The 54,406-nt window shown below is 69.9% G+C and carries 59 protein-coding genes, 1 tRNA gene, 1 pseudogene and 1 riboswitch (2 of these 62 cut by a window edge); of the genes and pseudogenes, 29 read left to right on the forward strand and 32 right to left on the reverse strand.

Translation table 11 applies throughout. From position 1 onward, the window contains the following. Together HD596_RS02975 and HD596_RS02980 are read left to right on the forward strand one after the other, a co-directional pair. On the forward strand, positions 1-325 hold the final stretch of the coding sequence (locus HD596_RS02975; protein ID WP_185067765.1) for a tetratricopeptide repeat protein. The gene continues 338 nt to the left of window position 1, outside the view; the window shows 325 of its 663 coding nt (coding positions 339-663); its start codon lies off the left edge, out of view; its stop codon occupies positions 323-325. 53 nt (positions 326-378) lie between these two features. Continuing rightward, entirely contained in the window at positions 379-732 is a 354-nt protein-coding gene (locus HD596_RS02980; RefSeq protein WP_313042469.1) for a sensor histidine kinase, read from the forward strand. 55 nt (positions 733-787) lie between these two features. Here the strand turns inward: HD596_RS02980 and HD596_RS02985 are convergent, their stop codons facing one another. After that, complete coding sequence (locus HD596_RS02985) at positions 788-1,738, reverse strand: helix-turn-helix domain-containing protein (protein ID WP_185067766.1); 951 nt, start codon at positions 1,736-1,738, stop codon at positions 788-790. A gap of 163 nt (positions 1,739-1,901) precedes the next feature. On the opposite strand from HD596_RS02985, the gene HD596_RS02990 reads away from it, so the two are divergent. The 4 genes and pseudogenes from HD596_RS02990 to HD596_RS03005 form a co-directional block, all read left to right on the forward strand. Beyond that, a complete protein-coding gene (locus tag HD596_RS02990) occupies positions 1,902-3,137 on the forward strand; it encodes an MFS transporter (protein WP_185067767.1) in 1,236 nt (411 codons plus the stop codon). A 304-nt stretch (positions 3,138-3,441) separates the two neighbouring features. Next, positions 3,442-3,795 (forward strand): cupin domain-containing protein, encoded by a 354-nt coding sequence (locus HD596_RS02995; protein ID WP_185067768.1) that lies wholly within the window; start codon positions 3,442-3,444, stop codon positions 3,793-3,795. 303 nt (positions 3,796-4,098) lie between these two features. Further along, on the forward strand, positions 4,099-4,707 hold the full coding sequence (locus HD596_RS03000; protein ID WP_246554085.1) for an HD domain-containing protein: 609 nt from the start codon (positions 4,099-4,101) through the stop codon (positions 4,705-4,707). Between the two features lie 202 nt (positions 4,708-4,909). After that, positions 4,910-5,391, forward strand: a pseudogene (locus HD596_RS03005) (IS701 family transposase); the annotation flags it as partial. A gap of 105 nt (positions 5,392-5,496) precedes the next feature. Here the strand turns inward: HD596_RS03005 and HD596_RS03010 are convergent. From HD596_RS03010 to HD596_RS03020, 3 genes are all read right to left on the reverse strand, one after another. Then, positions 5,497-6,141, reverse strand: coding sequence for a DNA alkylation repair protein (locus HD596_RS03010; RefSeq protein ID WP_221520173.1), 645 nt, complete (start codon positions 6,139-6,141; stop codon positions 5,497-5,499). Between the two features lie 383 nt (positions 6,142-6,524). Continuing rightward, entirely contained in the window at positions 6,525-7,343 is an 819-nt protein-coding gene (locus HD596_RS03015; RefSeq protein WP_185067770.1) for an NAD(P)H-binding protein, read from the reverse strand. Continuing rightward, positions 7,336-7,773, reverse strand: a complete 438-nt coding sequence (locus HD596_RS03020; protein ID WP_185067771.1) for a nuclear transport factor 2 family protein — start codon at positions 7,771-7,773, stop codon at positions 7,336-7,338. Before HD596_RS03020 ends, HD596_RS03015 begins: the two co-directional genes overlap by 8 nt. 91 nt (positions 7,774-7,864) lie before the next feature. Here HD596_RS03020 and HD596_RS03025 point away from each other — a divergent pair, with 91 nt between their 5' ends. Continuing rightward, entirely contained in the window at positions 7,865-8,632 is a 768-nt protein-coding gene (locus HD596_RS03025) for a TetR/AcrR family transcriptional regulator (RefSeq protein ID WP_185067772.1), read from the forward strand. A 330-nt stretch (positions 8,633-8,962) separates the two neighbouring features. Here HD596_RS03025 and HD596_RS03030 read toward each other — a convergent pair whose 3' ends face one another. Continuing rightward, entirely contained in the window at positions 8,963-9,415 is a 453-nt protein-coding gene (locus HD596_RS03030) for a VOC family protein (protein ID WP_221519153.1), read from the reverse strand. A 187-nt stretch (positions 9,416-9,602) separates the two neighbouring features. Here HD596_RS03030 and HD596_RS03035 point away from each other — a divergent pair, with 187 nt between their 5' ends. Beyond that, the gene (locus HD596_RS03035; protein ID WP_246554088.1) at positions 9,603-10,514 is read left to right on the forward strand and encodes an RpnC/YadD family protein; all 912 of its coding nucleotides are present in this window, start codon (positions 9,603-9,605) and stop codon (positions 10,512-10,514) included. A 459-nt stretch (positions 10,515-10,973) separates the two neighbouring features. Here the strand turns inward: HD596_RS03035 and HD596_RS03040 are convergent, their stop codons facing one another. The 3 genes from HD596_RS03040 to HD596_RS03050 all read right to left on the reverse strand — a co-directional run bounded on the left by HD596_RS03040 (position 10,974) and on the right by HD596_RS03050 (position 14,342). Then, a complete protein-coding gene (locus tag HD596_RS03040) occupies positions 10,974-12,362 on the reverse strand; it encodes a GH39 family glycosyl hydrolase (RefSeq protein WP_313042472.1) in 1,389 nt (462 codons plus the stop codon). Between the two features lie 159 nt (positions 12,363-12,521). Then, positions 12,522-13,271: an SDR family oxidoreductase gene (locus tag HD596_RS03045; RefSeq protein ID WP_185067773.1), complete on the reverse strand. Its 750-nt coding sequence runs from the start codon at positions 13,269-13,271 to the stop codon at positions 12,522-12,524. Positions 13,272-13,313: 42 nt separating this feature from the next. Further along, positions 13,314-14,342, reverse strand: coding sequence for a phosphotransferase family protein (locus HD596_RS03050; RefSeq protein ID WP_185067774.1), 1,029 nt, complete (start codon positions 14,340-14,342; stop codon positions 13,314-13,316). A 158-nt stretch (positions 14,343-14,500) separates the two neighbouring features. On the opposite strand from HD596_RS03050, the gene HD596_RS03055 reads away from it, so the two are divergent. Together HD596_RS03055 and HD596_RS03060 are read left to right on the forward strand one after the other, a co-directional pair. Then, on the forward strand, positions 14,501-15,583 hold the full coding sequence (locus HD596_RS03055; RefSeq protein ID WP_185067775.1) for a GNAT family N-acetyltransferase: 1,083 nt from the start codon (positions 14,501-14,503) through the stop codon (positions 15,581-15,583). Further along, positions 15,580-16,701 carry a DegT/DnrJ/EryC1/StrS family aminotransferase gene (locus tag HD596_RS03060; protein WP_185067776.1) on the forward strand — a complete coding sequence of 374 codons (1,122 nt, stop codon included), beginning with the start codon at positions 15,580-15,582 and terminating at the stop codon, positions 16,699-16,701. The genes HD596_RS03055 and HD596_RS03060 overlap by 4 nt, the downstream gene beginning before the upstream one ends. Here the strand turns inward: HD596_RS03060 and HD596_RS03065 are convergent. Further along, on the reverse strand, positions 16,682-17,389 hold the full coding sequence (locus HD596_RS03065; RefSeq protein ID WP_185067777.1) for a hypothetical protein: 708 nt from the start codon (positions 17,387-17,389) through the stop codon (positions 16,682-16,684). The genes HD596_RS03060 and HD596_RS03065 overlap by 20 nt on opposite strands. Positions 17,390-17,434: 45 nt before the next feature. After that, complete coding sequence (gene pdxR, locus HD596_RS03070; RefSeq protein ID WP_185067778.1) at positions 17,435-18,829, reverse strand: MocR-like pyridoxine biosynthesis transcription factor PdxR; 1,395 nt, start codon at positions 18,827-18,829, stop codon at positions 17,435-17,437. Between the two features lie 71 nt (positions 18,830-18,900). On the opposite strand from pdxR, the gene HD596_RS03075 reads away from it, so the two are divergent. The 9 genes from HD596_RS03075 to HD596_RS03115 all read left to right on the forward strand — a co-directional run bounded on the left by HD596_RS03075 (position 18,901) and on the right by HD596_RS03115 (position 28,733). Next, positions 18,901-19,539: a pyridoxamine 5'-phosphate oxidase family protein gene (locus HD596_RS03075; protein WP_185067779.1), complete on the forward strand. Its 639-nt coding sequence runs from the start codon at positions 18,901-18,903 to the stop codon at positions 19,537-19,539. Between the two features lie 48 nt (positions 19,540-19,587). Then, positions 19,588-21,912: a serine/threonine-protein kinase gene (locus HD596_RS63500; protein WP_221519155.1), complete on the forward strand. Its 2,325-nt coding sequence runs from the start codon at positions 19,588-19,590 to the stop codon at positions 21,910-21,912. A 106-nt stretch (positions 21,913-22,018) separates the two neighbouring features. After that, complete coding sequence (locus HD596_RS03085; protein ID WP_185067780.1) at positions 22,019-23,686, forward strand: serine/threonine-protein kinase; 1,668 nt, start codon at positions 22,019-22,021, stop codon at positions 23,684-23,686. A gap of 21 nt (positions 23,687-23,707) precedes the next feature. After that, on the forward strand, positions 23,708-25,042 hold the full coding sequence (locus HD596_RS03090) for a protein kinase family protein (RefSeq protein ID WP_185067781.1): 1,335 nt from the start codon (positions 23,708-23,710) through the stop codon (positions 25,040-25,042). Positions 25,043-25,091: 49 nt separating this feature from the next. Beyond that, positions 25,092-26,219: a DUF2510 domain-containing protein gene (locus HD596_RS60145; RefSeq protein WP_221519156.1), complete on the forward strand. Its 1,128-nt coding sequence runs from the start codon at positions 25,092-25,094 to the stop codon at positions 26,217-26,219. A 68-nt stretch (positions 26,220-26,287) separates the two neighbouring features. Next, a complete protein-coding gene (gene orn, locus HD596_RS03100) occupies positions 26,288-26,881 on the forward strand; it encodes an oligoribonuclease (RefSeq protein ID WP_185067782.1) in 594 nt (197 codons plus the stop codon). A 68-nt stretch (positions 26,882-26,949) separates the two neighbouring features. Beyond that, a tRNA-His gene (locus tag HD596_RS03105) sits at positions 26,950-27,025 on the forward strand. Between the two features lie 189 nt (positions 27,026-27,214). Next, complete coding sequence (locus HD596_RS03110; RefSeq protein ID WP_235030925.1) at positions 27,215-27,409, forward strand: helix-turn-helix domain-containing protein; 195 nt, start codon at positions 27,215-27,217, stop codon at positions 27,407-27,409. Between the two features lie 49 nt (positions 27,410-27,458). Then, on the forward strand, positions 27,459-28,733 hold the full coding sequence (locus HD596_RS03115; RefSeq protein ID WP_185067783.1) for an NAD(P)/FAD-dependent oxidoreductase: 1,275 nt from the start codon (positions 27,459-27,461) through the stop codon (positions 28,731-28,733). Here the strand turns inward: HD596_RS03115 and lat are convergent. From lat to HD596_RS03140, 5 genes are all read right to left on the reverse strand, one after another. Next, positions 28,723-29,997: an L-lysine 6-transaminase gene (lat, locus tag HD596_RS03120; RefSeq protein ID WP_185067784.1), complete on the reverse strand. Its 1,275-nt coding sequence runs from the start codon at positions 29,995-29,997 to the stop codon at positions 28,723-28,725. The two genes, HD596_RS03115 and lat, sit on opposite strands and share 11 nt — an antisense overlap. Positions 29,998-30,063: 66 nt before the next feature. Further along, positions 30,064-30,606 carry an HdeD family acid-resistance protein gene (locus HD596_RS03125; protein WP_185067785.1) on the reverse strand — a complete coding sequence of 181 codons (543 nt, stop codon included), beginning with the start codon at positions 30,604-30,606 and terminating at the stop codon, positions 30,064-30,066. Between the two features lie 46 nt (positions 30,607-30,652). Further along, entirely contained in the window at positions 30,653-31,018 is a 366-nt protein-coding gene (locus HD596_RS03130; protein ID WP_185067786.1) for a PPOX class F420-dependent oxidoreductase, read from the reverse strand. Further along, entirely contained in the window at positions 31,018-31,665 is a 648-nt protein-coding gene (gene trhA, locus HD596_RS03135) for a PAQR family membrane homeostasis protein TrhA (protein ID WP_185067787.1), read from the reverse strand. Before trhA ends, HD596_RS03130 begins: the two co-directional genes overlap by 1 nt. Before the next feature lie 68 nt (positions 31,666-31,733). Then, positions 31,734-33,248 carry a penicillin-binding transpeptidase domain-containing protein gene (locus HD596_RS03140; protein WP_185067788.1) on the reverse strand — a complete coding sequence of 505 codons (1,515 nt, stop codon included), beginning with the start codon at positions 33,246-33,248 and terminating at the stop codon, positions 31,734-31,736. Positions 33,249-33,319: 71 nt separating this feature from the next. On the opposite strand from HD596_RS03140, the gene HD596_RS03145 reads away from it, so the two are divergent. The 6 genes from HD596_RS03145 to HD596_RS03170 all read left to right on the forward strand — a co-directional run bounded on the left by HD596_RS03145 (position 33,320) and on the right by HD596_RS03170 (position 36,999). Next, the gene (locus tag HD596_RS03145) at positions 33,320-34,141 is read left to right on the forward strand and encodes a spermidine synthase (RefSeq protein WP_185078259.1); all 822 of its coding nucleotides are present in this window, start codon (positions 33,320-33,322) and stop codon (positions 34,139-34,141) included. Between the two features lie 97 nt (positions 34,142-34,238). Then, positions 34,239-35,177, forward strand: a complete 939-nt coding sequence (locus HD596_RS03150; protein ID WP_185067789.1) for an SPFH domain-containing protein — start codon at positions 34,239-34,241, stop codon at positions 35,175-35,177. Between the two features lie 5 nt (positions 35,178-35,182). Next, positions 35,183-35,443 (forward strand): type II toxin-antitoxin system antitoxin, encoded by a 261-nt coding sequence (locus tag HD596_RS03155; RefSeq protein ID WP_376775817.1) that lies wholly within the window; start codon positions 35,183-35,185, stop codon positions 35,441-35,443. Continuing rightward, on the forward strand, positions 35,412-36,062 hold the full coding sequence (locus tag HD596_RS03160) for a GPP34 family phosphoprotein (protein WP_185067790.1): 651 nt from the start codon (positions 35,412-35,414) through the stop codon (positions 36,060-36,062). Before HD596_RS03155 ends, HD596_RS03160 begins: the two co-directional genes overlap by 32 nt. Positions 36,063-36,103: 41 nt before the next feature. Then, positions 36,104-36,643 carry a MarR family winged helix-turn-helix transcriptional regulator gene (locus tag HD596_RS63505; RefSeq protein ID WP_221519158.1) on the forward strand — a complete coding sequence of 180 codons (540 nt, stop codon included), beginning with the start codon at positions 36,104-36,106 and terminating at the stop codon, positions 36,641-36,643. Beyond that, a complete protein-coding gene (locus tag HD596_RS03170; protein ID WP_185067791.1) occupies positions 36,640-36,999 on the forward strand; it encodes a nuclear transport factor 2-like protein in 360 nt (119 codons plus the stop codon). The genes HD596_RS63505 and HD596_RS03170 overlap by 4 nt, the downstream gene beginning before the upstream one ends. Here HD596_RS03170 and HD596_RS03175 read toward each other — a convergent pair. The 10 genes from HD596_RS03175 to HD596_RS03220 all read right to left on the reverse strand — a co-directional run bounded on the left by HD596_RS03175 (position 36,992) and on the right by HD596_RS03220 (position 44,982). Then, complete coding sequence (locus HD596_RS03175; protein ID WP_185067792.1) at positions 36,992-37,321, reverse strand: nuclear transport factor 2 family protein; 330 nt, start codon at positions 37,319-37,321, stop codon at positions 36,992-36,994. The two genes, HD596_RS03170 and HD596_RS03175, sit on opposite strands and share 8 nt — an antisense overlap. Before the next feature lie 40 nt (positions 37,322-37,361). Beyond that, complete coding sequence (locus HD596_RS03180; RefSeq protein ID WP_185067793.1) at positions 37,362-38,447, reverse strand: low temperature requirement protein A; 1,086 nt, start codon at positions 38,445-38,447, stop codon at positions 37,362-37,364. A gap of 52 nt (positions 38,448-38,499) precedes the next feature. After that, the gene (locus HD596_RS03185) at positions 38,500-39,072 is read right to left on the reverse strand and encodes a superoxide dismutase family protein (RefSeq protein ID WP_185067794.1); all 573 of its coding nucleotides are present in this window, start codon (positions 39,070-39,072) and stop codon (positions 38,500-38,502) included. A 95-nt stretch (positions 39,073-39,167) separates the two neighbouring features. Then, the gene (locus HD596_RS03190; RefSeq protein WP_185067795.1) at positions 39,168-39,428 is read right to left on the reverse strand and encodes a 4a-hydroxytetrahydrobiopterin dehydratase; all 261 of its coding nucleotides are present in this window, start codon (positions 39,426-39,428) and stop codon (positions 39,168-39,170) included. A gap of 9 nt (positions 39,429-39,437) precedes the next feature. Next, positions 39,438-40,283 (reverse strand): carbohydrate ABC transporter permease, encoded by an 846-nt coding sequence (locus HD596_RS03195; protein WP_185067796.1) that lies wholly within the window; start codon positions 40,281-40,283, stop codon positions 39,438-39,440. Then, positions 40,284-41,198 (reverse strand): carbohydrate ABC transporter permease, encoded by a 915-nt coding sequence (locus tag HD596_RS03200; protein ID WP_185067797.1) that lies wholly within the window; start codon positions 41,196-41,198, stop codon positions 40,284-40,286. It abuts the gene before it with no gap. Positions 41,199-41,202: 4 nt separating this feature from the next. Further along, positions 41,203-42,642 (reverse strand): N-acetylglucosamine/diacetylchitobiose ABC transporter substrate-binding protein, encoded by a 1,440-nt coding sequence (gene ngcE, locus HD596_RS03205; RefSeq protein ID WP_185067798.1) that lies wholly within the window; start codon positions 42,640-42,642, stop codon positions 41,203-41,205. 162 nt (positions 42,643-42,804) lie between these two features. Continuing rightward, positions 42,805-43,722, reverse strand: a complete 918-nt coding sequence (locus HD596_RS03210) for a hypothetical protein (RefSeq protein WP_185067799.1) — start codon at positions 43,720-43,722, stop codon at positions 42,805-42,807. Then, positions 43,719-44,261, reverse strand: a complete 543-nt coding sequence (locus HD596_RS03215; RefSeq protein WP_185067800.1) for an RNA polymerase sigma factor — start codon at positions 44,259-44,261, stop codon at positions 43,719-43,721. The genes HD596_RS03210 and HD596_RS03215 overlap by 4 nt, the downstream gene beginning before the upstream one ends. A gap of 412 nt (positions 44,262-44,673) precedes the next feature. Beyond that, positions 44,674-44,982: a winged helix-turn-helix transcriptional regulator gene (locus HD596_RS03220; protein ID WP_313042501.1), complete on the reverse strand. Its 309-nt coding sequence runs from the start codon at positions 44,980-44,982 to the stop codon at positions 44,674-44,676. Positions 44,983-45,078: 96 nt separating this feature from the next. Here HD596_RS03220 and HD596_RS03225 point away from each other — a divergent pair, with 96 nt between their 5' ends. Continuing rightward, positions 45,079-45,681: an NAD(P)-dependent oxidoreductase gene (locus HD596_RS03225; protein ID WP_185067802.1), complete on the forward strand. Its 603-nt coding sequence runs from the start codon at positions 45,079-45,081 to the stop codon at positions 45,679-45,681. An 8-nt stretch (positions 45,682-45,689) separates the two neighbouring features. Here HD596_RS03225 and HD596_RS03230 read toward each other — a convergent pair whose 3' ends face one another. Further along, positions 45,690-46,901 carry a DUF4032 domain-containing protein gene (locus HD596_RS03230; RefSeq protein ID WP_185067803.1) on the reverse strand — a complete coding sequence of 404 codons (1,212 nt, stop codon included), beginning with the start codon at positions 46,899-46,901 and terminating at the stop codon, positions 45,690-45,692. Between the two features lie 22 nt (positions 46,902-46,923). Between HD596_RS03230 and HD596_RS03235 the strand changes: the two genes are divergently transcribed. Then, on the forward strand, positions 46,924-48,492 hold the full coding sequence (locus tag HD596_RS03235) for a DUF885 domain-containing protein (RefSeq protein ID WP_313042507.1): 1,569 nt from the start codon (positions 46,924-46,926) through the stop codon (positions 48,490-48,492). Here the strand turns inward: HD596_RS03235 and HD596_RS03240 are convergent. Both HD596_RS03240 and HD596_RS03245 read right to left on the reverse strand, forming a co-directional pair. Next, the gene (locus HD596_RS03240; protein ID WP_185067805.1) at positions 48,487-49,122 is read right to left on the reverse strand and encodes a class II aldolase/adducin family protein; all 636 of its coding nucleotides are present in this window, start codon (positions 49,120-49,122) and stop codon (positions 48,487-48,489) included. The two genes, HD596_RS03235 and HD596_RS03240, sit on opposite strands and share 6 nt — an antisense overlap. A 43-nt stretch (positions 49,123-49,165) precedes the next feature. Continuing rightward, positions 49,166-49,750 (reverse strand): TetR/AcrR family transcriptional regulator, encoded by a 585-nt coding sequence (locus tag HD596_RS03245; protein ID WP_185067806.1) that lies wholly within the window; start codon positions 49,748-49,750, stop codon positions 49,166-49,168. A 46-nt stretch (positions 49,751-49,796) separates the two neighbouring features. On the opposite strand from HD596_RS03245, the gene HD596_RS03250 reads away from it, so the two are divergent. Then, the gene (locus HD596_RS03250; RefSeq protein ID WP_185067807.1) at positions 49,797-50,714 is read left to right on the forward strand and encodes a carbohydrate kinase family protein; all 918 of its coding nucleotides are present in this window, start codon (positions 49,797-49,799) and stop codon (positions 50,712-50,714) included. Beyond that, positions 50,711-51,925 carry an aminotransferase class III-fold pyridoxal phosphate-dependent enzyme gene (locus tag HD596_RS03255; RefSeq protein WP_185067808.1) on the forward strand — a complete coding sequence of 405 codons (1,215 nt, stop codon included), beginning with the start codon at positions 50,711-50,713 and terminating at the stop codon, positions 51,923-51,925. Before HD596_RS03250 ends, HD596_RS03255 begins: the two co-directional genes overlap by 4 nt. On the opposite strand, the gene HD596_RS03260 is transcribed toward HD596_RS03255, so the two are convergent. From HD596_RS03260 to HD596_RS03275, 4 genes are all read right to left on the reverse strand, one after another. Next, positions 51,922-52,767 carry an alpha/beta fold hydrolase gene (locus HD596_RS03260; RefSeq protein WP_185067809.1) on the reverse strand — a complete coding sequence of 282 codons (846 nt, stop codon included), beginning with the start codon at positions 52,765-52,767 and terminating at the stop codon, positions 51,922-51,924. The genes HD596_RS03255 and HD596_RS03260 overlap by 4 nt on opposite strands. A 38-nt stretch (positions 52,768-52,805) precedes the next feature. Continuing rightward, the gene (locus HD596_RS65540; RefSeq protein ID WP_376775818.1) at positions 52,806-53,498 is read right to left on the reverse strand and encodes a hypothetical protein; all 693 of its coding nucleotides are present in this window, start codon (positions 53,496-53,498) and stop codon (positions 52,806-52,808) included. Positions 53,499-53,685: 187 nt separating this feature from the next. Further along, positions 53,686-53,821: riboswitch (cyclic di-AMP (ydaO/yuaA leader) on the reverse strand. Positions 53,822-53,987: 166 nt separating this feature from the next. Continuing rightward, positions 53,988-54,188, reverse strand: a complete 201-nt coding sequence (locus HD596_RS03270) for a DUF5302 domain-containing protein (RefSeq protein WP_221519159.1) — start codon at positions 54,186-54,188, stop codon at positions 53,988-53,990. Between the two features lie 48 nt (positions 54,189-54,236). Next, positions 54,237-54,406 carry the 3' end of an MDR family MFS transporter gene (locus HD596_RS03275; RefSeq protein ID WP_313047505.1) on the reverse strand. 1,237 nt of this gene lie beyond the right edge of the window, so only the last 170 of its 1,407 coding nucleotides appear in the window; its start codon lies beyond the right edge, outside the window; it ends in the stop codon at positions 54,237-54,239.

Consider the following 54,406-nt stretch of genomic DNA (forward strand, 5'->3'; position numbering starts at 1 on the left):
GCTGGAGCAGTCCTGCCGGCTGGCGGCGCAGGTCGGCGACAAGCCGACCCAGTCCGAGGCCCTGCGGCACCTGGGCATCGCGGCACACATGGCCGGTCGGCTGGATGAAGCGCGCGAGCGGCTGGAGGAGTCGTCGCCGCTGCGCCGGGAGGTCGGGGCCCTGCCGGGCTTGGCCGCCAACATGGTCGGTCTTGCCTACATCGCCGCCGCCCAGGACCGCCGGGCGGACGCGCTCGCGACACTCGACGAGGCGCACGCCATCGCACAGGCGCATGGCGCCCATGCCATCGTGCGGCAAATCGAGCAGGCAAGAACAGAGATCTAGGGCCGTTTCAGAAGTGGATCACCTGGGTGGTTCACTTCCGAGATGGTCTTTGTGTGGGTCGGGGTGAGCCGGCGACGGTCTCCGGCGATCCGGTACTGCTGAGCAGGCTCGCCGCTAACCTGCTGCACAACGCGGTTCGCTACAACCAGCCCGGGGGGACCGTTCAGGTGCCGGTCCCGGCGACCGGCGCTCTCACCGTGCGCAACGCCGGGCCCGAGGACCGCATCGGAGAGTTGTTCGAGCCGTTCCGCCGGCTGCCCGCGGCACGGACCCGATCGACTGACGGCGCCGGCCTCGGCCTGTCGATCGTCGCCGCGATCGCATGGGCCCACGACGCCTCCGTCACCGCCCGGCCCAACCCCGGCGGAGGACTGGAGGTGACCGTACGCTTCCCGAGTTGTGGCTAGCTTCTCTTCGTCGATCAGCTCCGGCTCCAGGCAGACGGCAGCCGTACCTCGGTTGTCATCGTGGCCTGGCCCGGAACGCCCGGCGGTAGGCGCCGGGCGTCGTGCCCAGAGCGTTGAGGAAGCGCCTGCGGAGGTTGGTGGCCGAGGAGAGACCGACCCGGCGGGCGATGGCGTCCAACGGCAGGTCGGAGGACTCCAGGAGGTCCCGGGCCGTGGCGATCCGCTGGGCGAGCAACCACTGCCCCGGGCTGGTGCCGAGCTGGTCGGCGAACCACCGGGTGAGGGTACGCGCTGAGACGCCCACGTGCGCGGCCATGCTCTCGATGGTCAACGCTTCGCCGAGTCTCCCGGTGATCCATTCCAGCAACGGCGCGAGCGTGCCGTCGATCTGAGCGGGGTGTGGCGGCGCGGAGTACTGCAACTGCCCGCCCTCGCGGTGGGGCGGCATGACCATGGTCCGCGCGATATGTGCGGCGTACCGGGCGCCCTGGTCGCTGCGGACCAGGTGCATGCACAGGTCGATGCCGGCCCCGGCGCCGGCGCTGGTGGCCACGTCACCGTGGTCCACGTACAGCACATCGGGATCGACCTTGATGTGCGGGAAGCGGGCGGCGAGTTCGTCCGCCAGCGCCCAGTGGGTGGTGGCCCGTCGCCCGTCCAGCAGACCGGCGTGCGCCAGCGCGAACGCGCCGGAGCAGATGCTGACCACCCGCGCTCCGCGGGAATGCGCGCGGCGCAGCGCCCGGACGACCCCGGGTGAGGGCGGCTCCTTGGCGGGCAGCCAGCCCGGGACGACCACGGTGTCGGCCCGGTCGAGCGCGTCCAGCCCGTCGGTCACGAGCATGTCGTACGCGGCGTGCGTCGCGACGGGGCCGGGGTGCTCCGTGCACACGCTGAAGGCGTACCGGACCGGAAGTCCTGGCCGCTCGATCCCGAACACCTGAGCCGCGCAGGCGAGCTCGAAGGTCGATTGCGGTGGGCGCACGAGCGCCGTCACTCGATGCATGGCGGGAAAGTACCGCATGATGTCTTTTCAGACACTCGGCGGAGCGGCGGGCCGACCGCCAGGCTGGTCCCATGACGACAGAACTGAACACGCCTGCCCATGTGCGGACCGCCGTTCAGCAGGCCCCCGAGAGTGCCGTCGACCGGCTTTGGGGGCGTGTTGGATGACCGAGAAGGAAAGGACTCCAGGCGCGTACCCCTGGCGTGCACGGACCGCGGTTCTGACGCTCGGAACGTTCGTCGTCGGAACCGACGGATTCATCATCGTCGGCCTCCTCCCCGAGATCCGCGAAACGCTGCACGTCAGCGCCGCAGCAGCCGGTCAGCTGGTGAGTGTGTTCGCCCTCGCCTACGCGCTCTTGGGGCCTGTCCTCGCCGCGTTCACGGGCAGGTGGCCCAGGCGCCGAGTCCTCGTGGCTGGAGTCGCGCTGCTCGCGGCGGGAAACGCTGTGACCGCGTCGGCACACGTCTATGGGCTGGTCCTCGCGTCTCGCGTGCTGGCGGGATCCGGCGCGGCGCTGTTCGTCGCGAGCGCCGTGGCCACGGCCGCGCACCTCGCCGGCGACCAGCGGAGGGGGAGCGCCATCGCCATGGTGACCGCCGGGGCGACGCTGTCGCTGGTGCTTGGTGCGCCGCTGGGCACCCTCGTCGGCGGGGCATGGGGCTGGCAGACGGCGATGTGGTTCGTCGCCGCGGTCGCCGGCGCTGTCGCGGTCGTTCTCGCCGTCCTGCTGCCGCCCATCAGACTCGAGCAAGGCGCGGCGCTGCGGCAGCGCATCGCGCCGCTGACCGACCGGCGGGTCCTGCGGATCCTGGTCGTCACCCTGCTGGCGTTCATCGGCATCTTTCTTCCCTTCACGTACATGAGCGCTGTCTTCGCGCCGGCTGTCGGCGGCGAGCAGGTCCGGCTCGCGCTCCTGCTGCTGGTGTTCGGCGTTGCCGCCACGGCGGGAAACCTGACGGCCGGCTGGTTGACCGATCGATACGGCCCGCGGCGCGTCGTCATCGGCGCCACCGTGGGCGTCGCCGCGGTGTTCGTGGTCATGCTTCCGATTCGGGAGGTCTTCGTCCTCGTGGTGATTGCCGAAGCGCTCAGCGGTGTCGTGTCGTACTCGGTCATCGGACCGCAGCAGCATCGGATCATCGCCCACGCGCCTGCCGAGGGCGCGTCGCTCGTGACATCGCTGAACACGTCTACCGGCTACCTCGGCAACTTCTTGGCCAGCATCATCGGAGCGGTCATTCTCACCACCACCGGCTCCGCGGTCCTTCTGCTGCCCATCGCCGCGGCCTTCGCCGCCTTCGCGGCGTTCCTGGCCTGGTGGCTGTCACGGCCTACGGGAGAACGCGGCGGGAAGGCCGTCAGCGAGACCGGCAAGCCAGTCACCACTGCGAAGTGACACCGCCGACCGCGCAAGCCTGCTCGTGCATTGGTACGCGGGCAGGCCGCGCACACGGCCCGGTAGACCGGTCCCGAGCCATCCCGCCTCTTCCTCGGCCACGCCGCAAGATCAAGCTCGCTGTTGGCCGCGCTCGATCAGCGCATCGCCGATCGTCGAGGAGTCCGCCGCCCGGGCCGCCGTCAACGAATCGTCCAATGCCCCGCTGCGGATCAGCATGATTTCAGACGATTGGACCGTAAAGAGGGCCAATTTTCCCAGATTGGCTCTGCCATCAGGCCACTCTGAAGGCAAGGATTGTGGCATGACCACACAACATGAAGCTTCTCGTCACCTTGCTGCGGTCTCGGTGGCCGAGGCCATCACCGCGCTCCCGGGGCCCTTCCAGCAACACAATCTGGCGGCGGTGAACGACACCACCGTTGTTCGCCTGGCTCGATTGGAAGGCGAGTTCCCGTGGCATCACCACGATGAGGACGAACTCTTCCTGTGCTGGGACGGCAGCTTTGAGATCCAGTTGGAGGGGCACAACCCGGTGGTGCTGAAGGCGGGCGAACTGTTCGTCGTTCCCAGAGGAATGCGGCACCGTCCCGTAGCCGACAAGACCGCTCATGTCCTGCTCATCGAGCACCCGGACACCAAGCAGTACGGGAGCTGACGCAACGCACCCCAAGACCCGGTCTGATCCAGCTCACTTCCCAAGGCCCTTCCGGATCTCAGGACATCTTCAAACGCGCAGCCTGGAGCCGATGAAGACCCGAACCTCGACGGGCATGATGCACATCAGACCGTCAGTCAGCACACCAAGACCCCGACAGCTTCGCCCTGTCGGGGTCTTGGACGCCTGCCCGTCCCCATCTTGAACGACGCCTTCATCACCAAGTTGAATGTCCGCGAACGCTTTGGCCACCTGGGGTGATGTTCGTGACCCCACTCACCCTGATATCCGATAAACGAGAACATGATGACACCTGTAAGGTTCGATGATCTTCTGATCCCCAGCACCCATGCCTGCCACGGCGCTCTGGAGGTGGCGACGGCGTACCACACGCCCTCCCTGCTCAACCACTCCATCCGCGCCTACCTCTGGGCGGCGGCCCACGCGCAGGGCAACGGCATCGCGTTCGACGCCGAACTGCTGTACGTGTCGGCCCTGCTGCACGACATCGGCCTGGTGGCGGAGTTCGACAGCCACACGGTGCCCTTCGAGGAGGCGGGCGGCCACGTGGCCTGGGTCTTCGGCGCCGGCGCGGGCTGGTCCCCGGAGCGCCGGGTACGGGCGTCGGAGATCATCATCCGGCACATGTGGCCCGAGGTGCCGGTGGAGGAGGACCCGGAGGGCCATCTGCTGGAGCTGTCCACCGCCATGGACATCTCCGGCCGCCACATCGACCGGATCCCGGCCGAGCTGCGTCGCGAGGTGCTGGAGCGCTACCCGCGTCTGGACCTGGCCAAGGAGTTCATGGCCTGCTTCAACGAGCAAGCGGTGCGCAAACCGGGCAGCACCGCCGCGCAGTCTGTGGCCGGCGGAGTCGCCGACCGCATCGCCCGCAACCCGCTCAACACCTGACGATGATGACGTACATGAGCGCTTCCCGCCAGATTCTGGCCCGACGCCCGACTGGCCGCGGGTGGTCAACGAATCTGTCGGCCCTGGCTGGAAGGCGCTCATGCTCATCTCACAGAACTAGCTTTAGTAGTGCTTTGTTAGGTCGGCATGTCGTGGAGTCGCTGTGACGGTGTGGGTAGTTTCATGCTGCGATGACGCCTCACGGCGTAAGTCGATGCAGCCGATGGCGGAGCGGCTCAGGGTAGATCCACCAGGGGTTGCAGCAGTTCGTGACCACGCCGATGTGGGATACCTGGGCGGTGCGGGCCAGGCTGGCTCGCCGGGCCATCGAGGTCGTGGATCCGGTGGCGTGGGTGGTCGATGACACGAGTTTCCCGAAGGACGGCAAGGGCTCACCGTGTGTGGCGCGGCAGTACTCCGGCACCCTCGGAAAGGTAGCGAACTGCCAGGTCGGGGTGAGTGTCCATGCGGTCACCGACACCGCATCCAGTCCGCTCGATTGGCGGCTGTTCGTGCCGACGTCATGGGATGACGAGGCGGCTGATGCCGCCACCCGCTCGGAGGTGGCCGCGTGACGGGACCGTTGCGGGATCCCCGGCGAGGAACGCCATCGTCCGAAGCGGATGATAGCGGTGGAGATGCTCGATGCGTTGATCGAGCAAAGGGCTGCGGCCGCCGCTGGTGGCAGGTCTGACCCTCTACAAGGTCATCCGCGAGTTACAACTGTTACTCGCGGCCTGGACCGGCGCATGTCCCACCTGCATACACGAACGTGAACGCGAACCTTTCCTACTTGCCGTGCTGCCGGCGCACCATCTCGTTGATCCAGATGGGCGCGAACGGAGACGTGCAGCCCGGGGAAGTCGGGTAGTCCTTGAGCACCTCCAGGCGCTCACCGATGTCGATCGCACGGGCACGGTGCTCGGCATGCTCGATCCCGATCTGGGCCAGGCAGTGGTCCATCGCCCACTGCAGGCGATCCGGGGCGTCTTTCATCTCCGCCTCGATGACGTCGAGCAGTCCTGCGAGGTCGAGCCCTTCAGGCTGCTTCGCCACCCGTTCGGTGGTCAGCGCCCAGCCGGCACTCGCGACCACTGGATCCGGATCGGCGAACCAGGCCAGGCGCAGCTCTTCGGAGTGCGGGTTCTTCTTCACCACGTAGTTCACGAGCCAGTCGTGCACCTTGGGTGCGCGCGCCCTACGCACCATGACGTCCAACTCGTCACGCTCGAACGCCTTCGGCCGACAGATCAGGATCGCCAGCAGCCTCGCCGCCGTGTCATCCGTCTCCCACAGCCGGCACGCGAGTTCTTGCTGCGTCTTCAGCCGCTTCGCGAGCGCGCGCAGCTTGCCGAGGTTCACACCGTGATCGTCACCGTGTCTCTCGTTCACCGCGCGTGCTTTCGGGTCCTCCAGCCCGGCCAGCTCGGCCATCACCTCGGCCACCGTCGTCTCGGTCGGCGTCGTCCCGGCCACCTCGGCCTCCCGTCCGTCACGTACGGGATTCAGCCTACGAGGGAAGCCGACCTCCTGTCGCACACGCCGGTTCGGCGACAGCCACCGACACGAAATCCCGCGTCTTCACAAATGTGCAGCAATTCTCGGTTCTGGCCCCTTACGTAGAGCGAGTGAGTTGGTGTCCATGACGTCCAACTCGATGGCGCGATCTCACTCTGTGGAGGCCCGGAGATGGGTGGGCTCACCGTGCAGCGGCTTCGGTCCGCAGACGGTGAACCGGTGTCGTACACCGTGGTGGCCGCGGACGGGCTCCCCATCGAGCGGCCGTCAGGTTCGCCGCCCCTGAGGGCGGTCTGGCGTCATCGGATCTCCCGGGCGCAGAAATCCCGGAATGTGCGGGCCGGGCGGCCGGTGATGCGCTCGACGGTGGCGGTGACGCGGTCTTCCGCGCCGCCGCTGATGTCGGCGTCCAGCGCGGCGAGTGTCGTGGCGAAGTCCGGCGGCAGGCCGTGTACGGCGAAGTGCCGGGCGAGTTCGTCCGTGGTCACGGCTGTATGGCGCAGTGGCCTGCCGGTGTGCCGGGTGATGGCATCGGCGACCTCGGTGTAGCTGAGCGCTTCGGGGCCGGTGAGGAGGTGCTCGGTGTTGTGCGGCACCTCGTCGGCCAGGGCGTGCACGGCGACGGAGGCGATGTCGCCCGCGTCGATGAAGGCCACCCGGCCCTGCCCCGTCGCGGAGAGGATCTCACCGTCCCGCGTCCTGAGTGCGAGGGAGTCGCCGGCGAAGTTCTGCATGAACCACGATGGCCGCAGGATCGTCCACTCCGGCGCGCTGGCGCGGACGAGGCCGTGCAGCGCGCCGAGCCCCGTCGCGCTCTCCGACACCGCGGACGAGCTGAGCAGCACCACTCGCCGGACGCCCTGGCGGGTGGCCTCGTTCAGGAAGGGCGCCACGAGCGGGGCGGGCTCGGCCACACCGATGGGGGCGACGAGGTAGACGGCCGAGACCCCGGACAGTGCGGGCGCGTGGGTCTCCGGGTCCGCCCATTCGAAGCGCACGTGCCCGGGGAGACCGTGCGTACGGCTCGCCGGCCGCACCGGGACGCCACGGTCCCGCAGGAAGGCGGCCACCAGGGAGCCGGTGGTGCCGGTCGCGCCGATGACCAGGACGTCAGCCATCGACGCCTCCGGCGAAAGCGGTGGAGAGCTCGTCAGCGCCGCCCATGATCTCGGCCGCGGCCAGGGGGTTCCAGTAGTCGCGGTACCGCTGGATCTCGCCGTCCCGCACGGTGATGACGGCGACGTAGCGCATGCGGTACGGCTTCCCCGTGGCGACCACGAGGCCGGCGGCCTCGAATTCGACGATCACCACCTCCGGGTCGACGCTCTGGTGCACCACCTTGTCGGTGATCTCCCGGACGTCAAGAAGATCAGGGTAACCGCGAAGGTACTTCTGGACTGCGGTGCGGCCTTCGACGCGCTCGGGGTAGCCGGGTGGCGCGAAGGGAAACTCGATCACGCCGGCCTCCGCCCACAGTCCGGCGAAGGCCCGCATGTCCTTCGCCAGCAGGAGGTCCAGGGCGTGTTCCACCAGATCACGGGGGTTCATTAAAGGTCCTCTCATATGGACGGTACGGTACCGTCCCGACCACAAGCTACCACGGGACGGACCCGTACCGTCCACTCGCTACACTCGTCGTATGACCCGCCGCCCTCCCACTGGCGCAGCCGTGCTGCAGCCCACGGTCACCAAGGCGATCGTCGAAGCCGCCCTCGACGAACTGGCCGAGCAGGGCTATGCGCGGCTGTCGATGGAAGCGGTCGCCAGACGGGCGGGCGTAGGCAAGAGCGCGCTGTACCGTCGCTGGCGGTCCAAACGGGAGATGACGATCTCGGTGATCGCCGAGTTCAGCATGGAGAAGGTCGTCATCCCCGACACCGGCTCGCTCCGCGGCGACCTGCGTGCGAGCCTGGACTCATTGCTGGCCTGGCTGACCCATCCCCGCTTCTCCCGGATCCTGCCCGACCTGGTGACCGAGGTGGCCCGCGACCCCGAGCTGGCCGAGGTGGTCGAGACCATGGTCGGCACGCCGAAGCGCGAGCGGGGCGCGGTGATGCTCCAGCGCGCGATCAAGCGCGGCGAGCTGCCACCGGACACCGATCTGGAGCTCGCCCTCGATCTGATCGCCGCACCGATCTACTGGCGGCTCGTCGTCCGGTCCGTGGAGCCGGGAGCGGGCTATCTCGACAGGCTCACCGACATGATCCTGCGAGCACTCAACGGGACCGCCCCCAGCCAATCGGATCACCCGCAGAAAGACCCGGTCGAACGTGCGGCCGGTCATGGCGCCGAGGTAGAGCCTGCCGTTCCCATCCGGGACGGTGAGCCGACTGCCGGGAACACGACTCCGACGCTCAGGCGCGGCGTTTCGCCGGGCCGGACGACTCGCGAAGCACCAACTCGGTAGGCAGACGGATCGCCTCGCCCACGCGTTGTGATCGTGCCGCGAACCGCTCGATCAAAGGCTCCACCGCAAGCCGACCGAATTGCTCTTATGAGGATCAAGAGCGCGGCCTGGCGGATCGGCCGGCCGGCGTGCGACTCTCCGGCCGATCCCGGCCGCCGCCAGGAGCCCGTGGTTGTCTGATGGTCACACCAGGGCTACATCAACAAGATCGGACCAGCCCTCTACGGGCCCATGCCCACGAGCACTTAGGGGTCTTCGATCCCGAGTGCAAGATCTTGATCTGGCCCGGAGGAGGCAACACCGCCGGAAAGACCTTGTTACAGAGGAATATCAGCGAGGGCGATGGGCCCGGATATCCACAGGGCGACCATCGGGATCGCGAGCCGTCATCGTCCATTGCGTGGGCAGTGTCTCGATCTGTCCGACCGGCCGCCCGGCATCCAGAATCCGTTCGCGAAGCTCACACAGTTGTGCGTATGTGCCCACGCGCAGTCCCCAACCCGCCCGGTTCAGGGGATCAAGATCGAGGGCGGGGACGGTAGCGGTTTCGACGATCATCAGATGGTCGGCCCCGCCGACATCGAGGACTGCGATCCGAGGATCAGTAGAGGTAGCAGCGCGCTCGAACGCGAGCGTTGCTCCGAGCAACTCCGTGTAGTACGTCACGAGCCGGTCGAGTTCGGTCGTGGACAGTGTCAGATGGTTGATTCCGAGCAGATTGGTCATGATCAACCGACCGTAGCTCAGCCACATCACGACCTTGCACTCGGGATCGAATGACACCCTCTTAAGCCTTCTTCAGCAGGCTCTAGGAAACAGCCTTAATGGGGTGGGTGTCGTTTTCACTGGGACCCCAGCCGCGCGCCGACACCTACAATCACGGGCACCCACTGACGCCTCGTGCCGCTACCGTCCTGCCGCACCCCCGAACTGAAGCATTATCGATACAATTCGTGATTATGCTGTCACAATGAGTGTCATGCCGTCCCACCGACATGACGCCCTCATCAGCCTGTTCCGCGACAGCCCCCGGCTGGCGGTGGACATCCTGCGCGATGTCCTGGAGGTGGAACTGCCCGTCACTCCAGTGGTCCGGCTGGAGAGCACCACCTTCAACACCCGCCCCTCGGACGACATCGAAGCCGACCTGGTCATCGTTCTGGGCCCCCCGCAGGCCCCCGTGCACGCCATCATCGTGGAGATCCAGCAGGACAAGTCCAAAAAGCCCCAGCAACTCGCGCGCTACGCCGCCGCACTATGGCTGCTGCTCAGCTGCGACGTCACGGTCCTGCTCATCTCCCCCGACCGCAACGTGGCCACCTATTACGCACAACCGATTGACTCCGGCCTGACCGGTTACCGCCTGCAAGCACAGGTGCTGGGACCGGACAGCATCCCGGCCATCACCGACCCCCAGCAAGCCGCCGCGCAGATGGGGCTTTCGACCATGGCGGTCATGGTCCACGGTCGCGACCGCAAGGTGGTCGAAGCTTTCACCACGGCACTGGCGGAGCTGACTGATGAACACTCTCCGAAGTACTATGAATACGCTTACAGCATGTCCGGACCGGATGTGCGGCGCCTCCTGGAGGAGATCATGACGTCCACCACCTGGCCCGTCTACAGCCCCTTCGCCCGTGAACACTTCGGCAAAGGCAAGGCCGAAGGTCTCGCTGAAGGTCTCACCGAGGGCAAGAGCTCAGAGGGGGCCAGGATGGTCCTGCTGGTACTGGCCGCCCGCGGCCTTGACGTCCCCGACGACACGAAGGCACGAATCACCGGCTGCACCGACCTCGCCCAACTCGAAACCTGGGCCACCCGCGCAGCAACCGCCCACACCCTCCAAGACCTGTTCGACGACACCGACGAAATGGGCGATTAGGCGAGCGAACCGAACGGAGATTCGGAGGGAACGGAGGTCGGCCCAATGAATCGTGACGTCTACTCGATTGTTCACTGTCTCCCGGACCCGCGCACCGGTGAGTTCGTCAACATCGGGCCATCGCCGGAGATGCCGTCACCGGCCGGTGGGTAGTCAGGCAACTGAGCGATACCAAGAGGATCCGCAGGCCCGCTGGTGGATCGGTTCTCGGAACTGCGACTCGGGGGCGAACTCCAAATGCCTACTGGGTAACCGCGCAACCGGCGGGAGCTAAGGCGAGCGAAGCGAGCGGGCTTTTCGGGGTGGGCTCCAGCAGGCCCACCCCGTAACAGGGCAACGGGCGGGGACCGGCGAGCGGAGCGAGCGGGGGGTTGGGGGATCGGAAGGGGGGCGGAGCCCACCTTGGGAGGCGGAGCCTGGAATCCCGTGCGCGAAGCGCCCCCGTGGAAGGCCGTGCTTTTAGGTGCCGCCGCGGCCCGACCATTTGATTTCGTGGGGTTTCAGGGTTACCTGGCGGCCGTCCACCGTGGCCGTCACCTCGCGGTCCGAGGTGTTCACCATGACCACCTGGCGTTCCTGGCCGATCGCCCTGACCTTGGGGTCCGAGGTGGTCACCGGCTCGACGCGTACGCCTGACGGGAACCATTTGGTGAAGCCGCTGAGCAGGCCCGCCATCGGCATCTCCCCGCCCACCTTGGGGCTCCAGAGGCAGCCGGCGCACTCGCCTTCGCTCTTCTGCTGCGGGTTCCAGTAAAGGGCCGTCGTCACGCCGCTCTTGGCGAATTCCATCAGCGCCGTCGCCTGCACCGCCGTGCGCTTCTCCTCCGACCAGCCGGAGTTCTCCGGCTCGACGTACCATTCGGCCCACCACACCGGCAGGTCGTTGCTCTTCTGCCGCAGCCACGTCGTGATGGCGGCGAACTTGCCCTGGGCGGCGAAATCGTCGGGTACGTTGCCCCGGTCGTTCGTCATGGACGCGCCGTCCACCACGACGAAGTCGGCGCCCTTCTTGTGGTCCAGCCAGTACGTGATCGCGTCCAGCGCCCGCTGGTCCACCGTGCCCCACGGGCCGCTCAGCTCCGAGGGGCCGCCCTTGGAGTTGCTCTCGATGGGGATGTACGGCCCGCCGACCTGGATGTCCTTGTTCACCTTCTTCAGGGCGGCGTAGACCTTGTTGTACAGCTCGGTGTACCCCTCGGCGTCCCAGCGGTTCGTGGACGGGTCCCAGAAGCCCTTGAACTCGTTCCACACCATGTAGTGCTTGACCGTCGGATACTGCTTGGCGACCCTGACGGCCAGTTTGGCGTAGTCGTCGAAATGCTCGCGCTTGGGCGCGACCGTGTGGTTCTTGCTCCAGTCCGTACGCCCGGCCTGCCCGCCCTTCATCCAGTCCGGCGCGCAGCACAGCGTGATCACCGGCACCGCCCGGGACGACGCCATGAACTTCAGCCGCCGGTCCAGGTCACGGAAGTTGAACTGCCCGGGACTGGGCTCCGGGTTGCCGACGCCCCAGCCCATGATGTGCTGGTTCTGCAGCATCGGGACCCGGCCGAGCACGCCCCTGGCCTCCTCCACGACCTGCGGCGGCTCGTTGTCGGCGCTGTACTGGGTGTGGGTGACGCCCCAGCGCGGCCAGTTGTCGAGGGCGGGTGGCTGTTCCAGCTGTGGCGCGGGCTCGCTCGGGAGTGTCGTGGCGACGTCCTCGCCCTTGAAGACGCTGCGGGACTGGCTGCGCATCGACGCGTAGACCATGATGCCCGCCACCAGTACGACGGCGAGGATGCCTGCTCCCAGCGCCAGCGGCCACGGCGATCGCCTTCGTGCGTGCCGGCCGTCAGTCGGAATCACCGAACGCTCCTCATGCTGCGGCAAAGGTACAAGGACTCACGAACCTACAAGGGCTCAGGATTCTGCGAGGGCTGCGAACGTTCCAGAGACTGCAAACGTACAAGAGCCTGACCCTAAATACGCTAATCGCCCTACTTGCAAGGCACTTGCCGTTTCCGTTCAGGAAACGGGCGGACGCCGGCCTCCGGCGGGGCCCGGGACCCCGGCGTAGCGGTACGGGACCGGCGGCCGGCCGGGCTGCACGATCAGGAGCGTGCCGGGGGTCTCGGCGTAGAAGGCGGACTCGACGGCGGCGGCCACGTCCTCGGCCGTGAGCAGGGGGAACCCCGCGTTGACGAACATCTCCCGCGACTCCGCCACCAGCGGCGTGTCCGTGAATCCGGGGCAGACGGCGCCGATGCGGATGTTCTGGGCGGCCAGCGGCTCGGCGAGCGCCCTGACCAGGCCGACTACGGCGTGCTTGGTCATCGTGTAGATCGGGTCGCCCGCGAAGCCCACCAGCCCGGCCAGCGACGAGGTGACCACGATGGCGCCCCCGCCCGACCGCTTGAGCAGCGGGACGCCGGCCCGCACGCCGAAGACGACGCCGTCCACGTTCACCCCGACCACCTGGCGGTAACGCTCCAGGTCGAAGTCCGCCAGGTCCACCCGGCCCGGGATCCCCGCGTTCAGGTGGAGCAGGTCGAGCCGTCCGTAGCGCTGCTCGGCCAGCGCCACCGCCTCCAGCGAGGCCTCCTCGCGGCTGACGTCGGCGGCCAGCCACGTGCCGTCCACCTCCTTGGCCAGCCTCTCGGCGCCCTCGGCGTCGAGGTCGACCAGGACGCACTTGACGCCACCCGCCGAGAGCCGCCGCGCCACCGCCGCCCCGATGCCGCTGGCCGCTCCGGTGATGAGTGCAACTGTGCTCATGGCGTCTCCTTGCGTCGGGGGTCCCTCGCGAAGGCCGGACCGTCAGGGCTGGTCGAGCATGCGGTGCGCCCGTGAGATCAGCGCGGGCACCGCGGCCCCGATGCGGTCGAAACCCTCCCCAACGGTCTTACCTTGCCGGAACCGGGCGTGGATACCCTCCACGATGACAGCGAGCTTGAAGTTCCCAAAAGCCACATAAAACCCAAGATCCGAAATATCCCGGCCGGAGACCTTGGCGTAGTGCGCGGCGAACTCCGCCGCGTTCATGAACCCCGGCGCCAGCGTCACGTCCCCCGCCACGGGGATCCGCGCCCGCTCCTCGTCCCCCTCATCGTGCCAGTACGTCAGCGTCAGCCCCAGGTCGGCCAGCGGATCCCCCAGCGTGGACATCTCCCAGTCCACCACGGCCATGATCTCGATCGGCTCCCCGAACCGGACCAACGTGTTGTCCAGCCGGTAGTCGCCGTGCACCAGCGTGCTGTCGGAGGCGGCGGGCAACCGCTCCCGCAGCCGCTCCACCAGCCGGTCGTACTCGGGCAGGTCGCCCGTCTTCGACCGCTCCCACTGCTGCCCCCAGCGTTCGAGCTGCCTGGCCAGGTAGCCCTCGGGCCGCCCGAAGTCCCCGAGCCCCACCTCGCGGTAGTCGACCGCGTGGATGGCCGCCAGCACCTCGGCCAGCCGCTCCGACAGCCGCCGCGCCTGCGCCGGCGACGGCGAGCCGAGCTCCTCCCGGGTCCGTACGGCGGCCCCCTCCACGTACCCCATGAGATAGAACGGCGCCCCGATGACGGACTCGTCATCGCAGAACGCGACCGGCGAGGGCACCGGCACGGGCGTGCCCGACAGGGCCGAGATGACCCGCCACTCGCGCCGCATGTCGTGAGCGGTGGGCAGCACGTGGCCGAGCGGCGGCCGGCGCAGCACCAGGCGGCGGTCGCGGGCCTCGATCAGGTAGGTGAGGTTGGACCTGCCGCCCGAGATCAGCGAGACGGACACGGGCTCGCCCGCGTCGGGCACGTTCCGGCCCATCCACGCGATCAGGGCGGGCCGGTCGATGCCAGGTACAGTCATGAACCCAGATTAGAACGTGACTCGGTCCTGAATGCCACCTGAGAGTTCGGTAACGTTCGGGACCTGCGGTGACGACTGTTCTGGTAATAGCCTTTACCCTGGCTGTACAGGTCCCCCCTCAAGCTTGAATCACAGTGGCATGCCGACGGTAGGAGCCCATGCGCGTCACCCTTGCCCTGCCCCGTGAGCTGGGACAATCCGAAGTTAGCCGCTGGAGGGAGCTGCAGGAGGCGGACCCCGCGCTCGACAGCCCCTTCCTGTCTCCGGAATTCACCATCACGGTAGGCGAACTCCGAGATGTCGTACGGGTCGCGGTCCTCTACGACGGCCCCGACATCGTCGGTTTCTTCCCCTTCGAACGACATCCCCTGGGCATCGGCAAACCGGTCGCCGCGGGATTGACCGACGCGCAGGGGATGGTACGTGCCAAAGGTTTCTCCCTCGATCCGCGCCGCCTCCTCAAGGAGTGCGGCCTGGCGGTGTACGAGTTCGACCATCTGGTCTCCGGCCAGCCGCTGCTGGACGAGCGGCACGACAGGCATCCGTCGCCGATCATCGACCTGCGCGGAGGCTACGAGCACTACACCGACATCCTCCGGGAGCACTCCGGCAAGACGTACAAGTCCACTCTGGCCAAGTCCCGCAAGCTGCAGCGCGAGGCCGGGGAGCTGCGCCACGACTACGCGACCACCGACCTGGCGCCCCTGCACACGCTGCTCGGCTGGAAGACCGACCAGTACCGCCGCACCGGGCGCACCGACCGGTTCGCGCACCGGTGGATCGTGGAGCTGGTCGAGCGGCTGCTGGCCACCCGGTCGGACAGCTTCGCCGGGGTGCTCGACATGGTCTACGTGGACGAGCGCCCGGTGGCCGGGCATTTCGGTCTCCGCACGCGGACGACGCTCGCCGGGTGGTTCCCCGCCTACGACACCCACTTCGCCAAGTACTCCCCCGGCCTCATCCACCACCTGGCGATGGCCGAGCAGGCCGCGGCCAACGGCATCGAGGTGATCGACATGGGCCGGGGCGAGAAGGAGTACAAGGACAAGCTCAAGACGGGCCAGCTCGAAGTGGCCGAGGGGCGGGTGGCCAGGATCGGCGCGGCGGCCGGGGTCCACTGGATGATGCGGGTGCCGGTGCGCAAGACGCGTGCCACGGTGATGGCCAACCCGTTCCTGCTCAAGACCGCCGACAGGGCGCTGAAGACCTACGGACGGCTCCGTACCGTCCTGCAGGGGTGAGGCTCATCGAGGAGCGCACGGGCCGTCGCTGCCTGGCGCTCCCCTCCAACCGCCTCGGCCTCTACCTGGCCTTACGCCACTGGTGCGAGCCGGGCCAGCGGCTGCTCATGTCGCCGATCTCGGCCGACGAGATCCTGTTCCTGGTGCTCGCGGCCGGCCTGCGCCCGGTGATCGCGCCGCTGTCCCCGCGCGACGGCAACATCGACGTCTCCCGCGTCGACCTGGCCGCGGTGGACGCCGTCCTGACGACCAACCTGTACGGCCTGCCCGACGACGCCCCCTCCTTGTCCGGAAAAATCCTGATCGAGGATGTGGCGCACGCCATGGAGACGAGCATCGGCGGCCGGCCGCTGGGGACCTTCGGCCAGGCCGGGGTGTTCAGCCTCTCCAAGCACCCGGGAGCGGGCTCGGGCGGCGTACTGGCCGTCGAGCACGAGTCCGACCTGCGCGCGCTCCAGCGTGCCCGTGACGCCCTGCTGGTCCCCGGCTCCCTGAAGGCCGACCTGACCGGCGTGGCCACCTCGATGGCCCGCCAGGTGGCGCTCAGGCTCGACCTCGTACGCCCCGCGCTCAGGCTCATGCGCGCACTCGGCATGCAGGAGGACCGCGAGGGCTACCGCATCGCCCTGGAGCCCGAGGCCCTGAAGCAGGCGCTCGAGCGGATCCCCGAGCTGCCGCCCTTCGACCCCTGGGTACGTGCCGACCTGCACGACTACCGCGCCCGCCGCGGCGGCGTGGCCCGCTGGTACCAGTCCAGGCGCCTGGCCAAGGTCGCCGCCGACCGCGGCCGGCGGCTCGCGGGCGTCGCGGCCCTGGCCGAGCTGCCCACGGTCGCGCCGGCCGTGCGCGACGACGTGCGGCAGCCGCTGTTCCGCGTGCCTTTCCTGGTGCGCGACAGGGACGCGGCCATCGCCGAGCTGGAGCGGCGCGGGGTGGCCACGGGATACCTGTACGACCCGCCGTACGACGACTACGCCCCCGGCTTCACCGAGCCCTCCCCCGACCCCGGGCCCGCGCGCTGGTGGGCGCGGCACGTGCTGCCCGTGGACCCGGTGTACGCCGCCCGCGCCCTGCCCGTCCTGCGCGACCTGGAACCTCCTACGCCAGGTCCGCTCTGACCAGCCGCAGGAACGCCTTCAGCCCCGTGATCACCTCCTGGTTGTCGTTCAGCCCGTCCACGGTCTCGTCGAACCGGCGGGCCATGAGCGTCATCCGGCGGCCCAGATCGTGGTCGGCCAGCTCCAGGCCCTGGCGGGCGGCGTTCAGGTCGTCGAGGTCCCTTTGGAGACCCTTCGTGACCGCCTCCAGCTCGGACACCCGGTCCCGCAGGGAGATCACGTCCGCGCGCGGGTAGCGCACCTCCTGCCCGAGCGTCCTGACCCGGTCGCGCAGGTGCCTCGTGTACGCCGCGGTCGGCCGGAAAGCGGTGGCGAGCAGGTAGAACCCGGAGAAGTAGTAGCCGAGCTGGGCTCCCGCGAAGAACGTGACGACCGCGATCACGGCGGCGGAGACGACGTGGCCCGAGATCGCGAGCACGAGCATGCGCCGGGCGATGCGCCGCGCCTCGTCCTCGCGGTGCTGGGCCACCTCGATGCCGGCCTCCCTGGACACCTGGATCTCGTGGAGGACCTGGCGGGCGGACAGGCACAGGTTCCAGGGGACGGTCAGGACGACGACCAGCCAGAGCAGGCTGATCGCGCCGGCGCCCAGGGAGAGGAGCGTGGACGGCGCCACGCCTGCGTAGAGGATCAGCCAGACGGTGAGCAGCGTGACGATCAGGGACGCGAGGAGGAGCCACCATTTCATGGGGTTCAGCATGCTTCGGGGGTGGGGTGGGGGGCGAGAGCTCGGCTACTCAAATCCGCCCTGAGCACCCGTGGAGCGGATGAGGCCGGCGAGGATGCGGCAGCCGCGGCGCACGTCGGCGAGCGAGGCGGAGCCGTAGCCGATCACCACGCCGTGCAGCCGCGCCCGCCCGTGGTGGTGGCGGCCGATGGAGTCGAGCAGGACGCCGCGCTCCCTGGCCCGCTCGACCACGTACGGCTCGACCGACGGCGACAGCTCGGCCACCACGTGCAGCCCGGCCGTGTCGCCGCGCAGGCGGCAGACGGGCCCCAGGAGCTCGACGACCGCGGCGCGGCGGCGGGCGTACTCCAGGCGCATCCTGCGCAGGTGCCGGTCGAGGTCGCCGCACTCCAGCAGGTTGACCACGGCCTGCTGGACGGGCCCGCTGGTGCGGTCGCCGACGCTGTGCCGCAGGCGGGAGATGGTGGCGACCAGCTCGGGAGCGCCGACGAGCCAGCCCACGCCCACGTCGGGCGCGAGCGTCTTGGAGAGCGTGCCGAGGAGCACGACCCGCGAGGGGTCCAGGCCGTAGAGGGCGGGCAGCGGGGCGACGTCGTAGCGGAACTCCGCGTCGTAGTCGTCCTCGACGATCGTCGCGCCCGTGCTCCTGGCCCAGGCCAGCAACCGCTCCCGGCGCGGGATCGGGAGCCGGCCGCCCAGGGGGTACTGGTGCGCGGGCGTGGTGTAGAGCACGCGGAGGTCGCCGGGCAGCCCGTCCACGATCACGCCGTCCTCGTCCACCGGGCACGGCACGACCTCGGCGCCCCTGGCCGCGAAGACCGTGCGTGCCACGTGGTAGCCCGGGTCCTCGACGCCGGCCCGCGTGCCGCTGCCGAGCAGGGCCAGCGCGCACAGGTCGAGCCCGTTGCCGGTGCCCCGGGTGACCAGGATGTTCTCGGGGCCGACGGCCATGCCTCTGGCCCGTCTCAGGTGGTCGGCCAGCAGCTCCCTGAGGCGCGGCAGGCCGTACGGGTTGGGGTCGGCGCCCGGCGGCAGGTCGGCGGCCTTGCGCCAGGCCCGCTTCCACGCCGCCAGGTCGTAGTCGCGCACCCAGGGCCGGCCCGGGGTGAGGTCGATCCAGTCGGCCGGGGCGGGCGGCGGCGCGGGCACGTACGGCGTCTGCTCGCGCGGCGGCGGGGCGACCTCCATGTCGGCCACGAACGTCCCGGAGCCGTGCCGCCCGTCCAGCCACCCCTCCGCGTACAGCTGCTGGTACGCCTCCGTGATCACGGTCCTGCTCACCGCGAGCTGGGTCGCCAGGGAACGCGTGGACGGCAGCCGCTCGCCGGGCGCCAGCGTGCCGTCCAGCATGGCGCGCCGCAGCCAGTCGGCGAGCTGCGCGGTCAGCGGGGCGTCCGAGTCACGGGACAGGGAAACGGGCAGGTCAACATGGGTACGCACGGAAGTGGTCTCCGCGAAGGGCTCGATAGTGGCCCTACAGGATAGGTCCACTTCGTGGTTACGGTCGAATCATGCTCTCCACCACTTCCCGTACCACGCTCGGCCGCTCGAAGGAGCGGGGCAGCACCGACAGGAACGATCTCCACGAGGTCCTCGACACCGGCCTGGTCTGCCACCTGGGCGTGGTCATGAACGGCCACCCCATGGTCGTCCCCACGGGCTACGGCCGCATCGGCGAGACCCTCTACCTGCACGGCTCCACGGGGGCCACGACGCTGCGCGCCGCCGACGGGGGCGAGGTGTGCGTCACGGTCACGCACGTGGACGGGATCGTGCTGGCCCGCTCCGTCTTCCACCACTCGGTCAACTACCGTTCGGCGGTCATCTACGGCCGCGCCAGGCTCGTGACGGACCCGGAGGAGCGGATGGCGGGGCTGCGGGCCCTGTCGGAGCAGCTCGCGCCCGGGCAGTGGGACTACGTCAGGCAGCCCAACCGCAAGGAGCTCGCCGCCACCGCCGTGCTGGCCCTGTCGCTGGAGGAGGCGTCGGTCAAGATCAGGCGCGGGGCGCCCAAGGACGAGGAAGAGGACTACGACCTGCCGGTATGGGCCGGCGTGCTGCCCCTGGTCACGACGTGGGGCGAACCCGAGCCGGATCCGATGCTCCCAGAAGGTATCGATGCGCCTGTTCACATCCTCCATCGGGAGTAGTTCCATTGAGCAGGCAACACCTGCTCCTGATGGTGATGGGAGACGGCGATGGAGTGGAGCGCTCCCGGATATACGGAAGTCAAGCAGCTCGGGGCCGGCGCCAGCGGGCGCGTGACGCTGGCCGTACACGATGAGACCGGCGTCAAGGTCGCCATCAAGTACCTCTCCGAGGACCTGCTGCGCGATCCCGCCGCGCTGGGCAGGTTCCAGGCCGAGGCGCGGCTGCTGACCACCCTGCGCGACCCGAACATCGCCACGATGTGGGAGTACGTCCAGGACACCGGTGGCGCGGCCATCGTGATGGAGCTGGTCAACGGCGTCTCGCTGCGGGCCCTGCTGCGCGAGAACGGCACGACCGAGCCCGAGGCGGCGCTGGTGGTGCTGAAGGGCTCGCTGCTCGGGCTGGCCAGGGCGCACGACCTCGGGCTGGTGCACAGGGACTACAAGCCCGAGAACGTGATCGTCAGGGACGACGGGGTCAGCAAGCTCGTCGACTTCGGCATCGCGGTGCGGCAGGGCACGCTCACGCACCCCGAGGGCACGCCGCCGTACATGGCGCCCGAGCTGTGGGAGGGGCTGCCCGCCTCGCCCGCGACCGACGTGTACGCGGCCACCGCAGTCTTCTTCGAGTGCCTGACGGGGCACCGGCCCTACCGCTCCACCGAGCCGAGCGTGCTCGGCTACCAGCACGTGCACGCCCCCGTGCCGTTCCACGACGCGCCCCAGCCGGTGCGGGAGCTGGTCAGGCGCGGGCTGGCCAAGGACCCGGCGCGGCGGCCGGCGAGCGCGCACGCGTTCGTGGCGGAGCTGGAGGCCACGGCCAGGGCCGCGTACGGCGAGGACTGGGAGGAGCGCGGAAAGCGCCGCCTGGCCGCGCTCGTGGCCCTGCTGGCCCTGCTGCTGCCCACGGCGGAGGCACCCGTCCCCGAGGTGACGACCTCGCTGGCCCGGACGGTCTTCCGCGGCCTGCGCTCGAACGCGGCACGCGTGGCCATGGCGAGCGCCGTGGCCGTGGCGACCGCCGTCGCGGTGGCGGTCGTGCTGGCCAACCGCCAGTCGCCGCCGCCCGCGGAGGCGCTCGGCGCGGCGGCGGCCGTGCCGCCGTCGCAGTTCACGACGGAGCCGGCGGCCGATCCGCCGACCACGCCGGAGCCGACGCCGGAAACCACACCTGAGGACACCCCGAAGGCGACGCCCGCGAGCACTCCCAAGGCGGTCGTCCCCATACACACCCCCGCGAAGACCCCGACCGGCACGCCGACGGCGACGAAACCGGTCAAAACCCCCAAGCCCACCAAGAAGGCCACCCCGACGCCCACCCCCAAGCGGACGCCGACACCCACGCCCACGCCGACCCCCACCCCCACCCCGACTCCGACACCCACCCCCACTCCCACGCCGGAGCCGGTTACCGACGTGCTCGGCGTGAACGTGGGCGGCCTCACGGTCGACGAGGACGGCGACGCCACCGCCACGGTCACCGTGCGCACCGACGGCACCGCCGCCGTCAGCGCCACCGCGACCTGGTCGGCCCCCGGCGCGGGCGGCCGTACCCAGCGCCTGCGCCTGGCCGGCGCCCGGTCCTACACCCGCACCCTCTCCTGGTCCATCGGCGAGCGCCCGTGCGGCCGCACGGTGACGCTGACCGTCGTCACCTCCCCGGCGGCCCCAGGAGGCGCCAGGACGGCCTCGCTGGCCGTGCCGCCCTGCCCGACGAGGGTGACCGGCCTGCGCGTCTCGCTGGACCTGCCCGGCGCGCCGGGCCGCACCGCGCAGGCGGCGGTGCGGGTGACCGCGAGCGGCACCGGGGAGATCCCCGTCGAGGCCCAGTTCGCGGTCAACGGCGATCCCGTCGGCACCCGTTCGGCGACCCTGTCAGGCCGGACCTCCTACGCGCGCTCGTTCGCCCACACCTTCAGGTCCCGCCCGTGCGGCGCGACCCTGTCGGTGCGGGTGCGCGCCGGTGACCGGACCGCCACCGCGCGGGCCTCGGTGCCCTGCCCGCCGCAGGTGGAGCGGGTCTCGATCGTCAGGGCCGGGCAAGGCGAGGGCGGGCTCGTCGCGACCGTCTCGGTCACCACGTCGAGCACCGAGCCGGTACGGCTGGTCGTGTCCTTCTCGGCCGGCGAGGGCGGGGGCACGGAGTCGGTCACGCTGTCCGGCGACACGTCGTACACCAGGACTTTGAGCCACGCCGTCAAGCTCCCCTGCGGCACGAGCTGGTCCGTGACCGCCTCCACCGACCCGGCGGCCGGCAACGGGAGCGACAGCGCGAGCGGAGCCACGCAGGAGTGCCCAAGGGAAGAGGAACCCCCCAAAGAGGAAGAGCCAAGCAAGACCCCCAGCCCCGGCACAGACGACAACATTGGATGACATTGCTGACTAATAGGGATATCGGTAGCGGGAAAGCGGTTCCCTCTGGTTAAGCTACGCCCGGTTGATGAGGGTGGGGGCCCGGCAGACTCCAGAGGAGACCGTTATGCACGGTGAAGGCCAGTGGGGGGTCCCCGGCTACACCGAGATCCGAGATCTGGGCTCGGGTGCGTCCGGGCGCGTGGTCCTGGCCAGGCGCGACCACGACGGCGTCGAGGTGGCGATCAAGTACCTCAGCGACGAGCTGAAGACCGACATGGGGTTCGTCGCGCGGTTCCGGCACGAGGCCCGGCTGCTCGGCACGCTCCAGAGCCAGTACCACGCCCGGTTGATCGACTACGTCGAGTCCGGCCGGGGCGCGGCGATCGTCATGGAGCTGATCAACGGGGTGTCGCTGCGCGAGATCCTCAGGTCCGAGGGCCCGACCGGCCCTGAGGCGGCGCTGACCGTCCTCAAGGGCTCGCTCCAGGGTCTGGCCTCGGCGCACGCGCTCGGCGTCGTCCACCGCGACTTCAAGCCCGAGAACGTCATGGTCCAGGGCGACGGCACCAGCAAGCTCGTGGACTTCGGCATCGCCGTCAAGGCGGGCGAGGGCGCGAGCGCCGCGGGCACGCCGCCGTACATGGCGCCCGAGCAGTGGGCGGGCGGTCCTCCCGCGCCCCCGACGGACGTGTACGCGGCGACCGTCGTGTTCTTCGAGTGCCTGACCGGCACCCGGCCCTTCCGTGCCCCCAACATCGCCGCCCTGGCCCGCCAGCACCAGAGCTCGCCGCCGCCGGTGGACGAGGTGCCCGCGCCGCTGCAGAGCCTCGTCGAGCGCGGCCTGGCCAAGGACCCGGCCCAGCGGCCGCCGTCCGCGGAGGCGTTCCTGACCGAGCTGGAGGCGGCCGCGGCCGCCGGGTACGGGCCCGACTGGGAGGAGCGCGGACGCCGCCGCCTGGCCGCGCTCGCCGGCCTGCTGGTCCTGCTCTTCCCGACCGCCCTGGACGAGCCCGCCCAGACGCAGACCTCGCTGGCCGAGACGCGGTTCCGCGATCCGTCGCGCGTCCTCGGCAAGCTGCCCGCGAAGATCGCCATCGGCGCGACCGCCGTCGGCGTGCTGGTGGCCGTGGCCGTGGTCATCGCCAACGCCTCGTCGGACGAGCCGGTGCTGCGGGCCCAGACCAGTACGTCCTCCCCGACCACGGCCGTGCCCGCGATGCCGGAGCCCGTGGAGAGCGAGGAGACCGAGGAGCCGACGCCCACCCCCTCGGCCGAGGCGACCACCCCGAAGGCGACGCCGACGCAGAGCGCCGCGCCGCCGCCCGTACAGCCGACCGCCACCACGCGCCCCACGCGGCGGCCGACGCGCAAGCCCACGCCCAAGGCCGTCTCCACCCCCGTCAGGACGCCTCCCAAGATCAAGAAGCCGACCGCCACCCCGTCTCCGGAGCAGTCCGAGATCACCGGCACGCCCCACGAGCCCGAGGGCGACAACCCGCCGACCACGGCCGCGCCCACCCCGACGCCTCAGGTCACCACGGCCCCGCCGACCCGGCCGACCCGGCCGGCCCCGACGCCCAGCCAGCAGCCCGGTGAGGGCGACGGCGGAGGCGGAGGGGAGGGAAGCGGGGGCGAAGGAGGCGGGGAGCCGTCCCCGGAGGAGCCCCGGCTCGATCGCGGGAGTGACGCGCAGGCCGCGCTGATCGCCTTCGGCCTGATGACGTCCGGCGCGGTTCCGGTCACACTTGCGGTGAGACGCCGTATGGCGGGACGCCACAGAAGGAAGCGCTGAGACGCGCCGGGGGGACGGCGGATGAACAACCCTGGACACGGGATCGCCGGTTTCCGGCTCACTGAGCACACCTGGATGACCGAGCTCGGCAACTGGATCGACGCGATCTCGCCCGACGGCCGCAGGGCGGGGGCGCTGCTGTTCGACCCGAAGATCATCGGGCTGCCCGGCGTGCGCGACCGGGTGGTGCACGCGGTCATGACCGACCAGCGGCTGGTGCTGGGCGGGCTGACCGGGCTGATCCCGGTGGCCGACGTGGTGGCGGCGGGTGACCAGGTGTGGCTGCTCACCGCGCAGGCGGTCAGCCCCACCCTGTCCGATCTGCTCGCCGCCGGGCCGATCGGCCCCGCGGGTGCGGCGTCCGTGCTCGTGGAGACCGCCCAGACGCTCATGGAGCTGCACGCGGCGGGGGTCACGCACGGGTCCGTGCACCCGGGCACCGTGGTGATCACGGCGGAGGGCGCCGCGCTGCTGTCCGAGCGCGGGCTGTCCGACGCCATCCGCGGCCGGGTCGCGCCGCGCGAGCGGGACGCGGCCGGGTGGGCGTCGCTGGCGCGCGGGCTGGCCGCCTCGTTCGGATCGGGCCGGCCGGAGGCCGAGCTGTTCGAACGCGCCGCGGCCACGGCCGGGACCCTGGGCCTGGCCGCCGCCCGCGACCTGCTCGCCGGCCGAGCCACCGGCCGGGAGGAGCTGGCGCAGGCCGCCCGCGGGAGGTCGGCGTTCGCCCAGTCGCGGGCGTACGCGCCGCCGCCCGTCCTGCCGCCCAGGGACGAGGGCGACATCGTCACCCTGCTGCACGTCCCGGGCCGGTCCTCGGGGCCGGTGCAGTTCGGGCCGGGGATCAGCACGCAGGAGCAGCGTCCGGAGACGACGGCCGAGCGGATCTGGCGGGCCGGGCGCGACCAGGCCGCCACCGAGCACCGTCCCGGCGTCAGGCTCGCCAAGGCCGCGCGGGCGCGGCGGCGGCGCACGATCACCTCCGCGGCCCTCTTCGCGGTCATCATGGCGGGGGCGCTCCTGGCCTGGTTCTACGCGGGGAACACGCGGGAGCTGGCGGTCGAGTCGATCGACGTGGTGGCACCGAAGAAGACCCAGGGTTGCAACAAGGCCGTCCTGATCACCGGGACGGTGGTCACCAACGGGGCAGCCGGCGAGATCACCTACGAGTGGCACAAGAACCTGGACAAGGAGGTCGTCAAGGGGACGCTGCACACGAAGGCGGACCAGACGACGTACGAGGTGCCGCTCCGGTGGACGCTCCAGGGCCGGAGCAACGTCAAGGCCACCGCCACGCTGCGGATCCTGACGCCCGGCCCGGTCCGCAGCGACAAGGCCAGCTTCACCTACAAATGCTGACGCCCTCGCGACAATGCATATCAATGAGGTTCTTACTAATCTGGCGAACATGACCACGCAGACCCCCGCGGGCTGGTACCCGGACCCCTACGGAGAGCCCCAGCTCCGCTGGTGGGACGGCACCCAGTGGACCGACGCCCTCCACGCGCAGCAGCCCGGGCAGGGCGGGCCCCCGCAGCAGCCCTCCGGGCCGCAGCCGCAGCCCCCGTCGCAGCCCCCGTCGCAGCCACAGCCCCAGCAGCAGGCACAGGGGCCGTCGCAGCCCCAGTCGAGCCCCGACTGGTCGGCGACGCCCGCGAACCCCACGCTCCAGTTCGGCCAGCCGACCTACGGACAGGGGCCCTACGGCCGGCCGTCGGCGCCCACCCAGTGGGGCGGCCCGCCGCTGCCCGGCGTGACCTACGGCCCGCCGCCCAAGCAGTCCAACCCGCTGCCGTGGGTGTTCGGGGGGCTGGCGGCCCTGGTGGTGGTCGCGCTGATCGTGGTGGCCGGCATCTTCTTCATCAACCGGAGCACCACGCCGACGGCGTCGCTGCCGACACCGGCCGACTCGTTCGGCCAGGAGGACCCTCCGAGCCAGGAGCCCCCCTCCAACGACCCGCCCTCCCAGGGCGCCACCGAGCTGCCCCAGCCGGTCGGCGGCCGCGTCACCGACCCGCAGGCCGGCCTGTCCTTCGAGGTGCCCGGCAACTGGACGGTGCCCCAGTCCGCCCAGGTCAACGGCCCCAGCCCGGCCCCGACCCAGCAGCTGTGGTCGGCCGGGGTGCAGGCCGTCTCGCAGGAGAAGTACGACGGCGAGGGCGACTGGATCGGCAACATCTACACGGGCCTGCTCAACGAGCTCTATCCCTATTCCGGCGCCGCCGGCATGGGCGACACCGCCAAGGCGGTCTTCGTCGACTTCTCCACCAAGTTCTACCAGCTCAACCATGAGACCAAGGTGGTGGAGGACAAGGCGATGAAGATCGGCGACAAGGACGCCTGGGTGCTGCAGTTCCAGCTCGACTTCTCCAAGGTCTCCGAGGAGAAGGGCTACAAGTGGAAGAAGGAGAACGGCGCGATCGTGCTCATGGACCGCGGCGACGGGCAGCGGCCGGCCATCCTGTATGCCTCCGTTCCCGACAATCTGGGCACGGACGTGCTGGCCAAGGTTCTCGGCTCGCTCAAGCCCGCCTAATCAGTGGCACTAGGCTGGTGGGGTAACAAGCGGGCGGATTGCTCCGAGCCGCTGGGCGAGGAGAGCGAATGAGTGACTTGCTGGTCTGGATCGACTGCGAGATGACCGGGCTCGACCTGGGGCGCGACGCGCTCGTCGAGGTGGCGTGCGTCATCACCGACAGCGAGCTCAATCAGCTGGACGAGGGCGTCGACGTGGTCATCAAGCCGCCGCCGGAGTCGCTGGAGCAGATGTCGCAGGTCGTACGCGAGATGCACACCGCCTCGGGGCTCCTGCCCGAGCTGGCGGGCGGTGTGACGCTGGCGGAGGCCGAGTCGGTCGTGCTCGACTACATCCGGCGGCACGTCCCCGAGGCGAAGAAGGCGCCGCTGTGCGGCAACTCGATCGGCACCGACCGCACGTTCATCTCGCGCGACATGCCCGGGGTCGATGCCTATCTGCACTACCGGATGATCGACGTCTCGTCGATCAAGGAGCTGGTGCGCCGCTGGTACCCTCGCGTCTACTTCGCGGCGCCCGAGAAGCAGGGCGGACACCGGGCTCTGGCGGACATCACGGAGAGCATCAGGGAGCTCCGCTACTACCGCGCGGCGATCTTCGTCGCCCAGCCGGGGCCCGACTCGGCGACCGCGAGATCCCTGGCAGAGCGTGTCAGCGGCTAAAGGAGTGGCGTAAAGACTCCCGAACCCCGCTACACTTTTCCTGTGCCACCACACAGGGGTGGTTCATGGTGGGTGTAGCTCAGTTGGCAGAGCGCCAGGTTGTGGTCCTGGATGTCGAGGGTTCAAGTCCCTTCACTCACCCCACGCGAGGCACGGCCGGTCCTTCGGGACCGGCCGTTGTCGTTTTCTCCCAACAACGGCCCCAAATCACGACATTGCGAGTTATGCTCGCTGTCTACCGCTAACGCCGGAAGCACGGGGGCCATCGGCGATCTGACCGTCTGCGCGCCCCCCGGAGGCCGGATGAGAGTCGACGACGCAGCGTTCGATAGCGTGTTCACGTCCCTGAGCAAGCGTGAAGCCGAGGTCATGGACCTGATCGCCACCGGTCAGTCCAACGGGCAGATCGCTCAACGGCTGTTCCTCAGCGAGAAGACGGTCAAGAACCACGTCAATCGCATCTACGCCAAGCTAGGGGTGGACTCACGGGTCACCGCCATCGGCCTGTGGCGGTCCCGCCAGGAGTAACCCGCCTTCCGCGAGCCGGCCCGAGCCACCCGGCGGGCCGGCCGCGGGCATGCCGTCGCGGGCCGCCGGTTCCATGAGCACATTCGGGGGCAGACCCCATGGCATGGTTCAGAGACCGCGAGTCGTGGTGGTGGGTGGCGGATTCGCCGGGCTGGCCGCCACGAAGGAGTTGGCCAAGGCCGGAGCGCTGGTGACGCTCATCGACCGCAACCCGTACGCGACGTTCCAGCCCCTCCTCTACCAGGTGGCCACCGCCAGCATGGGCAGCGCGGACGTGTCGTACCCGATCCGCACGTACGCCGCCAGGTGGCCCAACGTGCGGGCGCGCCGGGCCGCGCTGAGCAAGATCTTCCCGAACGAGCGGCGGGTGGAGCTCGACGACGGCAGCGGGATCGACTACGACTACCTCGTGCTGGGCACCGGCGTCACCACCAACTGGCTCGGCATCGAGGGCGCGCAGGAGAACGCGCTGCCCATCTACTCGCTCGGCGACGCGGGGGTGCTGCGCCGGCGGTTCCAGCAGTACCTGGAGGACACCGCGGCGGGCCGGCGCGAGAGCGTGCACGTCGTGGTGGTCGGCGCGGGCGCGACCGGGGTCGAGATGGCGGGCACGCTGGCCGAGCTGCGGCGGCGCACGCTGCCGCTGACGCATCCCGAGATCAGGCCGGAGCAGACCAGCGTGACGCTGGTGGAGCGGTTCGACTACGTGCTGGCGCCGTACAAGCCGCGGCTGCGCGACAGGGCGGCGGCCGCGCTGCGCAAGCGAGGGGTGAACCTGCGGTTGGGCGCCACGGTGGCGTCCGTCGAGCCGGACGCCGTGGTGCTGTCCGACGGCACGCGGCTGCCCTCCGACGTCACCGTGTGGGCGCTCGGCGTCACCGCGCCCAAGCAGGCGGGCGACTGGGGCCTGCCGCAGGGCAAGGGCGGGCGGATCACGGTCACGCAGGCGCTGAACGTGGCGGACCATCCCGAGATCTTCGTGGCGGGTGACCTGGCGGGGCCGCCCAACCCGCTCCCCCAGCTCGCCCAGCCGGCGATCCAGATGGGCGAGCACGTGGGCCGGCAGATCGTGGCGGCGCACCTGGGGCGGTCACCGGCGGCGTTCAAGTACCACGATCCGGGCATCATGGCCACCGTCGGCAAGGCGGAGGCCGTGTTGCAGCTGTCCAACGGGATGACCGTGTACGGGCTGCCCGCCTGGCTGGCGTGGATCTTCATCCACGTGGCGTACCTGCTGGGCGGGCGCAACCGCATGACCGTGCTGCTGAACTTCTTCTGGCGCTACTTCGGGCCGCGCCGCGCGGCCACCAGCGTCACGCAGTAAGAGCCTCCGACAGGGCCCGGAGGCCGTGGTCGACGTCGGCCTCCGGGATGTTCAGCGCGGGCCTCAGGCGGACGGAACGGGGCCCGCAGGGCAGCACCAGCACGCCGTGCTCCTCCCTGAGTCGGGTCACCAGCGCGTCCCGCTGGGCCTGGTCGGGCAGGTCGAAGGCGCACATCAGGCCCCGGCCGCGGACGTTCGAGATCGACTCGGGGCGTTCGGCCTCCAGCTTGGTGAGGCGTTCGAGCAGGACGGTGCCAAGGGTGCCGGCGCGGGTGATCAGGCCGTCGCGTTCGACGATCTCCAGGATGCCCCGGCTGCGGACCATGTCCACCAGGCCGCCGCCCCAGGTCGAGTTGATCCGCCCGCTCTGCTGGAACACGTTGTCCGGCACCAGGTCGACGCGGCGGCCCGCCATGATCCCGCCCACCTGCACCTTCTTCGCGAAGGCCACCACGTCCGGAGCGAGGCCCAGCTGCTGGTACGCCCACGGGGTCCCGGTCGTCCCCCCACCCGTCTGGACTTCGTCAAGGATGAACAGGGCGTCGTACTCGTGGCACATGTGCTGCATGGCCTGCAGGAACTCGGGCCGCATGTGGTTGTCGCCGCCCTCGCCCTGGATGGGCTCCGCGATGAAGCAGGCGATGTCATGCGGATTCCGCTCGAAAGCCTCGCGGGCCTGGGCCAGCGCGCGCTCCTCGGCCGCCTCCACGTCTCCGAAGTGGATGGCGGGCACGTCGATCCGCGGCCAGTCGAACTTGGGGAAGCGGTCGGTCTTGCCCGGCTCGGTGTTGGTGAGGCTCAGGGTGTAGCCGCTGCGGCCGTGGAAGGCCTTGGTCAGGTGCAGGACCTTGGTGCCCAGGTCGCGTGAGCGTCCGGCGGCCTCGTTGCGGCGGCTCTTCCAGTCGAAGGCGGTCTTGAGCGCGTTCTCGACGGCCAGGGCGCCGCCCTCGACGAAGAACAGGTGCGGCAGGTCGGGGTCGCCCAGCACGCGGACGAAGGTGTCGACGAAGTCGGCCAGATGCTCGGTGTAGATGTCGGGGTTCGCCGGTTTGTTCCGGGCGACCTGGCCGAGCAGGAGGGCGAAGTCGGGGTCGAAGGCCGGGTTCACCCCGAGCGGGGCCGAGGCGAAGAACGTGTAGAAGTCGAGGTATCGGCGGCCGTTTCGGGCGTCGACGAGCCAGGAGCCGCGGCTGAGCTCGAGATCGAGCACGAGCCGGTATCCGTCGACGAGCAGGTGGCGGGCGAGGCGGGCGTGTACGTCCATGGAGACTCCACGTGCGTCGGTCTGACCGGATGTTCCTCTTGAGGAACGCGGACATCTACGCAAAATTTACGGCATACCTACCCCGTGAGTGAAGTTCTTCACACGGAACGACAGAGCGATCATGGCGATGCCGTGCAGGATCGCGAAGATTCCGACCAGCCAGACGAGGCTGAGCAGTCCCGCACCCGGCCAGATGAGCAGCAGGATGCCGAAGATCAGCGACAGGATGCCGCCGATGATGAGCATCCATTCGTTGTCGATGGCCTTGCGGAGTTTGATGCCGGCGAGGATCTCCGAAACGCCGGCGAAGATGGCCCAGAAGGCCACGACGTAGAGCAGAGCCAGTGACGTGATGCCCGGCCAGACAAATGTCGCGATACCGGCCAATATCCCGATAATTCCCGAGAAAATCAGCCAAGCTCGCGACTCGGCCCCGTGCCGGAACCCGGCGAACAGCTCAGCCACGCCGCCGACCAGCGCGTACGCACCGAAGAAGATCACGAGCACGAGCAGAGTGATCGCCGGCCAGATGAGCGCCAGGATGCCGAAGATCAGCGACGCGAGGCCGCGTATGAGTAGAAGCCACCACGACCGTGTGATATCTCCCATACTGGTCTGATTTCCAGGTAATGCCCGAAAACAGACCAGTGTGGGGTCAAATGTCGGTGATCCGCACTCCAACGGTGCCGGTGCTCCCCCTGCGGAGCCTGCTGCCGAGCAGCGTGATCCGCCCCAGGAGGCCGTACTTGCGCCGCAGCAGCCCGCGCACCCGCTCGGTCTCGGCCGCGTCGAGCACCACCGCCCGGCCCCTGACCGGCTCGGTCTTCAGCTTGCCCCGCACGTCGCAGCCGGCCACGCTGACCTCGGGATTGTTCCCGATCCGCTTGATCTTGCCGGAGTCGGCGACGGTCCAGAAGACCACCGCGTCACCGTCCTGCGCGACCCACACCGGGGTCGCGACAGGAGTGCCGTCCTTCCGGTACGTGGTCACCGAGATGTACTGCTCTGCCCCAAGGTTCATCACACGTGCGAGTAGACCACGATCGACACCGCGATGTACTGGACCAGGTACGCCGCGAGGGTGAAGGCGTGGAACACCTCGTGGAAGCCGAACCAGCGGGGCGACGGGTCCGGACGGCGCAGGCCGTACACGACGGCCCCGGCCGAGTAGAAGACGCCCCCGACGGCCACCAGCACGACGGCGACCACGCCCGCGCCCTCCAGCAGCTGCGGCATCACGAAGATCGCGGTCCAGCCCAGCGCCAGGTAGAGGACGGTGTAGAGCCAGCGCGGCGCGCCCATCCAGAACACCCGGAACAGCACCCCGGCCAGCGCGCCGCCCCAGATCACGGAGAGCACCGCGATCCTCGCCACCCCGTCCAGCGCGAGCAGGGCGAAAGGCGTGTACGTGCCGGCGATGATCAGATAGATGTTGGCATGGTCGAACCTGCGCAGGAACTCCGCCAGTCGCGGCCCCATCGTGCCCCGATGGTAGGTCGCCGAGATCCCGAACAGCAGACCGGACGTGATGGCATAGACGGCGGAGGCCATCCGCGCCTGCAAGGTCGGGCCGAGCGCCACGAGCACGAACCCCGCGACCAGCGTCACGGGCAGCGCCCCGGTGTGCAACCAGCCTCGCAGCCTGGGCTTGACGGTGATGGTCGTCATGAAACCTACGGTACCGTAGGTTAGGGTCGCCTCACCTCCCTGGTGCGTGGGATACGGGCTTTCGCAGGTCAGAGGCCGTTGAAGAAGCGTGCGGCGATGGGGACGGCGGCCTGCCGGCCGGAGCCGCCGTGCCGTACGAAGACGCAGAAGGCCAGGTCGTCCCGGTAGCCGATGAACCACGCGTGCGACAGCTCCTCGTCCGGCACCTCGGCCGTGCCCGTCTTGCCGGCCACGCCCTCCGGCAGCCCCATGTCGCTCGCCGTGCCGTGATCGACGACGGCGGCCATCATGTCCCTGAGCGAGGCCACGATCCCCTCCTCCATCCGCACGTCCTTGTGCGGAATGCCGTCGATCCGGCGCACCTCCGCGTCCGACAGCAGCCGGGGCGAGCGCCAGGTGCCGCTCTGCACGGCGGCGGCCAGCGCGGCCATGCACAGCGGCGTGGCGACCACCTGGCCCTGGCCGATCGCGTCGAGGCCGAACATGTCGGGATCGTCGGTCTCCTGCATGGCGCCGCAGGTGCCGCCGATGCCGGTCGCGATCTGGCGGCCGAACCCCCACTCGTCCGCCGTCTCGCGCAGCTGGTCCGCGGTGAGCCTGGTGGTGGCCTGCTCGACGAACGTCGTGTTGCAGGAGTACGCGTAGGCGTCGGTGAAACTGATGAGCCCGCGGTCCACCTCGCCGTCGTTCTTGAAGGGCGCGTGGAACGGGATCGTGTACGTGCCCGGGCACCGGACCTCCGCCGCCGGGTCGAGCCCGCTCCCGAGCAGCGCCGCCGCCGTGATCGTCTTGAAGACCGACCCAGGGGGGAAGACGTCCCGGACCGCGCTGTAGTTGTTCTTGAGCCGGTCGGCCAGCGCCAGGATCTCGCCGGTGCTCGGCCGGATGACGACCATCGCGGAGTCGTCGACCCCGTCCAGCGCCCTGGCGGCCGCCGCCTGCACGGGCCGCGACAGCGTGGTGCGCTCGACGTCCGCCTTGGGCCGGCGGGCCAGCAGCTGCCGGGCCGGCTGCCCCGGCACCTTCGACACCAGCTCCCAGCCGCGGGACGACGACGCGAACTCGGGTTTGAGCTGGTCGAGGTAGGCGTCGGCGTAACTGTCGTTCGGGATGCGCGCCCCCTCGCTGGTGACCAGCTCGGCCGCCGACGCGTCGACCTCGTCCAGCTCCAGCGTGCCGCCGTCCTTGAGCAGGGGGTGCAGCGTCTCGGGGGCCCACAGCACCTTCCAGGCCCGATCCCGCACGCCGAGCCGCAACGTGCTGTCGAACGGCCACGCCCCGAGGTCGGCGAGCTGCCGCACCCCGGCGAACGGCACCTCGGCGGCCCCCTCCCCCGTGCTCCTCAACCGCCCCGGGGTCAGCCGGATGGACTCGATGTGGAGCTCCTCCGTCAGCCGGTGATGCCGGACGGCGAAGTCGGCCGGCGGCTGGTACACCAGGCGCGCCATGCGCGACACGTCACCCTTGCGCCAGGCGTCGAAGTAGTCGGCGGCGGTCTGGGAGGCGCTGCCCTTGACCCGGTTCGATGCCGCGACTGCGAACGCACCCGCCCCAACCACCGCGACAAGTGCGATAGCGAGCATAATCAGCCTTCTCCGTCGCATACGGTTTCTCCCAGGAGGGGATCAGCGTGGGACGTGGACAGCGGGAACCGATGCCGGGCGTGTATCCGGTGACGTTCGGCGAGGTCGAGCTTCTCCGTGACCTGGACAGGCAGGACGGCTGGGTGCTGTCCAAAGATGGCGTACCTCAGTCGTATGTTGATCTTCAAGACCCGACATTTCTGGAATTTGAGTATGTACGACTCATGGCGGATGTGATCGACCTTTTGTCGGAAGGGCCGCTGAGCTGCGTACACGTGGGCGGCGGCGCCTGCACCATCCCCCGCTACGTCGCCGCCACCCGGCCCGGCTCCCGCCACATCGTCATCGAGCCGGACGGCCTCCTCGTCAACCTGGTACGCGAGCAGCTCGACCTGCGTTCGGTGCCCCGCCTGAAGGTCATCGTGGCCGGGGGCCGCGAGGGCACCGCCAAGGTCTGGGACGAATCGGCGGACCTGGTGGTGCTGGACGCCTTCACGGGCGCGACGATGCCCGTCGAGCTGGCCACGGCCGAGTACATGGGGGACATCGCCAGGATCCTCCGCCCCGACGGGACCCTCCTGATCAACATCGCCGACGGCAAGGGCCTGGCCTTCGCCAAGCGCCTGCTCGCCACGGTGACCGGCACGTTCGGCCACGTGGCCCTGCTGGCGGAGCCGGGCATCATGCGCGGCCGCCGCTTCGGCAACCTCATCGTGGCCGCGTCCCGCACCGGCCTGCCGGTGGACCTCCTGACCCGGCGCGCGGCGGGCGGGCTGACGCAGGCGAGATGCGTGCACGGCGAGGCGCTGGCGAACTTCGTCGCCGGCGCCGCCCCCATCAAGGACGGCGACCCGGTCCTCGCCCCCGTTCCCCCGCCCGCCGTCTTCGGCTGACCGGCCCGAACCTCCCGAGCCGAGACCTCTTCTCCGCACGCCCAAAAAGTGATATCACTTTGATAGCAGACAGAGTGGCCAGAAGAGGGGACGGGCGATGACAGACACATCGTTCGAAGGGACCGTCGTGGACATGCCGGCGCCGCACACCAGCGAGCGCCCCGTCCGGGCGGCCAACGGATTCGTGCTGTTGGGGGTGGCTGTGGTGCTGATCCTGGGCGGGGTGGCGTTACTCGCGCTGGGGATCGTCATGCTCGCCGACGGAGCCGGGCAGTCCGGCGCGTGGCTGGTGGTGGCGGCCCCCCTCATAGTCCTGCTGGGCGCGACGCTGTGCTTCGGGCTCACCGCCGTGGCGCCGGGCGAGGCCAGGGTGGTGCAGCTGCTCGGCCGGTACGTCGGCACCCTGCGGACGCCGGGCTTCCAGTGGGTCAACCCGTTCACGGCGCGGCGGCGGGTGTCCACCAGGATCCGCAACCACGAGACCGAGGTGACGAAGGTCAACGACGCGGACGGCAACCCGATCCAGATCGCGACCGTGGTGGTCTGGCAGGTTCAGGACACGGCGCAGGCGGTGTTCGAGGTGGATGACTTCGTGGAGTTCGTCGCCATCCAGGCGGAGACGGCGGTGCGGCACATCGCGGGCGTCTACCCGTACGACTCGCACGGCGAGCCGCGGCTGTCGCTGCGGGACAACGCCGACGAGATCAACGAGCGGCTGTCCGCGGAGATCGGCGCCAGGGTGGCCTCGGCCGGGGTGAAGGTCATCGAGTCGCGCATCGTCCACCTGGCGTACGCGCCGGAGATCGCCCACGCGATGCTCCGCCGCCAGCAGGCCGGCGCGGTGGTGGCGGCCAGGCAGCGGATCGTCGAGGGGGCGGTCGGCATGGTCGAGATGGCCCTGGCCAGGCTCGCCGAGCACGAGGTGGTGGAGCTGGACGAGGAGCGCAAGGCGGCCATGGTCAGCAATCTCATGGTGGTGCTGGTCGGCGACCGCGACACCCAGCCGGTGGTCAACACCGGCACGCTCTACCAGTAATCGCCGTGGAGCGGAAGAAGATCCTGCTGCGGCTCGACCCGGTGGTCCACGACGCGCTGGCGAAGTGGGCCGCCGACGACCTGCGCAGCACGAACTCGCAGATCGAGTTCCTGCTGCGCAAGGCCCTCTCGGAGGCCGGTCGCCTGCCCGACAGCGTGGGGCGCATGCGCCCCCGCGGGCGCCCGCGCAAGGCCCCGGAGCCGGAAGAAGCCCTGGGAGAAGGGGAGACGGCGGATGCAACCGCGGACGACGACACAGCAGGGTGAGTCCCCGCCGAGGTCGGTTTTCCTGCTGGCCTTCGACCTCCGCAAGGAACGGCCGACCGACCGCCGCCGGCTGGGCTGCCTCCTGCGCGCGGCGGCGCTCGCCGAGCTCATGACGAGCGGCAGCCTGGCGGACGAGTCGGGCAAGGCGCGGGCGGTCACCGCCCCCGCCGCCCCCGGCCGGCTGCAGGCGGCCGTCTGGGAGCAGATCGCCGGCTCTCCGCCCCGGTCGTGGGGGAGCTGGATCCGCAAGGACCACGCGCAGGCGTATCGGCTGGTCCGCGACGAGCTGGAAGCCGCCCGGCTGGTCCGGGTGGAGCGCCGCCGGGTTCTGCTGTTCCCGGTCGAGCGGGTCACGCCGCGCAAGCCGTACCTCTCGCGCAGGCTCGCCGAGCACGTCGCCCGCGCGGTCCACGGCGGCCGGCCCCTCAGCCGGCTGAGCCCGGACATCCGCCTCCTGGCCGCGCTGGCGGCGGCGGCCCACCTCAAGACCGTCCTGCCCGGCCGGGAGTGGCGCCGCCGCCAGCACAGGGTGGAGCAGCTGTCGGCACCCATCGAGCCGATCACCACGGCGCTGCGGAAAACCCTGCAGGCCGACGCGAGCGCCGGCGGTGGCGGGTGAGTGGCGCCTTATGGAAGTACGTAATAAAGTATGGCTTCATTATGAAGTTAGAACATGATGACACCGGATTGCTCTACGACCCCGACGCCAGAGCCGCCATGCGCCGGCTCGCCGGCGACGACACCCTCACCTTCGAAGCCGCCGCCGCCGTCCGCACCGCCTTCCAGTCCATCGAGCGCATGCGCGCCCACGGCAGCGAGGGCCGCGGGCTCAGCTCCGGGGCGATGGACCTGCTGTTGCGGCTGAGCGACGCGGACGACGGCGGCGTCAGCATCGGAGAGCTGGCCCAGTCGGCGGGCGTGACGCCGAGGAACGCCACCGGCCTCGTCGACACCCTCGAGAAGGACGGGCTCGCGCGGCGGGTCCCGGACCCGCGCGACCGGCGGTCGGTGCTGGCCCGGATCACCCCCGAGGGGCGGGCATGGATCGAGGCGTTCAGGAGGCCGTCGCAGCTCGCCATGGCGGCGATCTTCCGGGGGTTCTCCCCCGAGGAGCTGACGTCGCTGCGCCACCTGTGCCTGCGGCTGGCCGGCAACCAGCAGCGGCTGGCCGAGCACCTGGCCGCCCAGGAGGCCCGATGAGCGCGCGCGAGGTCGTCAGGGCCTATCACGACGCCCGGTTCCGGGGCGCGGTCGAGGAGGCGGCGGCGCTGGTCGGCGAGCCGTTCTCGTTCAGGAGCCCGTTCATCTCCTCCGCCGACCCGGCCGGGCACCTGGCGGGGCTGGAAGGCTTCCTGCGGGTGGTGACGGAGGTGGAGATGATCAGCGAGCTGTACGGGGAGGCGGAGGCGACGCTGGTCTACGACGTGCACACGGCCACGCCGGCCGCGATCCAGCGCACGGCCGAGCACTTCCGGCTCCGCGACGGGAAGATCAGCTCGATCATGCTGATCTTCGACGCGGCCCCGTGGCAGCCGATGGCGGCCGCGATCAGGTGACCGGGACGGCGGCCGCCGTCTGGCGCCAGATCCTGCCGTCCCTGATGACCAGGGTGCCGTACGTGGTGACGCGGTTCCCGGCGATCGTCATCAGGGCGTTGTAGAAGATCACGTCGTCGGTCGTCCGCACCGAGACGACCTCGTCCACCTTGGGCTCCGCCGAGAGGTACGCCGTGAACAGGTCCCTGATCTCGGCGGGGCCCCTTGCGACGCGGTCGAAGCGGACGACCGTGGCGTCGTCGTGATACTGGCCCAGCAGCGCCTCCAGGTCACGGTCGGCGATGGCGGCCAGCTGGCGGTCGAACAGGTCCTTGGCGGTCATGCGGCACCTTCCGGCTGCGGGCGGAACAGGTCCTCGGGGGTCATGCGGCGCCCTCCGGCCGCGGGCGGAACAGGTCGTACGCCACCTGCGCCGCCGCGTACAGGATGATCAGGGGCAGCGCGGCGGCCACGGGAAGCGCCGAGGTGGCCAGCGTGAGCGCCGCCGCGCCGAGGCGGATGGCGCCCGCCCGCCGGTCGGACGAGCACAGGTGTTGCAGGCCGAGCACGGCGAGCACCACGGCGGCGGGCAGCCCGACGGACCAGCTCGACGAGGACGGGTGCATGATCGCGTGTTCGATCCCGATCCCGAACGCTACCAGCCCCAGCGAAAGCGGCAGATGCGAGTAGACCCACACCTGTCCGGCCAGCCGGGTACGCAGCACGACGGACTCGTCGATGTGGCCGAAGTACAGCCACCAGAAGCCCATCGCGATCGCCACCCCGGCCAGGGCGATCAGCAGCGTGCCCGGCGTCACGTCGTGGCCCTTCAGCCCGAGCACGACCGCCGCCACGACCTCGCCCAGGACGATCACCACGAACAGGCCGAAGCGCTCCGGCAGGTGCTCGGTCTGCGGCGGCAGCTTGCCCTGGGCTCCCCTGGTCAGCAGGGGCGTGACGAGGTCGATCGCCAGGGCGACGGCCCAGAACGCGTAGCGCTGGGGCGGGTCGACGGCGAGCGAGGCCAGCCAGATGAGCACCGCGACCGTGAACCCGACGGCGTAGCGGGTCGTCAGGGGCCTGGCCTCGGGCACGTGGCGACCGGCCCGGACATAGGCCACGATGAGCAGCACTCTGACCACCGCATACGCGATGGCGAAAAGTCCGGAACGCTGGTCGATGTCGCTCACGCTCGCCGCCATGGCCGCCACGGCCAGGATCTGCGGCAGCGCGAGCAACCGGTGGCTGACGTCGTCGGTGTCGAACCTGTTGGCGTAGAAGACGTAGCCCAGCCAGGCCCACCAGATCGGTACGAACAGGCCCACGAACGCCGGCAGGCTCGTGGGGAGCACATCGGCCAGTTCGGCGACGGCCACGACGAAGACGAGGTCGTACAGGAGCTCCAGCCAGGTCGCCCTGCGGTGCGCGGCTTCGAACAGCCGTAATCTAGGTGGCTGCCACTGGGTCACAACTACACCTTCCGCTATGTAATTGTGTAATTATGCCTGTGGCTGGGCGCGGTTACGACACCTTTTTCAGGGTCAGGCAGGCCACGCGGTCGCCCGCCGTACCCACCTCCGGGCCCGAGGTCTTGGTGGCCTTGGCGTGGATGACGAGCGAGCCGGGCAGCTTGGCCGGGTCGAGGACCCAGTCGTTGCGGGCGGACGAGCGGCCCGCGCCCTCCGCGTTGGTGGTGAAGTCGAGCCAGACCTCGCTGGCCGGGCTGATCTCGCCGGCCTTGTGCTGGTAGTGCGGCCCCGCCTCGTCGGGCTTCTTCCCGCAGGGCTTGACGTGCAGGTGGGCGCCGTAGCGGCGGTTGGGGAGCAGGCCCTCGACGACGAGGCTGGTGCGGGTCTGGCCGGCGGCCGACTCGACGTGGGCGCTGCCCTGGGCCCCCTTCGGGACCAGCTTGCGGTCGTAGACGATGGCGGCGGTGTCGGAGGCGGTGAACTCCCCCTCGCCGGACAGCCTGATCGCCGCGCTCGTGGCCCCCTCGCTGGGGCCCTCGCTGGGCCCCATGGCCTGCTGGAGCGGGGCGGGCGGGCCCGCGCAGGAGGCGGTGAGCATGATGAACAGGAGTGCGGGCACGCGCATGAGACCCTCCATGGTTCGAGCCCCTTCGGCAGGAGGGCTCCGGGAGGGCACCCACTCTAACGAGTAACCGAGCCGCTACGGTGGGTATTCGGCGGTCAGGCGCCGTGTTTTGCCGCGATGTCGTCGATGACGGCCGCCAGGGTGAAGTCGAGGTCGGTGAGCCCGCCCGCGTCGTGGGTGGTGAGGACCAGGTGGAGCGTACGCCAGCGGATGTCGATGTCGGGGTGGTGGTTGAGCTCCTCGGCCTTCACCGCGATCTCGTCGACGATGCGGATGGCCGTGGGGAAGTCGGGCGCCTCGATCGTGCGCCGGATCTCGTCGCCCTCGCGCCGCCATTCGGGCAGGTTCTCGCTCATGGTGCCACGCTACTTCAGCGCCCCCGAGCCGAGCCCGGACTGGATCTGGCGTTGGAAGATGATGTAGACGACCATGACCGGCAGGATGGTCATGCTCAGCGCGGCGAACAGGCCCGGCCAGTCCGCCTCGTATCCGGCCAGGGTGGAGATCTTGGCGATGCCCTGGGTGAGCACCCATTTGTCCGGGTCACCGGCCAGGAGCACGAGGGGCAGCAGATACTGGTTCCACTGGCCGAGGACGTTGAAGATGGTGATGCTGATCAGGCCGGGCCGGGCCATGGGCACCATGATCTGGAAGAACGTCCGGGTGTGCGAGGCGCCGTCGATCATGGCGGCCTCGGCGACGGTCTCCGGCAGCGTCCGGAAGAACGCCGCCAGGAAGAAGACGGTGAAGGGCAGCGAATAGGCGATGTAAACGAGAACGAGCCCGAAGTGGGAGTTCAGCAGGCCGAACTGCTTGACGACGAAGAACAGCGGCCCCAGGGCCAGGAACACTGGGAACGCCAGCCCGGCCACGAAGTAGTAGTAGATCAGCTTGTTGCCGATGAACGTGTAGCGGGCCAGCACGTACGCCGCCATCGACCCGAACAACATCGTGCCCGCCGTGCCGAAGAAGACGACGACCACGGTGTTGAGCATGTACTGCCCGATGTGCGCCTTGTCCCAGGCCCGGCCCCACGAGTCCAGTCGCAGCGCCCCCGGGAGTTGCAGCGGGTCGCCGAAGATCTCGGTGTTGTTCTTGAACGACGCCAGGAACGTCCACAGCAGCGGCAGGATGATCAGCAACGCCCAGACGGCCAGCGCCACGTGTGAGAGCCCGTTGAGCACGCCGGGCCTCGGCCGGTTTCTGGCCATCTAGAGCTCAACCCTTTCACGCCTGGTCGTCCGCAGCGTCAGCACGGCGAAGGTCACGGTGAGGAAGAACAGCGCCACGCCCATCGCGGAGGCGTATCCGACCTTGTTGTAGGCGAAGGCCGTTTTGTAGATGGTGACCGGGAGAATGGTCGTGGCGCCGTCCGGCTCGCCTTTGTCGCCGGCCAGCACCTGCACCAGCGCGAATGCGTCGAAGGCCGCGATCCCCAGGTAGATCCAGCCGACCTGGATGGTGTCGCGCAGCAGCGGCAGCGTTATCGAGAAGAACAGCCGGACGCGCCCGGCGCCGTCCAGCGCGGCGGCCTCGAAATAGTCCTTGGGAATGGCCGCCATGCCCGCCGAGAACAGCACCACGTAAAAGCCGACGCCCTGCCAGACCATCACCGCGATGATCGACCAGAGGGCCAGGCTCGGCTCGGTGAGCCAGCCGACGGGCTCGGCGCCGAACCTGGCCAGCACGCCGTTGATGACGCCGTCCGCGTCGGGGCGGTAGACCGCCTGGAAGAGCACGCCGACCACGGCGACGGCCAGGACCTGGGGGAAGAAGAACACCACCCGGTAGAACTTCGACCCCCAGACCCCTCTCATGCCCGCGCCGCTCGTGCCGCCGCCCAGGTTCAGCAGGAACGACAGGAACAGCGCGATGACGATCGTCGTGATCGGCAGCACGATCAGCATGATCCCGTGGTTGCGCAGGGCCTGCCAGAACACCTCGTCGTCGAGCAGCCGGCCGAAGTTGTCCAGCCCCACGTACCGCACGACCGAGCTGTATCCGTTCCAGCTCGTCAGGGAGAGCTGGAACGCCTGGACGTAAGGGCTGATGACGAAGACCGTATAGAGCACCAGGGGGACGGCGAGGAATCCGGCGACGAACCCGTACTTGCGCAGCCGCTCCATCTGCTCACTGGCTCCGCGTCTGCTTGGCGACCGCGTCGTCCTTCTTGATCTCGTCGGCCTTCTTCTGCATGTTCGCGCAGAACTTCTCCGGGGTGATGCGCCCGGCCATGACCACGTTGATCTGCTGGGTGCCGTAGTCGAACAGCTCCTTGTACCAGCCCTCGAAACGCGCGTCGGTGATGATGTTCTGACCGGCCGCGTCCTGGGCCTTGGCGGCGCTCATCAGTCCGGCGGGCAGGTCGAGTCCGGCGGCGGCGCCGTTCACCACGGTGAGGTTCTCGGTCTTCTCCGTGAATCCGCGCGCGCCGTCCTTGGACAGCATGATGCGCAGGTATTCGAGGCCGCCCTGGGGGTTCTTGCCCTTGGCGGCGACGACGAAGTTCTCGCCGACGCCGACCTGGATGGCGCCGTACGGCATCTTGTCGGCGGTGGTGACGTCGGGGATGGGGGCGATGGCGTATTCGAAGTCGTCGGGCTTGTCCTTGGCCATCTCGTTCTCGACCCAGGAGCCGACGGGGTAGAAGAGCAGCTTGTTCTGGAGCTGCTTGACCTGGGTCTGGGTGTGGTCGAGGCCGAAGTACGCTTTGTCGCCATATTTCGCCTGGATGTCCACCCAGGCCGTGACCGCCTGCTTCATCGGCTCGGCGTTCCAGGCGTTGTCGACCAGGTTGTCGATGTCGATGATGACCTGGTTCCCACCGATCTTGGCGGCCGTGTAGAGGACGTTCCAGAGCTGGTAGTACGGGCCCTTCTGTCCCGGGTACGCGAAGAGCAGGATGCCCTCCTGCTTGGCCGTGTCCCCCAGCGCCGTGAACTCGGCCCACGTCCTCGGCAGCGACCAGCCCTTGGAGGCGAACAGCTTGGCGTTGTACCAGAGCGCGCGGTGGGAGACGGTGTAGTTGAGGACGAGGTCCTTGCCGTTGATCTTGGCGTTGTCGATCACGGCGGGGGTGACGGTGTCGCGGATCTTCTTGGCCGGGTCGTCGATCGACGGGGCGTCGAAGAGCACGGTCAGGTCGGCGAGGTGGTTCTCGGCGGCCAGCGCGGCCAGGTCCATCGAGTCGGGGCCGGAGTTGTTGAGCACGTCGGGGACGTCGCCGGCGGCGAAGCGCGGGCGTAACTGGGTGCCGATCTGCTGGGTGGCGTTGTGCTTGACCGAGACGCCGGGGAACTCCTTCTTGTAGAGCTCCTCGTGCAGGTCCTTGGCGTACGCGTCGCCGTACCCGCCGCTGAAGATGACCACCTCCAGCGGCTTCTTGGGGTCGACGCCGAACGGGTTCTTGGTGTCGGCCGAGGCGGTGATGCTGGGGGCGGCCGAAGGCTCGCCGCCCGTGCCGGCCGTGGCGCAGGCGCTCAGGAGGCCCGCACCGGGGCCGGCGACGAACGCGGTCATACCGAGGCGGCGCAGCATCTGACGCCGGGTGATCTCGCCGGGATGGGTCATGGGGGCTCCTGAATTAGGAAAGTTTCCTAAACGTTTGCCCGAACGTACGAACGGCCGCCGACACGCGTCAAGGGGGCGCAATCGAGACGTGACCTTGCCGTGATCGCCTCGCCTGAACAGATGCCAGCATCGTGCACGAGGACGCGAACGGCAAGACCAGCCTCAGTCCTTCCACCAGTCGGAAATTTCCAGCGGGGCGCCCTTGGGCAGCGAGTTCAGCGGCACCCCGGGACCGGCTTCGACCGTCAGCTGGACGGCGTCGGACGCGGTCTTCATGGCAAAGGCGACGGTCCAGTCGTCTTTGACGTACGCGTCGTCCACTTCGTACCCCTCGCCGACGCCCTCGGGACCGGTCGTCCACATCACCACGTACGTGATCTTCAGTCCGAGCCGTTCCATATCGGCCCTGACCTCGGCGACCCGCTTGCCGTGAGCTTCATAGCCGTCGACGTCCCCACCGTCGGAGGGCGGGGAGATCTGCCCTTGGGTGGCGTAGCGCTCCCCCGGCGCGGCCGGTCGGCCGATCCCGAAGATGATCTTTCCTTTGGAGTGAATGGGGATGGATACCGTGCCGCACCAGGCGGAAGCGCAGTCCTCCTTACGGCTGCTCGTCATGCCCAAACCAGGCGGGAACTCTCCGTCCACGATAGGGCCGACCAGCTCGCCCACGTCCTCCGGCGCCACCGGCGCCTTCTTCACCACGGCGTCCAGCCCGACGGCGCGGAACGCCTCCGTGAACTCCGCCGCTTCGGCCTCGGGGTCGTTGATCGCCACTTCCAGGTAGTCGTCGCCGGCCTTGACCGAGACGGCGGCGTTGGCGTACTCGGTGACGGGGCCGCCGAACGGCACGCCGACGGCGAGCACGACGGACGCGGCAACCGCCACCGTGGCCAGCCCGAGCCACCGCCCTCCGCGCGACGAGCGCCTGCGCGCCGGCACCCGCTCCTCGGCCATGATCGACTCCATCAGCGCCCGCGCCCCCGCGCCGGACGCCTGCCCCACCGGGTCCCCGGCCAGCTCCTCGTCCCGTACGCGGGCGAGCTCGGCGATGTTCACGGGCTGCTCCCTTCGGATGCTCACAGGCTGCTCCCTTCGATCGCGACGGCATTCGAGTACTCGACCCCGGCCTGGGCCAGGCCACGGGCGAAGCGTTTCCGGGCCCGGAAGAGCCTGACCCGCACGGCGTTCCGAGAGATGCCGAGGATCTTGGCGATCTGACCCGGGTCCAGCCGTTCCCACGCGACGAGAGCGAGCAACTCCCGGTCGTCCTCGGACAAAGCCCGGAACACCTTGCCCATCTGCGACAGGTCGTCGCCGGGCAGCTCGGCGACGAGCGGCGAGGCGGCCAGCTGCTCGCGCAGGGCGGCGGTGCGCTGCTCATGCCGCCGCTCACCGCGCCGCTGGTTGGCCAGCACCTTCCTGGCCACCCCGAAGAGCCACAACCTCGCCTCGTCGCCTTCGGGCACCTCCTCGATCCGGCGCCACGCGACCATGAACGTCTCGGCGACGACGTCGGCCGCGTCGTCGGGGTCCGGGCATCGGCGTAACGCGTATCCGAGCAGCTGGGGGTAGGCCGCTTCGTATATCGCCTCGAACCGGCTTTCGGGATCGACTCCCATCCGTTCTCCTCACTGTGGTTCACCACCACTCACCCCATGTCCGGAATCCCGCCCCCATTACCGACCATCCCGGGACGCACCCGAGCGACCCGACTCACGGGCGCGGCGATGAGTGGCGAGCCGGGCGGTGGGCGGCGGGCCGGGCCGGGGCGGCGGGCCGGGCCGGGGCGGTGGGCCGGGCCGGGGCGGCGAGCGGTGGCCGATGCGGTGAGCGGTGCGCGGCGGGCGATGCGGTGGTGAGACCCGGAGACGGCGGCGTAGCGCGCCCCCGAGCCCTCCCGGCGCCGGTGCGGGGCCTGGGGGGCGGGGCCTGGGGCGGGGCGGGGCGGCGATGAGATGCGAGAAGGGTGATGGGCGCACTCCGGAGCCCTCCGACGCCAGTGCAGGCGGTGATGAGGGGGTGGAGGGCAGGTTAGGTGGATTGGGTGCGGTGGGTGAGGATTTCGGTTACGTGGTTTTCGGCCCACGTCGCCACCGCCGAGATCGGCTCGTGCAGTGACCGCCCCAGTGCCGTCAGCTCGTACTCCACCCGCGGCGGCACCTCCGCGAACACCTCCCGCGTCACCAGCCCGTCCGTCTCCATGGCCCGCAACGTCTGCGTCAGCACCTTCGGCGTGACCCCGCCGATCCGCCCCCGGAGGGCGGTGAAGCGCATGGGGCCGTGGGCGAGGCTGAGGAGCACCAGCACCGACCATTTGTCCCCGATCCGATCCAGAACCACCCGGGTCGGGCAATTAGGGTCGAAGACATCGCCAGTATCCATAAGGTACTTATAGCACGATGAAGTAACCAGTATCCGATGGATACTCTGGCGCACATGAAGATCCTGCTCTTTGGCGCGACCGGCATGATCGGCCAGCGCATAGCCGCCGAACTCACCCATCGCGGTCACGAGGTGACCGCCGTCAGCCGCAAGGGCCCCGTCAAAGGTGACGTCCACGACGCCGCCACCCTGTCCAAGGACTACGACGCCGTCGTCTCCGCCATCGCCCCGCCCCGCGACGGCACCGAGCCCGAGCCGCCCTTCCTGGACGCCAACCGCGCGCTCATCGAGGGCGTGCGCGCCGCCGGTGTACGCAGGCTGATCGTCGTGGGCGGCGCCGGCAGCCTCCAGATCGCGCCGGGACAGGACCTGGTCGACACGCCCGACTTCCCGGAGCTCTACAAAAAGGAGTCCAAGGCCCAGAGGTCGGCCCTCGGCCTCTACCGGGAGGTCGAGGACCTGGACTGGACGTACATCTCCCCGGCCGCGGAGATCGCGCCGGGCGAGCGCACCGGCGTCTACCGCATCGGCGGCGACACGCTGCTGGCCGACTCCGAGGGCCGCAGCTTCATCTCGGCCGAGGACTACGCGGTCGCCGTCGCGGACGAGCTGGAGAACGGCGCCCACCCGCGCAAGCGCATCACGGTGGCCTACTGAGCCGAAACTTACCGGGCCGCCTCCTCCTCCGGGAGCAGCGCCTTCTCGTCGGGCTTGTGGACGAGCACGTTGTCCACGTACGACTTCACGGCCGCGGCCAGGCCCACGTCGGCGCCCGACTCCTCGGACAGGTACCAGCGGTGGTCGAGTATCTCGTGGAAGAGCTGCGCGGGCTCCAGCTTGCCGCGCAGCTCCGCCGGGATGGCGTCGACCGTCGGCTGGAAGATCTCCGCCAGCCACCGGTGCGCCACGATGGCCTCGTCCTCGTGCCGCAGGCCCTTGGCCACCCTGAACCCGTCGAGGTCGTTGAGCAGCCGCCGCGCCTGGTTCTCCTCCACGTCGAGCCCGGTCAGCCGGAGCAGCCGCCGCTGGTGGTGGCCGGCGTCCACGACCTTGGGCCGTACGATGAGCCGCCCGGTGCCGACCTTGCGCCGCACCATCATCTCGGCCACGTCGAAGCCGAGCAGGTTCAGGCGGCGGATCCGCTGCTCCACGCGGTGCCAGTCGACCTCCTCGATGATCTCGCTCTGGGTGATCTCGTCCCACAGGCGGTGGTAGCGGGTGACGATGTCCTCGGCGGTCTCCATGGGGTCGATGGACGGATGCAGCAGCCCGCCGGCCTCCAGGTCGAGCATCTCGCCGAAGATGTTCGTGTGCGCGGTGTCGATGTCGGCCAGCCGCTGCCCCTCGCTGATCATGGGGTGCATCTCGCCGGTCTCGGCGTCCACCAGGTACGCGGCAAAGGCCCCGGCGTCCCTGCGGAAGAGCGTGTTGGACAGCGAGCAGTCGCCCCAGTAGAACCCGTTCAGGTGCAGCCGCACTAAAAGCACGGCCAGCGCGTCCAGCAGGCGGGTGAGCGTGTCGGGCCGCAGCGTGCCCGACATGACGGCGCGGTACGGCAGCGAGAACTGCAGGTGCCGGGTGATCAGCGCCGCGTCCAGCCCTTCCTCGCGGCCGGTGACGTAGGCGACGGGCTCCACGGCGGGCGCGTCGAGGCGGGCCAGGTCCCACAGCAGCTGGTATTCGCGCTTGGCGTACCGTTCGCTGATCTCCTTGATCGCGTACACCTTGCCGGACAGCCGGGCGAACCGCACCACGTGCCGTGAAATGCCGCGCGGCAGATCGACGAGATGGTACTGCGGCCAGTCTTGGAGGGGGACCTCCCAGGGGAGGCGGATCAGGTCAGGGTCGCCTAGCGCGCCAGTGATCTGCAGGGGCATTTCCACAGGATATGGTGCATCGGTGGACGAGTTTCTCAAGTGGTACTTTTCCGACCGTCCCGTCCTGGCCAGCTCATTGGGGGCCGACGGTTACGATCACACCCTCGGCGACTTCACCGCCTCCGCCTGGACCGCCCGCGAGCGGGAAGAGGCCCGCTGGCTCGACCGCCTCTCCTCCCTCCAGACCGCCACCGTCGACGACGCCATCGACAGAGACCTGGTCCTCTCCCAGCTGAGAGGCTCGATCGCGCTCGCCTCCTGGCCCGAGTGGCGGCGCGACCCGGCCGTCTACCTGTCCGCGATCTTCGCCTCCATGTACACGCCGTTCCAGCGGCGCCTCAAGCCGGAGCCCGAGCTGGTGTCCTCGGCCGTCTCCCGGCTGGCCGAGGTGCCCGGCGTGCTGGCCGCCTGCCGCGCCAACCTCGACCCCGAGCTGGCCGCCCCGCTGCTGGTCAAGCGCGGGCTCGGCCAGGCCCGCACCGGCCGCAACTTCCTCACCCGTACGATCCCCTCCATGGTCGAGGACCCCGGCCTGGCCGCGAAGCTGGCCGAGGCCGCCGAACCGGCCGCGCGGGCGTTCGACGAGCTGGTCGCCTTCCTCGAGGGCTTCGAGTGCGGCGGCACCTGGCGGATGGGCGAGAAGCTCTACTCCACCCTGCTGCGCGAACGCGAGATGCTCGGCTACGGCGCCGCCGAGCTGCACGAGAAGGGCAAGATCGCCTGGGCCGAGCTGGACGCGCGGATGCGCCAGGTGGCGCTGCGGGTCAACGGCGGCGAGGACTGGCGGGCGGCGATGGAGTTCCTCATGGACGACCATCCGCCGACCCTGGCCGACATGCGGGCCGAGTACGCGGCCGAGACCCAGCGGGCCAGGGAGTTCGTGCGGGAGCGGGACCTGGTCACGTTCGCCGACGGCGAGGAGTGCGACGTGCTCCCGTCCGCCGAGTACACCCGTCCGGTCCTGTCCGTCGCCCACTACCTGGCGCCGCCCCCGCTGAGCGCCTCGCGCAGGGGCGTCTTCTTCGTCCCCTACACGCCCGACGACTTCACCCCCGAGCAGGTACGCCAGCGGCTGCGGACGAACTCGCGGGCCCAGATGCCCTCGATCTCCGTGCACGAGGCCTACCCGGGGCATCACTGGCACCTGTCGTACATGGCGGGCAATCCCCGTACCGTCAGGAAGGTCTTCCGCACCCCGTACTTCACCGAGGGCTGGGCCCTGTACGTGGAGAAGCTCCTGCACGAGCAGGGCTACTTCGACACCCCCGCCACCGAGCTGGCCCACCTGGACTGCCGGATCTTCCGCGCCGCCCGGATCGTCGTGGACACCGCGCTGCACTGCGAGGACATGTCGATCGAGGAGGCGGAGACGTTCATGGCGACCAGGGCGTCGCTGTCGCCGGGCACCGCTCAGGGCGAGGTGAACCGCTACTGCGCGTGGCCCACGCAGGCGCCCTCCTACCTCACGGGCGCGATCGAGATCGACCGCATCCGGGAGTCGTTCCAGGGGTCGCTGAAGGAGTTCCACGACCGGATCGCCGGGTCGGGCGGGCTGCCTCTGGGCCTGGCGGAGCAGGCCGCGCTCTCATAGGCGACGCGGGAACGTCGGGGGGTTCAGCGCGCGCTCGATCACCGCGTTGAGCTGCTCGTCCGTGAGGACGGCCGGCTTGCCCACGCTGAGCCCCCGGACGTACACCTCGCACAACCACTCCAGCAGCCGGGTGGCCTCGAACGCCTCCTCCAGCGTCGTCCCGACGGTCACCCCGCCGTGGTTGGCCATCAGGGCGGCCTTCTTGCCCTCCATCGCCGCCCGGACGTTGGCGGCCAGCTCGGGCGTGCCGTACGTGGCATACTCGGCCACCTTGACCACGCCGCCGAGCAGCAGCGCGTTGTAGTGCACCGGCGGCAGCTCGGTCATCGTGGTGGCCACGATCGTGCCGAACACCGAGTGCGTGTGCACGATGGCCCGGGCGTCCGTGGTCGCGTAGACGGCCAGGTGCATGGGGGTCTCGCTGGACGGCTGCAGGTCGCCCTCGACGAGGTAGCCCTCGACGTCCACGACCGGGCACATCTCCGGGGTCAGCCGGTCGAGCGCCGCCCCCGAGGGGGTGACCGCGACCAGATCCCCCTCGCGCACGCTCAGGTTGCCGGACGTGCCGATGACCAGGCCGAGCTCGACCACGCGCCGGCCGTACTCGCACAACTGCTCGCGCAGGCTCATGCGTCGGCAATGTAGTCGGTCGTCCGAATTACGGCAATGGGGGTCACAGGCGATCGAGCGCCTGGAGCATGAGGCGCTCCACGTCGACGCGCCTGAGGCGGCCCGGGTAGAGGAGCAGGTGCAGGCTGAGGCCGTCCACCAGGGCGAGCAGGTGCTCGGTCAGGTCGTCCAGGTTGTCGTCGGTGCGCAGCTCGCCCGCCGCCCGGGCCTGCGCCAGCAGGTCGCGTACGGCGGCGCGCAGCTCGTCCGCCTCCGTGCGCTGGACCTCGGCCAGGCGCTCCGAGGCCAGGCTGCGGCTCCAGAAGCTGACCTCCAGGCGCGACTCCTGGGTGCGCTCGGCGTCCAGCGGCAGGTTGTCCAGCAGCAGCTCGCGCAGCGCGGCCAGCCCGGTGGCGCCCTCGACCTTGCGGGTCAGCCGGTCGCGGATGCGCTGGTGCGACTGGCGCAGCGCCGACAGCAGGATCTCGTCCTTGTCGGCGAAATAGTGGGCGAGCACGCCGTTGGAGTATCCGGCCTCCTTGGCGATGGCCCGCGTGGTGGCGGCGTCGATGCCGTCCCTGACGATCACCCGGCGGGCGGCTGACAGGACCTCGCGCCGGCGCTCATCGTGATCGACGATCTTGGGCATCGGCTCCTCCATTGACTTTTTATTCGGACGTCTGTCTATTTAGACTATGACCGTCGCCACCGTCGGCGTCCACATCGTCGACATTCTCGCCAGGCCCATCGATCACATCCCCGAGGGCCAGGACACCGTACTGGTGGAGCAGATCCGCCTCACCGCCGCCGGCGCCGCCGCCGGGACCGCCGTCGACCTGGTCAAGCTGGGCAACTCCGTGATCACCATGGGCGCCGCCGGCGACGACGAGCTGGGCGACTTCCTGGTGGCGGTGCTCGCCAAGCGCGGTGTCGACGTCTCGCGCCTGGTGCGCAGGGCGGGCGAGCAGACGGCCGCCTCGATCCTGCCCATCAGGCCCGACGGCGGGCGGCCCAGCTTCCACGTGCCGGGGGCGAACCTCAGCGTGACGTACGCGGACCTCGACCCCGACGTGCTGCGCGGCGTGCGGGCGATCCACCTGGGCGGGATGGACGTCACCTTCGGCCTCGGCGACCCGGCGTTCTTCGCCCTCCTGGACGAGGTACGCGCGTCCGGCACCGTCATCACCATGGACCTCCTTTCGGAGATGCCCGACTTATTGGGAATGGCCCGCGCTTTCCTGCCGCACGTGGACTACGTGCTGCCGAACGAGGCGCAGGCCCTCCTCATGACCGGCGCCTCCGACGTCGGCGAGGCCGCCCGGGCCCTGCTGGCCGACGGGCCGCGCGGCGTGCTCGTCACGCTGGGGGCCGCGGGCAGCCTGGTGGTCACTCCGGAGGGCGCGGAGGCGGTGCCCGCGCTCAAGGTGGACGTCTCGGACACGACCGGCTGCGGGGACGCGTACTGCGCGGGGTTCCTGACGGGCCTGCTGCACGGGCAGGACGTGCTGACCGCGGCCCGCTGGGGCACGGCCGCCGCCGCCCGCGTCGCCACGGGGCTCGGCTCGGACGCCGGCCTCATCGATCTCGACTCGACTCTAAGGACTCTCGGATGACCGACGCAGAACTCCGCCGGCGCGCACTGAAGGTCGTCCCCGGCGGCATGTACGGCCACCTCAACGCCGCCCTCTTCGCCCCCGGCTTCCCGCAGTTCTTCGAACGCGGCGAGGGCTGCCGCCAATGGGACGTGGACGGGCGCGAGTACATCGACTTCATGTGCAGCTGGGGCCCGGTCGTGCTCGGCCACCGCCACCCGCGCGTGGAGGAGGCCGCCGCCCGGCAGGCCGCGCTCGGCGACTGCCTCAACGGCCCCGGCCCGATCATGGTGGAGCTGGCCGAACTGCTGGTGGACACCGTGCCCAGCGCCGACTGGGCCATGTTCTCCAAGAACGGCACCGACGCCACCACGCAGGCGCTCATGGTCGCCCGCGCCGCCACCGGGCGGACCAAGGTCCTGATGGCGCACGGCGCCTACCACGGGGCGGACCCCTGGTGCACGCCCTCCCTGGCGGGCACGACGCCCAACGAGCGGGCCGACCTGGTGGAGTTCACCTACAACTCGCTGGAGTCCCTGGAGGCCGCGGCGGCGACCGTGGAGGGCGACGTGGCGGCGATCATCGTGACGCCGTTCAAGCACGACTCGTTCGAGGACCAGGAGCTGGTGGAGCCCGCCTTCGCGCGGGGCGCCCGCGCCCTGGCCGACCGGCTCGGGGCCGCGCTGGTGATCGACGACGTGCGGGCCGGGTTCCGGGTCGACCTGCGGGGGTCCTGGGAGCCGTACGGGGTGCGGCCCGACCTGACCGCCTGGTCGAAGGCCATGGCGAACGGCTACCCGATCGCCGCCGTCACCGGCACGGACGCGCTGCGCGGACCGGCGCAGACGCTGTACTCGACGGGGTCGTTCTGGTTCTCGGCGGTCGCCATGGCGGCGGCCAAGGCGACCATCGAGACGCTGCGCGACACCGACGGCATCGGCGCCATGGAGCGCGCGGGCACGCAGCTCCGCGAGGGGCTCTACGCGCAGGCCAAGTCCCACGGGTTCGTGGTGAACCAGACGGGGCCGGTCACGATCCCGTGGCTCAGCTTCGACGGGGACGCCGATCTCTCCGTCGCGATGTGGTGGAGCGACGCCTGCCTGCGGCACGGGGTCTACCTGCACCCGTGGCACAACTGGTTCATGTCGGCCGCGCACACGGAGGCCGACGTGGCCAGGGCGCTGGAGGGCACGGACCAGGCGTTCGCGGAGACCCGTGCCCACTTCGGCTAGGCGGCGGTGAGCTTGCTGATCTCGGCCACGACGGACGGCCAGAGCGCGCGCGGCAGGTCGTGGCCCATGCCCGGGTAGGTCACCAGGCGGGCGCCCGGGACGGCCGCGGCCGTGGCGTGGCCGCCCGCGACCGGGACGAGCGGGTCCGCCTCCCCGTGCAGCACCAGCGTGGGCACCCGCACCCCGGCGAGCCCGGCCGTGCGGTCGCCCGAGGCCATGATGGCGGCGAGCTGCCGTGCCGTCCCGCCGGGGTCGAAGCAGCGGTCGAACGCGAGTCCGGCCAGCGTGGTGATCCGCTCGCGGTCCAGCTCGTATCCGGGCGAGCCGATGACCGACCAGGTCCGCACCGCCTGGGCCAGGACCGCTTCGCGGTCGGAGGGAGGCGCGGCCATGAGGGCGGCGAGCGCGGCCTCGGTGGGCGGGGCCGCCGAGGGGCCGGGGGTGGACATGATCGAGGTCAGGGTCAGCACCCGGTCCGGGTGGCGGATGGCCAGCGCCTGGGCGATCATGCCGCCCATCGACGCCCCGACCACGTGGGCGGCCGGCCAGCCCAGCGCGTCCATGAGTCCCGCCGAGTCGTCGGCCAGGTCGTCCAGCAGATACGGCGAGGGCGCCCCCATCGCGGGAACGCCCTTGTCGTGGAAGTGGGTGGACAGGCCGGCGTCGCGGTTGTCGAACCGTACGACGTGGTGTCCCTGGTCCGCCAGCAGCTCGCAGAGCCCTTCATCCCAGTGGATGAGTTGCGCGCCGAGCCCCATGATGAGGAGCAGGGGGCGCCCCTCGTGCGAGCCGAAGCTCTCGTAGGCGATATCGATGCCGTTCGCGGCTACGCGGGTGGTCACGTGGACCAGAATGACATTCTGGTCCAGGTCCGTAAAGTTCAGCCCTTGAGGAGATTGCGAACGCGGTCGCTCGCGAGCGCCACGCCGCCGCCCACCGCGGCCACGGCGCTGGCCACGACGGCGCCCGTGCCGTCGCTCCACTCCCCGGTCTCGCGCGCCCGCGGCACGGCCGCGCCGGCGGCCGCCGGGGGCTCGGCCGGGTTGTCGTCGCGCTCGGACCAGGCGCCGGTCGAGAACGGGACCGGGTGGTTCTTCTTGCCGGGACCGGGGCCCCACTTGGTGATGACGTAGTCGACCTTGATGTGGCCCTGGCCGCCGATGCCGTCGACGCCGAGCGTGTCCATGTTGAACGTGCCGCCGGTCAGCTCCGCGAACGTCTTGCCGTCGAGGTCCAGCATGACCCCGTTGTTGGAGGGCACGCCCGGGCCGCGGTCGCCGACGAAGAAGGGCAGCTTCTTGCCGTCGTGGATCACGTAGCCCTCGGTCATGAGCGGCCAGCTCGGGCTGGCGGCCAGGCCTTTCTGCATGGGCTTGCCGCTGGCGGGCAGACCGGTGTCGCCGGCGCGGCCGGAGGCGTCGTCCCAGAAGTACGAAGCGGTGGTCGAGCCCTTGAGCAGGACCTTCTCCTCCGTGTTGGGGTCGGCGTGGGCCGCGGTGCCGGCGATCGTGAGCGCGCCGACGGTGGAGGCAGTGAGCAGAGCGAGGGTACGCAGGCCAGAACGTGCAGACATGAAAAGTACAGTCCTTCGCGAGGGGGCAGGGAGATTGCGCTCGCTTGAAAAAGGGCGTAGCAGGGGAAAGCACCTGACAGGGGGAAGAGCTACGCGGAGCGCGAAACGAGCCTGGAGAAGGGACCGCTCAGAGGGCGGCCGTCATCACGTTGTATGGGTGTTCTACGTGATCATTCAAGTTCCGCATGTGTCCTCTCCATCTCGCCTACCGGGTTAGCTGACGGGTTCGGGCGGTGGAGTTGCCCTACCGACACGAGGTCGGATTCACCCCAGGGAGGTGGGTCCCCGGCTCCCGAGTGATCGGGATTAGGCGCCAGCCGGCTGGTCCCCTTGTGTGGTCCACGCCACCGGCTGGTAAGTGGGCATCACTCTAACCACGTATTCCGGACAAACACAAACAGTTCGTCATGAATCGGTGTAAAGATCTACCTGCCCCCGGCATAGAGAAAGGGGGCACGGCATTGCCGTACCCCCTGGAAATTACCGGCCTCAGCCGCCGCTCTTGCGCCTGAACGATCTTTTACTCGCAGCCGGACCATGCGTCCCGTGGATCTTCGATGGGTCGCCGCCCTTGCCACCCGCGCCTGAGCCCGCGTGCTGGCCGCGCTTGCGTTCCAGCGCCTCGCGGAACTTGCGCTTCATCTCGTCCTCGGGAGTCTCGCTGACTTCCGGCTCCGGTGTTTCCGCCATGAGGACCTCCATGGTGTTGGGGACTATCACAGCTTCGCATGGCGCCGCTTATGACGCGAAACTGGCCTCAACCCTGCTCTGCGGCGTGGCGGGCACCTCCAGCCGCCTGGCCGGCATCGCCACCAGCGCGATCAGGGCGAGCAGCGCCCCCGCCACCCCCAGCGACGGGATGACCGCCGCCGCGGCGGAGGCGTGCGCGGCGGCCAGGCCGTGCACGG

Origin of the sequence: Nonomuraea jabiensis (genome assembly GCF_014204795.1) — a bacterium.
GTDB classification, from domain to species: domain Bacteria; phylum Actinomycetota; class Actinomycetes; order Streptosporangiales; family Streptosporangiaceae; genus Nonomuraea; species Nonomuraea jabiensis.

What these genes read in the sequence shown, in the direction of transcription:
- HD596_RS03115 (WP_185067783.1), top strand. Translation starts at nt 27,459, where the DNA reads ATGCCGTCGCGGGCCGCCGGTTCCATGAGCACATTCGGGGGCAGACCC.
- HD596_RS03195 (WP_185067796.1), bottom strand. Translation starts at nt 40,283, where the DNA reads ATGGCCAGAAACCGGCCGAGGCCCGGCGTGCTCAACGGGCTCTCACAC.
- HD596_RS02985 (WP_185067766.1), bottom strand. Translation starts at nt 1,738, where the DNA reads ATGCATCGAGTGACGGCGCTCGTGCGCCCACCGCAATCGACCTTCGAG.
- HD596_RS03025 (WP_185067772.1), top strand. Translation starts at nt 7,865, where the DNA reads ATGACCCGCCGCCCTCCCACTGGCGCAGCCGTGCTGCAGCCCACGGTC.
- HD596_RS03085 (WP_185067780.1), top strand. Translation starts at nt 22,019, where the DNA reads ATGCACGGTGAAGGCCAGTGGGGGGTCCCCGGCTACACCGAGATCCGA.
- HD596_RS03045 (WP_185067773.1), bottom strand. Translation starts at nt 13,271, where the DNA reads ATGAGCACAGTTGCACTCATCACCGGAGCGGCCAGCGGCATCGGGGCG.
- HD596_RS03190 (WP_185067795.1), bottom strand. Translation starts at nt 39,428, where the DNA reads ATGAGCGAGAACCTGCCCGAATGGCGGCGCGAGGGCGACGAGATCCGG.
- HD596_RS63500 (WP_221519155.1), top strand. Translation starts at nt 19,588, where the DNA reads ATGGAGTGGAGCGCTCCCGGATATACGGAAGTCAAGCAGCTCGGGGCC.
- HD596_RS03245 (WP_185067806.1), bottom strand. Translation starts at nt 49,750, where the DNA reads ATGCCCAAGATCGTCGATCACGATGAGCGCCGGCGCGAGGTCCTGTCA.
- HD596_RS03075 (WP_185067779.1), top strand. Translation starts at nt 18,901, where the DNA reads ATGCTCTCCACCACTTCCCGTACCACGCTCGGCCGCTCGAAGGAGCGG.
- HD596_RS03225 (WP_185067802.1), top strand. Translation starts at nt 45,079, where the DNA reads ATGAAGATCCTGCTCTTTGGCGCGACCGGCATGATCGGCCAGCGCATA.
- HD596_RS03000 (WP_246554085.1), top strand. Translation starts at nt 4,099, where the DNA reads ATGATGACACCTGTAAGGTTCGATGATCTTCTGATCCCCAGCACCCAT.
- HD596_RS03055 (WP_185067775.1), top strand. Translation starts at nt 14,501, where the DNA reads ATGCGCGTCACCCTTGCCCTGCCCCGTGAGCTGGGACAATCCGAAGTT.
- HD596_RS03015 (WP_185067770.1), bottom strand. Translation starts at nt 7,343, where the DNA reads ATGGCTGACGTCCTGGTCATCGGCGCGACCGGCACCACCGGCTCCCTG.
- HD596_RS03230 (WP_185067803.1), bottom strand. Translation starts at nt 46,901, where the DNA reads ATGCCCCTGCAGATCACTGGCGCGCTAGGCGACCCTGACCTGATCCGC.
- HD596_RS03240 (WP_185067805.1), bottom strand. Translation starts at nt 49,122, where the DNA reads ATGAGCCTGCGCGAGCAGTTGTGCGAGTACGGCCGGCGCGTGGTCGAG.
- HD596_RS03150 (WP_185067789.1), top strand. Translation starts at nt 34,239, where the DNA reads ATGACAGACACATCGTTCGAAGGGACCGTCGTGGACATGCCGGCGCCG.
- HD596_RS03270 (WP_221519159.1), bottom strand. Translation starts at nt 54,188, where the DNA reads ATGGCGGAAACACCGGAGCCGGAAGTCAGCGAGACTCCCGAGGACGAG.
- HD596_RS03140 (WP_185067788.1), bottom strand. Translation starts at nt 33,248, where the DNA reads ATGCTCGCTATCGCACTTGTCGCGGTGGTTGGGGCGGGTGCGTTCGCA.
- ngcE (WP_185067798.1), bottom strand. Translation starts at nt 42,642, where the DNA reads ATGACCCATCCCGGCGAGATCACCCGGCGTCAGATGCTGCGCCGCCTC.
- HD596_RS03185 (WP_185067794.1), bottom strand. Translation starts at nt 39,072, where the DNA reads ATGCGCGTGCCCGCACTCCTGTTCATCATGCTCACCGCCTCCTGCGCG.
- HD596_RS03175 (WP_185067792.1), bottom strand. Translation starts at nt 37,321, where the DNA reads ATGACCGCCAAGGACCTGTTCGACCGCCAGCTGGCCGCCATCGCCGAC.
- HD596_RS02995 (WP_185067768.1), top strand. Translation starts at nt 3,442, where the DNA reads ATGACCACACAACATGAAGCTTCTCGTCACCTTGCTGCGGTCTCGGTG.
- HD596_RS03160 (WP_185067790.1), top strand. Translation starts at nt 35,412, where the DNA reads ATGCAACCGCGGACGACGACACAGCAGGGTGAGTCCCCGCCGAGGTCG.
- HD596_RS03130 (WP_185067786.1), bottom strand. Translation starts at nt 31,018, where the DNA reads ATGAACCTTGGGGCAGAGCAGTACATCTCGGTGACCACGTACCGGAAG.
- HD596_RS03065 (WP_185067777.1), bottom strand. Translation starts at nt 17,389, where the DNA reads ATGAAATGGTGGCTCCTCCTCGCGTCCCTGATCGTCACGCTGCTCACC.
- trhA (WP_185067787.1), bottom strand. Translation starts at nt 31,665, where the DNA reads ATGACGACCATCACCGTCAAGCCCAGGCTGCGAGGCTGGTTGCACACC.
- HD596_RS03010 (WP_221520173.1), bottom strand. Translation starts at nt 6,141, where the DNA reads ATGGCCGAGCTGGCCGGGCTGGAGGACCCGAAAGCACGCGCGGTGAAC.
- HD596_RS03250 (WP_185067807.1), top strand. Translation starts at nt 49,797, where the DNA reads ATGACCGTCGCCACCGTCGGCGTCCACATCGTCGACATTCTCGCCAGG.
- orn (WP_185067782.1), top strand. Translation starts at nt 26,288, where the DNA reads ATGAGTGACTTGCTGGTCTGGATCGACTGCGAGATGACCGGGCTCGAC.
- HD596_RS03215 (WP_185067800.1), bottom strand. Translation starts at nt 44,261, where the DNA reads ATGGGAGTCGATCCCGAAAGCCGGTTCGAGGCGATATACGAAGCGGCC.
- HD596_RS03020 (WP_185067771.1), bottom strand. Translation starts at nt 7,773, where the DNA reads ATGAACCCCCGTGATCTGGTGGAACACGCCCTGGACCTCCTGCTGGCG.
- lat (WP_185067784.1), bottom strand. Translation starts at nt 29,997, where the DNA reads ATGGACGTACACGCCCGCCTCGCCCGCCACCTGCTCGTCGACGGATAC.
- HD596_RS65540 (WP_376775818.1), bottom strand. Translation starts at nt 53,498, where the DNA reads ATGTCTGCACGTTCTGGCCTGCGTACCCTCGCTCTGCTCACTGCCTCC.
- HD596_RS03035 (WP_246554088.1), top strand. Translation starts at nt 9,603, where the DNA reads ATGAGTGTCATGCCGTCCCACCGACATGACGCCCTCATCAGCCTGTTC.
- HD596_RS03125 (WP_185067785.1), bottom strand. Translation starts at nt 30,606, where the DNA reads ATGGGAGATATCACACGGTCGTGGTGGCTTCTACTCATACGCGGCCTC.
- HD596_RS03090 (WP_185067781.1), top strand. Translation starts at nt 23,708, where the DNA reads ATGAACAACCCTGGACACGGGATCGCCGGTTTCCGGCTCACTGAGCAC.
- HD596_RS03145 (WP_185078259.1), top strand. Translation starts at nt 33,320, where the DNA reads ATGCCGGGCGTGTATCCGGTGACGTTCGGCGAGGTCGAGCTTCTCCGT.
- HD596_RS03050 (WP_185067774.1), bottom strand. Translation starts at nt 14,342, where the DNA reads ATGACTGTACCTGGCATCGACCGGCCCGCCCTGATCGCGTGGATGGGC.
- HD596_RS03200 (WP_185067797.1), bottom strand. Translation starts at nt 41,198, where the DNA reads ATGGAGCGGCTGCGCAAGTACGGGTTCGTCGCCGGATTCCTCGCCGTC.
- HD596_RS02990 (WP_185067767.1), top strand. Translation starts at nt 1,902, where the DNA reads ATGACCGAGAAGGAAAGGACTCCAGGCGCGTACCCCTGGCGTGCACGG.
- HD596_RS03255 (WP_185067808.1), top strand. Translation starts at nt 50,711, where the DNA reads ATGACCGACGCAGAACTCCGCCGGCGCGCACTGAAGGTCGTCCCCGGC.
- HD596_RS03170 (WP_185067791.1), top strand. Translation starts at nt 36,640, where the DNA reads ATGAGCGCGCGCGAGGTCGTCAGGGCCTATCACGACGCCCGGTTCCGG.
- HD596_RS63505 (WP_221519158.1), top strand. Translation starts at nt 36,104, where the DNA reads ATGAAGTTAGAACATGATGACACCGGATTGCTCTACGACCCCGACGCC.
- HD596_RS60145 (WP_221519156.1), top strand. Translation starts at nt 25,092, where the DNA reads ATGACCACGCAGACCCCCGCGGGCTGGTACCCGGACCCCTACGGAGAG.